The sequence below is a fragment of the Thalassospira mesophila genome, assembly GCF_002115755.1.
GTDB classification, from domain to species: Bacteria; Pseudomonadota; Alphaproteobacteria; order Rhodospirillales; family Thalassospiraceae; genus Thalassospira; species Thalassospira mesophila.
In genome coordinates, this window is sequence record NZ_JFKA01000001.1 from 1 (window position 1) to 57,671 (window position 57,671).

41 protein-coding genes and 1 riboswitch (1 of these 42 running past the window's edge) are annotated in these 57,671 nt (G+C 54.7%); of the genes, 17 read left to right on the top strand and 24 right to left on the bottom strand.

Translation table 11 applies throughout. The features are described from left to right. Positions 1-12,182 (bottom strand): cadherin-like domain-containing protein (locus TMES_RS00005; protein WP_085578253.1); only part of this gene is annotated, 12,182 nt, incomplete at its 3' end. A 965-nt stretch (positions 12,183-13,147) separates the two neighbouring features. On the opposite strand from TMES_RS00005, the gene TMES_RS00010 reads away from it, so the two are divergent. Beyond that, positions 13,148-13,486, top strand: coding sequence for a cupredoxin domain-containing protein (locus TMES_RS00010; protein ID WP_085578255.1), 339 nt, complete (start codon positions 13,148-13,150; stop codon positions 13,484-13,486). A 163-nt stretch (positions 13,487-13,649) separates the two neighbouring features. Next, positions 13,650-14,492 carry an FTR1 family iron permease gene (locus TMES_RS00015; RefSeq protein ID WP_085578257.1) on the top strand — a complete coding sequence of 281 codons (843 nt, stop codon included), beginning with the start codon at positions 13,650-13,652 and terminating at the stop codon, positions 14,490-14,492. Positions 14,493-14,706: 214 nt separating this feature from the next. Here the strand turns inward: TMES_RS00015 and TMES_RS00020 are convergent, their stop codons facing one another. Next, positions 14,707-15,690, bottom strand: a complete 984-nt coding sequence (locus TMES_RS00020) for a class I SAM-dependent DNA methyltransferase (protein WP_085579692.1) — start codon at positions 15,688-15,690, stop codon at positions 14,707-14,709. 400 nt (positions 15,691-16,090) lie between these two features. On the opposite strand from TMES_RS00020, the gene TMES_RS00025 reads away from it, so the two are divergent. The 6 genes from TMES_RS00025 to TMES_RS00055 all read left to right on the top strand — a co-directional run bounded on the left by TMES_RS00025 (position 16,091) and on the right by TMES_RS00055 (position 20,884). Then, positions 16,091-16,516 carry a YeeE/YedE family protein gene (locus tag TMES_RS00025; protein WP_085578259.1) on the top strand — a complete coding sequence of 142 codons (426 nt, stop codon included), beginning with the start codon at positions 16,091-16,093 and terminating at the stop codon, positions 16,514-16,516. A gap of 3 nt (positions 16,517-16,519) precedes the next feature. Continuing rightward, entirely contained in the window at positions 16,520-16,942 is a 423-nt protein-coding gene (locus TMES_RS00030) for a DUF6691 family protein (protein WP_085578261.1), read from the top strand. 239 nt (positions 16,943-17,181) lie between these two features. Next, positions 17,182-17,910 carry a glutamine amidotransferase-related protein gene (locus tag TMES_RS00035; RefSeq protein ID WP_085578263.1) on the top strand — a complete coding sequence of 243 codons (729 nt, stop codon included), beginning with the start codon at positions 17,182-17,184 and terminating at the stop codon, positions 17,908-17,910. A gap of 172 nt (positions 17,911-18,082) precedes the next feature. Continuing rightward, positions 18,083-19,789, top strand: coding sequence for an adenylate/guanylate cyclase domain-containing protein (locus tag TMES_RS00040; RefSeq protein ID WP_085579694.1), 1,707 nt, complete (start codon positions 18,083-18,085; stop codon positions 19,787-19,789). A 309-nt stretch (positions 19,790-20,098) separates the two neighbouring features. Continuing rightward, positions 20,099-20,581, top strand: a complete 483-nt coding sequence (locus TMES_RS00050; protein ID WP_085579696.1) for an Hsp20 family protein — start codon at positions 20,099-20,101, stop codon at positions 20,579-20,581. Positions 20,582-20,614: 33 nt separating this feature from the next. Beyond that, entirely contained in the window at positions 20,615-20,884 is a 270-nt protein-coding gene (locus TMES_RS00055) for a DUF1150 family protein (protein ID WP_085578266.1), read from the top strand. 227 nt (positions 20,885-21,111) lie between these two features. Here the strand turns inward: TMES_RS00055 and TMES_RS00060 are convergent, their stop codons facing one another. From TMES_RS00060 to cobA, 6 genes are all read right to left on the bottom strand, one after another. Next, positions 21,112-22,602 (bottom strand): methyl-accepting chemotaxis protein, encoded by a 1,491-nt coding sequence (locus tag TMES_RS00060; protein WP_085578268.1) that lies wholly within the window; start codon positions 22,600-22,602, stop codon positions 21,112-21,114. A 148-nt stretch (positions 22,603-22,750) separates the two neighbouring features. Beyond that, entirely contained in the window at positions 22,751-23,191 is a 441-nt protein-coding gene (locus TMES_RS00065; protein WP_425444033.1) for a YcgN family cysteine cluster protein, read from the bottom strand. A gap of 86 nt (positions 23,192-23,277) precedes the next feature. Then, positions 23,278-24,786 carry a cobyrinic acid a,c-diamide synthase CobB gene (locus TMES_RS00070; protein ID WP_425444038.1) on the bottom strand — a complete coding sequence of 503 codons (1,509 nt, stop codon included), beginning with the start codon at positions 24,784-24,786 and terminating at the stop codon, positions 23,278-23,280. Further along, complete coding sequence (locus TMES_RS00075; RefSeq protein WP_085578274.1) at positions 24,776-25,414, bottom strand: SCO family protein; 639 nt, start codon at positions 25,412-25,414, stop codon at positions 24,776-24,778. Before TMES_RS00075 ends, TMES_RS00070 begins: the two co-directional genes overlap by 11 nt. Before the next feature lie 173 nt (positions 25,415-25,587). Then, entirely contained in the window at positions 25,588-26,418 is an 831-nt protein-coding gene (locus TMES_RS00080; protein ID WP_085578276.1) for a sulfite exporter TauE/SafE family protein, read from the bottom strand. Positions 26,419-26,534: 116 nt separating this feature from the next. After that, positions 26,535-27,461 carry a uroporphyrinogen-III C-methyltransferase gene (gene cobA, locus TMES_RS00085; RefSeq protein ID WP_085578278.1) on the bottom strand — a complete coding sequence of 309 codons (927 nt, stop codon included), beginning with the start codon at positions 27,459-27,461 and terminating at the stop codon, positions 26,535-26,537. Between the two features lie 280 nt (positions 27,462-27,741). Between cobA and TMES_RS00090 the strand changes: the two genes are divergently transcribed. From TMES_RS00090 to TMES_RS00100, 3 genes are all read left to right on the top strand, one after another. Continuing rightward, entirely contained in the window at positions 27,742-28,848 is a 1,107-nt protein-coding gene (locus TMES_RS00090) for a cobalt-precorrin-5B (C(1))-methyltransferase (RefSeq protein ID WP_085578280.1), read from the top strand. A gap of 185 nt (positions 28,849-29,033) precedes the next feature. Next, positions 29,034-29,831 (top strand): cobalt-precorrin-6A reductase, encoded by a 798-nt coding sequence (locus tag TMES_RS00095; protein WP_085578282.1) that lies wholly within the window; start codon positions 29,034-29,036, stop codon positions 29,829-29,831. Positions 29,832-30,248: 417 nt separating this feature from the next. Then, entirely contained in the window at positions 30,249-32,399 is a 2,151-nt protein-coding gene (locus TMES_RS00100; RefSeq protein ID WP_158091161.1) for a methyl-accepting chemotaxis protein, read from the top strand. 179 nt (positions 32,400-32,578) lie between these two features. Here the strand turns inward: TMES_RS00100 and TMES_RS00105 are convergent, their stop codons facing one another. Genes TMES_RS00105 through TMES_RS00115 form a run of 3 tightly spaced genes read right to left on the bottom strand, consistent with a single transcriptional unit; the run spans position 32,579 to position 35,405 of the window. After that, positions 32,579-33,874 (bottom strand): TRAP transporter large permease, encoded by a 1,296-nt coding sequence (locus TMES_RS00105; protein WP_085578285.1) that lies wholly within the window; start codon positions 33,872-33,874, stop codon positions 32,579-32,581. Beyond that, positions 33,871-34,344, bottom strand: coding sequence for a TRAP transporter small permease (locus tag TMES_RS00110; protein WP_158091162.1), 474 nt, complete (start codon positions 34,342-34,344; stop codon positions 33,871-33,873). The genes TMES_RS00105 and TMES_RS00110 overlap by 4 nt, the downstream gene beginning before the upstream one ends. 56 nt (positions 34,345-34,400) lie before the next feature. Continuing rightward, positions 34,401-35,405 carry a sialic acid TRAP transporter substrate-binding protein SiaP gene (locus TMES_RS00115; protein WP_085578289.1) on the bottom strand — a complete coding sequence of 335 codons (1,005 nt, stop codon included), beginning with the start codon at positions 35,403-35,405 and terminating at the stop codon, positions 34,401-34,403. Positions 35,406-35,597: 192 nt separating this feature from the next. Here TMES_RS00115 and TMES_RS00120 point away from each other — a divergent pair, with 192 nt between their 5' ends. Then, positions 35,598-36,494: a dihydrodipicolinate synthase family protein gene (locus TMES_RS00120; protein WP_085578291.1), complete on the top strand. Its 897-nt coding sequence runs from the start codon at positions 35,598-35,600 to the stop codon at positions 36,492-36,494. Positions 36,495-36,498: 4 nt separating this feature from the next. After that, positions 36,499-37,176: a GntR family transcriptional regulator gene (locus TMES_RS00125; RefSeq protein ID WP_085578293.1), complete on the top strand. Its 678-nt coding sequence runs from the start codon at positions 36,499-36,501 to the stop codon at positions 37,174-37,176. A gap of 128 nt (positions 37,177-37,304) precedes the next feature. On the opposite strand, the gene TMES_RS00130 is transcribed toward TMES_RS00125, so the two are convergent. After that, positions 37,305-38,312, bottom strand: coding sequence for a complex I NDUFA9 subunit family protein (locus tag TMES_RS00130; protein WP_085578295.1), 1,008 nt, complete (start codon positions 38,310-38,312; stop codon positions 37,305-37,307). Positions 38,313-38,487: 175 nt separating this feature from the next. Then, positions 38,488-39,390: an SDR family oxidoreductase gene (locus TMES_RS00135; protein ID WP_085579698.1), complete on the bottom strand. Its 903-nt coding sequence runs from the start codon at positions 39,388-39,390 to the stop codon at positions 38,488-38,490. Positions 39,391-39,707: 317 nt separating this feature from the next. On the opposite strand from TMES_RS00135, the gene TMES_RS00140 reads away from it, so the two are divergent. Continuing rightward, the gene (locus tag TMES_RS00140; RefSeq protein ID WP_085578297.1) at positions 39,708-40,586 is read left to right on the top strand and encodes a tetratricopeptide repeat protein; all 879 of its coding nucleotides are present in this window, start codon (positions 39,708-39,710) and stop codon (positions 40,584-40,586) included. Between the two features lie 48 nt (positions 40,587-40,634). Further along, positions 40,635-41,666 carry a substrate-binding domain-containing protein gene (locus TMES_RS00145; protein ID WP_085578299.1) on the top strand — a complete coding sequence of 344 codons (1,032 nt, stop codon included), beginning with the start codon at positions 40,635-40,637 and terminating at the stop codon, positions 41,664-41,666. A gap of 104 nt (positions 41,667-41,770) precedes the next feature. Here TMES_RS00145 and TMES_RS00150 read toward each other — a convergent pair whose 3' ends face one another. The 8 genes from TMES_RS00150 to cobU all read right to left on the bottom strand — a co-directional run bounded on the left by TMES_RS00150 (position 41,771) and on the right by cobU (position 52,470). Beyond that, entirely contained in the window at positions 41,771-42,598 is an 828-nt protein-coding gene (locus TMES_RS00150) for a class I SAM-dependent methyltransferase (RefSeq protein ID WP_245835133.1), read from the bottom strand. Continuing rightward, positions 42,591-43,265 (bottom strand): glutathione S-transferase family protein, encoded by a 675-nt coding sequence (locus TMES_RS00155; protein WP_085579700.1) that lies wholly within the window; start codon positions 43,263-43,265, stop codon positions 42,591-42,593. Before TMES_RS00155 ends, TMES_RS00150 begins: the two co-directional genes overlap by 8 nt. Before the next feature lie 199 nt (positions 43,266-43,464). After that, on the bottom strand, positions 43,465-45,111 hold the full coding sequence (locus TMES_RS00160; protein WP_245835134.1) for a cobyric acid synthase: 1,647 nt from the start codon (positions 45,109-45,111) through the stop codon (positions 43,465-43,467). A gap of 71 nt (positions 45,112-45,182) precedes the next feature. Continuing rightward, positions 45,183-45,836: a cob(I)yrinic acid a,c-diamide adenosyltransferase gene (gene cobO / locus TMES_RS00165; protein ID WP_085579704.1), complete on the bottom strand. Its 654-nt coding sequence runs from the start codon at positions 45,834-45,836 to the stop codon at positions 45,183-45,185. Between the two features lie 219 nt (positions 45,837-46,055). Then, a complete protein-coding gene (locus TMES_RS00170) occupies positions 46,056-46,736 on the bottom strand; it encodes a hypothetical protein (RefSeq protein WP_085578302.1) in 681 nt (226 codons plus the stop codon). A gap of 223 nt (positions 46,737-46,959) precedes the next feature. Further along, positions 46,960-50,736: a cobaltochelatase subunit CobN gene (gene cobN, locus TMES_RS00175; protein ID WP_085578303.1), complete on the bottom strand. Its 3,777-nt coding sequence runs from the start codon at positions 50,734-50,736 to the stop codon at positions 46,960-46,962. A 116-nt stretch (positions 50,737-50,852) separates the two neighbouring features. After that, the gene (cobW, locus tag TMES_RS00180) at positions 50,853-51,893 is read right to left on the bottom strand and encodes a cobalamin biosynthesis protein CobW (protein ID WP_085578305.1); all 1,041 of its coding nucleotides are present in this window, start codon (positions 51,891-51,893) and stop codon (positions 50,853-50,855) included. 49 nt (positions 51,894-51,942) lie between these two features. Next, the gene (gene cobU, locus TMES_RS00185) at positions 51,943-52,470 is read right to left on the bottom strand and encodes a bifunctional adenosylcobinamide kinase/adenosylcobinamide-phosphate guanylyltransferase (protein WP_085578307.1); all 528 of its coding nucleotides are present in this window, start codon (positions 52,468-52,470) and stop codon (positions 51,943-51,945) included. A 64-nt stretch (positions 52,471-52,534) separates the two neighbouring features. Then, positions 52,535-52,740: riboswitch (cobalamin riboswitch) on the bottom strand. Between the two features lie 462 nt (positions 52,741-53,202). On the opposite strand from cobU, the gene TMES_RS00190 reads away from it, so the two are divergent. Then, a complete protein-coding gene (locus TMES_RS00190; protein ID WP_085578309.1) occupies positions 53,203-53,877 on the top strand; it encodes a hypothetical protein in 675 nt (224 codons plus the stop codon). A 132-nt stretch (positions 53,878-54,009) separates the two neighbouring features. On the opposite strand, the gene TMES_RS00195 is transcribed toward TMES_RS00190, so the two are convergent. Together TMES_RS00195 and cobS are read right to left on the bottom strand one after the other, a co-directional pair. Beyond that, a complete protein-coding gene (locus TMES_RS00195; protein WP_085578311.1) occupies positions 54,010-54,627 on the bottom strand; it encodes a histidine phosphatase family protein in 618 nt (205 codons plus the stop codon). Further along, positions 54,624-55,523 (bottom strand): adenosylcobinamide-GDP ribazoletransferase, encoded by a 900-nt coding sequence (cobS, locus tag TMES_RS00200; RefSeq protein WP_085578313.1) that lies wholly within the window; start codon positions 55,521-55,523, stop codon positions 54,624-54,626. Before cobS ends, TMES_RS00195 begins: the two co-directional genes overlap by 4 nt. 119 nt (positions 55,524-55,642) lie before the next feature. On the opposite strand from cobS, the gene cobT reads away from it, so the two are divergent. Then, positions 55,643-56,677 (top strand): nicotinate-nucleotide--dimethylbenzimidazole phosphoribosyltransferase, encoded by a 1,035-nt coding sequence (gene cobT, locus TMES_RS00205; protein ID WP_085579706.1) that lies wholly within the window; start codon positions 55,643-55,645, stop codon positions 56,675-56,677. A 91-nt stretch (positions 56,678-56,768) separates the two neighbouring features. Here the strand turns inward: cobT and TMES_RS00210 are convergent, their stop codons facing one another. Continuing rightward, positions 56,769-57,671, bottom strand: partial view of an EAL domain-containing protein gene (locus tag TMES_RS00210; protein WP_085578315.1) — the 3' portion only. The gene runs 333 nt beyond the window's last position; the window shows 903 of its 1,236 coding nt (coding positions 334-1,236); its start codon lies off the right edge, out of view — the gene reads right to left on this strand; it ends in the stop codon at positions 56,769-56,771.

The following is a 57,671-nucleotide window of genomic DNA, read 5'->3' on the forward strand; positions in this document are numbered from 1 at the left end:
TCCGAGTTGGTGCTGTAACGAATGGCATCAAGGATCGCATTAACCTGGGCAATCGTCGTGTCGTTATCCAGCGTGATAATCAGGTTGGCTCCATTCGCCCCCCCCGTAACCGTTACACCCGCTGGCAATGCACTGCCCGTCAATGCGCTTGCATCAACTGTCAGCTGTTCGCTGGCATCCGCACTGCCAATCGACACCGTGATCGTCCCGCCACCAAACACCGTGCTATCAAGCGCACCCGTGGTCGTAAGGTCGATATCACCGACATTCGCACCGCTTATGATCGCCGTGGCCGGAACGCCACTATTGGCATCCGTGCTTTCATTCACCGTATCAACAACACCTGTTGTGTCATTAAAGGTTGGCGCGTCGTTTTGCGGGGTGACATTTACCGTCAGATCACTAGAGGAAGTCGCATCAAGACCACGCGAGTCACGTACGGTAAAGTTCAGCCCGGCAAGGCCGGTGCCGTTTTCATTACCTACCGGATCATAAACCAGCTTGTTTGCATTGAGATCAGCGATGGTGACAAAAACCGGTGTGCTAACCGCAACACCATCAAGTTTGAAAGTGCCGGTGCCTGAAATGCTATTAATCGTGACACCGGACAATGTATCGGTTTCATCCCCGTACTGGACGTAGTTAAAGTCGGATGCCTTGACCACATAATCCGTGTCTTCAGGGGTGGTTACCGTTTTATCCGACGATGCAGGCGGGTCGTTTACTTCGGTGATGGCGATTGTTGAAACCAGTTGTACCGATTTCGCATCTGGTCCACCGGCATTGCCGCCGGACTGCACGTTCCCGTCGTCAGTCGCTTCCTGACCATCGCTGAGCGTGGTCGTAATGACACGTTCACCTGACTGGGTATCGGATGAACTGGCATATTTAATCGCATTCAGGATCGAATTAACTTCGGCAACTGTCGTGTCCGCATCCAGCGTAATCACAAGGTCAGCACCGTTCGCACCACCGGTGACCATTACACCGGTCGGGCGGTCGCCTGCCGCCAGGGTGAGCTGGTCTGCACTGGTTGCACTGCCAACCGAAACCGTGATTTTACCTTCGCCGTATGTGCCACTGGTTAGCGCATCGGTCGTATCAAGGTCGACATCGCCAATATTGGCACCGGTAATAATCGCCGTTGGCGTTGTCCCGGTATTAACAGCCGAGCTTTCGGTAACAGTGGTGGTTACACCTGTGGTGTCATTAAAGGTTGGCGCGTCGTTTTGCGGGGTGACATCAACCGTAATTGTACTGGGCGATGTGGCAAACCCGTCCCGGCTATCCTGAACCGAAAAGGTGAAGCTGGCGGTTGCGTCACCATTCACGTTTTCAACCGGGGTATAAACCAGATCACCCTTGGTGACATCGACGACCGAAATTACCTGACCAGCGATAACCGCCGTGCCATTCAGGGTCAGCGTGCCACTCACGGGCAATGTATCAATCCGCACCGCCTTGAAGGTATCGGTTTCATCCCCCGGCTGGCTGTAATTGAAGTCCGAAACCTTCACCGTATAAGGTGTATCTTCCAGTGTCGTAACCGTCTGATCACCGCCTATTGGCGGATCATTTACTTCGGTAATCGTTACCGTGGCACTAAGTGTATCTTGCAGGCTGGTCGGGCCACCGGCGGTTTTTCCATTGGTCTGTTCGTTGTTGCCATCGTTAATGGTGAAGGTAACCGTGCGATCACCGCTTAAAACGTCAGACTGGGTATGATAGCGCAGGGCTTCCATCAGGTTTTGAACTTCGGCAGCCGTTGTATCGGCATCAAAGCTGAAAACCAGCTTATGATCACCAACCGTATCACTTACCGAGATCGGATTACCGGCTGCATCAACAACGCTCACCCCGGCAGGCAGGCTATAGCTGCCATCAAGTGTCAGGTATTCCTTGGTGGTGGAATCGGCACCGGTAATATCAACGGTCAGGGTGCCTTTGCCAAAAACAGAAAGGCCATCCGTCGTGGAAAGATCGGTATCGGTCAGGGTAACACCGGAAACAATCTGCACCGGGTCCGTGCCTGTCCCGCTGGTCGAGCTTTCGGTCGAGTTCGATGTCTTGTCGGTCGCATCGAGAACCGGGGCGTCATTTTGCTGATCAACATTGACCTGCATGGTGCCGGTAGCAGATTCAGCCGGGGTGTTACCACTGCTGGTATGGCCCTTGTCCCAGACACTGTAATTAAAGCTGGTAACAGCCTGCGACTGATTAAGGTTTGTATCTGAACGATAGATCAGTTTGCCATCGGCAATATCCTGCGCCGAAATATCCAGACCACCCGTCACATCTTTGATTTCGGTAAAAACCCCATCCCCGTCGGCGTCATAGAACAGACTGCCCTTGCTACCATCGGGCAGGGTTTTGATCGTAATTTTGCCAAGGGCGGTATCAAGGGCACTTTCACCACCGGGCTGGCTGTAATTAAAATCACTGACTTTAAAGGTGTAATCGATGTCTTCTTTTGCCGTGATCGACGGCGACCCGGAAATTGCAGGCGGATCGTTTTGTTCGGTAACGGTTACAACCGCATCTATCTGACTGGAAAGGCGGGCGGCCCCGGCGTCACCACCGCTTTGAATATTGCCATCCGCACCTGCATTTTGCGCATCATAAAGCGTGATGCTGATGTCGCGATCCCCCGTCACAATATCGCCGGTCGACTGATAACGCAGGGCTTCGACGATCGCCTTCACCTGGGCAAGGGTGGCGTCCTGTGCCAGATTGATTGTCAGATCGGTGCCGCCAGTCCCACCAGAAACGCCGCTGGTTTCAATGCCCGCCATTGCATCATCGGTAATCGACAGGACTTCGCCACTTTGCACACCGGATAGATGCACAACAATCTGCCCGGCACCAAAGACAGTGCTGTCAAGTTCGCTTGTCGTTGTCAGATCGATATCACCAATAGTGACATTTTCAACAATTGCAGTTTCAGGCGTGCCAGTGCCAACAACGTTGCTTTCTGTGACGCTGTGATGCGTGTCGGTCGTTGTGTTGCCCGTTGAAATGGCCGGGGCATCGTTGGTGGGGTTGACTGTTATGGTAATTGTGCGGGTTGTAATTAATTTCGCCGATGAACTATCGGCATAAGCATAATCACCCGGGTTCGCTGTGGTATCGTTGGTGTCCCCCGTAAGCGCATCAGGCCGCAAGCCTGAATTACCCAGATCATTTACAGCAACCGTAAGGGTGATATCACCATTGAAGTTTGAATTGCTGGCGCTATCACCTGTCGCATCGGGGACTTTAACGGTAATGTTTTTCAACAAAGCATTTAATTCGGCTTCGTTAAAACCGGTCAGAGTGATGCTATCGCTATTCAAGCCTGCAACGCCCGAACCATCTGCTGTCTGACCGCCAATTCCCGTGATCATGCTGCCGGTTGAAACCGTCAGTGTCACCGACATATCCTGACCAAGATCATCGACGTCATTGATGGTCAAATTCGCATTTGAGCCCTCAATGGTAATCACGCCACTGGCTTCATCGGTGTTGAAGTTATTACCGGTGACATCGGCAGGCGTATTATAAGCCGTCAGAAAGACATCGCGCGTTTTCGCCGCAACGTTGTAACGGAACTTGGTATCCGAGATGTCGGTTGAATAAGGATCAATTTCAGTGGCTTCAATATTGTCGCCATTATCATAAGGCGTATGGTCCGTATTGGGTCCGCCATTGGCCATATCGGTATTTTCAAGCGTCCCATTGGCCCCTGGCATCCGGTCATCAACGATAACCTGAAGTTTATAGGTTTGGTTCTTTTCCCCAAAACCGCCAAAATTAACCTGAAGACCCCTAAGGTAGGTATTGATTTCGTCCCGTGTACCAGAAATACGCAGGGCAGAACCGGTCCCGTCATAGCTCGTATCAACGCTAACACCGCTGCTGGTTGCGGAACTGTCGATAATGATCGTGTTGTCACTATAGTCACTTGCCGACAACGGATTTCCGTTCGGGTCAAGAATACGTACCGTTACGACAAAGGCATCTTCGCCGGCACCGTTTAGCAGATCGGTATCGTGAATAAGGAAGCTGTTGCCTGAATCACCGAACTGATAGGTTTCGTTATTCACGACATTTGTTGGCGTATCCGGCGTGGTATTAGTAATGGAAGGCGCGTCATTGACAGATTTAACGGTGATATCAACCGTTGTATCGGTCTGTTGTGCATCACCGCCGGAATTACCAAGATCGTTTACCGAAATAGACAGGACATCGGGGCCGACATAGTCTTTTGTGCCAGCATAGGTCAGTATGCTCATCAGGGAATTGATATTTTCGACTGTCCCGGTCAGGGTAACCGTATCGGTGTTGTTGCCCGAAAGCGTAACGAAACCGGTTGAAGCAAAAGACAGTGTTCCCTTTGTGACAGACAAGGTTACCTGAACATCTTTGCCAAAGGCATCGGCATCGCCAATTGTAATGCCGGAAATAGTTTTGGTGGTGTCTTCATAGGTTATCCGTGCATCACCAGGATTGGGAACAGTGATGGTCGGTGGCGTGTTCGTGCTTGATGAACGCAGCAAAACAGACGTTTTAACGATGTTATTGGCATCGTTAATTGTTGAACCATTCTGGTTTTCGGTCGCGTTTTCCGACCCGTTGGCCCCTGCTGTCAGATCACCATTGCTATCACGCAGGCGGTCATCAACGCTGACTTCAACACTATAAGTCGTGTCATGGTCACCATCAGGCAGAACAACATTCATGCCATCAAGTGCAGCCTGCACGTCGGCAAGTGAACCCTGGAATGTAATAGATCCCGTGCTGGCAACATCCGAGGTAACGGTGATGCCGCTTGTGACTGCAAGATACAAATCACCTGACGAGGTAAGATCAACCGCATTCCCATCCGCATCCTTAAGGATAACCGTTACGGAAACGAAATCAGTTTCACCGGGGCTATCGACCACCACAAGGTCGGGATCGCTAAGGGTGAATTTGCCATCCATATCAAAGGTGTTGGTGCCATACACATCGTAATCCGTGCCTGCACGGGTAATTTTGGGGATGTCGTTGGCATAGCCTGAAGCCGGCACAATGATATCGAACTGCGATGCTGCCTTGGTCCCACCTTCGGTCCAGGTATGGTCGTTCACACTGTCTGACACAATATACTGAAAGCTGTCATTTCGAACTTCCGAGCCATTGTGAAGATATGTCAGGTTACCTGCATCGATATCGGCCTGGGTAAAGACAGAGCCGACCCCCAAGCGTTTGCCATTTAAAAACAATGTGCCTGACGTCACGTTGGACGTAAGACGATACTGCAATGTTTCCGGGCTGTTATCGGCATCAACCGTTACCAGATAGCTGTCCGTGATCGTTGCGGTCCCGCCTTCGTCAACGGCAAGAACTTCGTTAACCGTGGTCCGGCCATTTTCGGTTGTCCCGGTATCTGCGCCCGGGTTTTCATCTGAAATCGGCGCGTCATTTAGCGGGGCAATGGTGAAATTGACCGTCGCGGTGTTTGATGTGTTAATCGCGGCCGGGTCGGCTGATGTTTGCTTTACGCCATTTGCGCTATGCAGATCGTCGCGCACACGAAACTGGAAACTATCGGTGAAATGCTCCGTTCCATCATGGATATAGCGCAGGCCGGTCGTGTTTTTATCGCCGGTCAACAAACTGGCGGACAGCCAGTCACCCGCCGAAACATCAACCCAGTTTCCGCCTGCATCCTTGTATTGCAGCGTGCCGGTATCGGGCAGGTCCACAACCTGAAAATACAGGTCATCAAGTTCAGCTTCACCATAGGGTTCATCGGCCTCGGCCTGGTTATCAACATCAGCCAGCTTCATTGTGCCGGTGGTAATATTAACCGTCGCCCCTTCGCCTATGGTCGGAACTGTCCCGCCTGTTGCGCTCGGCGCATCATTTACCGGAATAGCGGTGATGGTGAATGTGCCCTGGGCACGATCATCGGCCAGCTTGCCAGTCCCGATTGAAATCGAGAAATTAAAGCTGCCATGATGGGTTTCACCACCGTCATGGGTGAACTGTAACAGGCCGTTATTAATGTCGGCCTGTGTAAAGGAATCATATACCCCCAGCGCGGTGCCATTCAGATACAGCGTCCCGTTTTCCGGCAGCGAGGTCAGGCGATAGACCGTGGCTTCAGCCGGGATGGTGTATTGAGACGCACCCTGTGTTGCCTTCAGGGTATAGGACAGGTTCTGTTTGGTAATGGTGATGGTGTCATTATCCGTACCACCGCGCACACCATCGCCTTCGGTGACTTCAATGCCGGTATTGACCGAACTTTGGTCAATCACTACCGGATCTGAACCCGGTGTGGCATCCGGGTCATAGCTGCCCTGAATTTGCAAATTGAAGGTGTTGGTCGCAATCGTCCCATCGGCCGTATCAACAACACCGCCCGCCTGGCCCGCATTGTTAAAAACGCGGCTATGAGAATCGGTCACCTGGAAGTTGAAGCTGTCACCGGTAAAGGCCGTGCCCGCGGTTGAGCTATCGGAATCCGTAACCGCCTTGGTCTGGACATAGGTTACCCGACCGGCATCAATATCAGCCTGGGTAAAGGTGCTGCCAATGGTCAGCACATTGCCATTCAGGCGCAATTCGCCATAGGTCGGCAAAGACATAACACGGTATAGTAATTCCGTGCCGCTGCTGGTGTCGTCAACATCAGAAACATGAAGCAATGTGCGCGTAATAACGGAGGAAACACCGGCCTGAACCGTGGCAGTTTTGTTAGTGTCGAGAACCGAATGGTCATCATTGGCGACGACAGTAATCTGGATAGTTTTAGCCGTTGTCAGTTCATGACCAACGCCGGGATCACCGCCCTTATCGGTCACCGTCAGCTTAAATTCGGGCTTGGTGCTGCCATCGGGTTCTGTGCCGTTATGGGCAAATTTCAGGGTCTTGAATTCGGCCATCGTCAATGACATCGAGGATGCGGTGATTTCCTCGCCGCTATCAATTTGCCCATCGCCATTGGCATCCAGAAACAGGGTGCCCAAACCGTGGGTATCGATATTGGAAATTACAATGGTCAGATTGCTGCTGTCCGTCGCATCAACATCGCCAATTGTAATTTGCCCGCCAATGTCAGCGGCCGATGTTGTGGTTCCCGGTGCGTTGTAAACCGGTTCGGTGCCCTGGCCTTCATAAACGCTTGGCGTGCCATCAATGGTTGGCGCGTGGTTTACTGCTGCCACAACATTCCAGCTAACCTGTTTTTCTGCCGAAACGTGGTCACCAGCGGGGTCAGAAGCCGTCTGAATGGCGGGCTGGCTATTGCCTTCATCATGCAACAGGTCGTCACGCACGATAAATTTAAAATTATCAGCAGTTAACGAACTGCCATCATCATTAACGTAACGCAGATTGGTTGTGGCACTGTTGCCGGTCAAAAGGTCTGCCGAAATCCAGTGCGTGCCATCAATATCAACCCAGCCACTGCCATCGTTATATTGCAACTTGCCGCCATCGGGCAGGTCGGTGACTTTAAAGAACAGATCGTCCTTTGAGGCCTCGGGATTATTACCCGGTTCACCGCTTTCATTGGCAACATCAACATCCGCCATGCCCAATGTGCCGGTGGTAATGCCAACGGTTGTTCCCTTGGTAACATCGGCCAATGTGCCGCCGGTTGCGGTGGGTGCATCATTGGTTGCGGTTGCACGCAAGGCAAAGGTGCCAGCAACGGCCTCGGCGGTGCCAACGGAAATGGTAAACTGGAAATTGCCCTGATGGGTTTCACCGCCATCATGAACAAACACCACCCGGCCATTATCAATGTCGTCCTGGGTAAAGGAATCATACAGGCCATCAATCGCCGTGCCATCGACATAAAGGGTGCCGTTGGTCGGAAGGGCGCTGATACGGTAAACCGTGGCATTCGCCGGAACCGTATATTCGTTACCTCCCTGGGTGTATTTCAATTCGTAATTCAACTCGCCCGACGTAATGGCATGGGTATCGCTGCCGCCGGAAACACCATCGCCTTCATCCACATCAAGGCCGTTATTGGTCGAATCAACAATTGTGACCGGATCGGTCGAGGTGGCTTCGCCGCCGTCACCGGCGAAATCACCCTGAATTTCGATATTAAAGGTGTTTTCCGCGATCTGGTGATTATTGGCGGGGTCCACCACGCCACCATCAGCACCGGCATCGTTAAAAACGCGCTGCTGCGAATCATAAACCTTGAAATTGAAGCTATCTGCGGTAAATGCCGTTCCAGCCTGTTTGGCATCAGGGTCGTCAATTGCCCCGGTCTGCACGTAAACCAGCTTGCCTGCCGCAACATCGGCCTGACTAAACCTGTCCCCCAGGCCAAGACGCACGCCGTTCAAACGCAATTCGCCATGATCTGGCAAATCGGTCACTTCATAAACCAGCTGGGCACCATTACTAGTGTCATCAACGTCAGAAACACTCAGATAGGATGTATCAATCACAAAGGACTGACCGGCATCGATCTGGGCGGTCTGGTTGGTATCAAGCGATGAATAATCATCGTTGGCCAAAATATCGATAACGATGTTTTTGCTGGTCGACAGGATTTTATCATTGCCAAACCCACCGCCGCTATCCGTTACGGTCAGGGTAAAGGACGGATCTGTCGCGTCTGACGGTTCTGACCCGTCATGGGCAAATTTCAGGGTTTTGATCTGATCAATCGTCAGACTGCTGACATTACCGGTAATTTCGGTATCGCCAACCCCGAAATATCCGTCGCCATCAACATCAAGAAACAGCGTGCCAACCCCGTGCGTATTCACATTGCTGATATCGACGCTTAAATGTGCCGCATCGTCAAAGCTGTCAAAATCGCCAATGGTGATCTGGCTGCCAATGTCGGCGGCCTGGGTTTTGGTTGTATTGTCGTTATAAAGGTTCTCGCTCCCCTGGCCTTCATAGGCTGTCGGGTTGCCATCAATTGACGGGGCGTGGTTATCAACCGATGTAATCGTCAGACTAACCGTGCCATTTCCCGACACGTGGCCGCTATCGGGATCGGCAACGCCGGAACGGACATTGTCGCTATCGGTTTCGCTATCATCGGTGAAATCGTCGCGCACACGGTATTCAAAGCTGTCTGATGCAACGGCATCAACCGTTTGCACATAGCGAATGCCGCTGGTGGCCGCATCCCCGGTCAGTAATTTGGCCGAAATCCAGTCGCCGGTCTGAACATCTAGCCAGTTACCATTGCTTAGATATTGCAAGGTGCCATTTTGTGGCAAAGTGGTGATCTGAATATAAAGATCATCGGCCTGCGCCTCATCCGAGGCATCGGTCGGTTCGCCCGGTTCATTGGATGTATCGGCATCCGACATGCCAAGGTCACCTGTCGTCAGGCCTACATTGGCACCTTCAGCAACGGTAACCGTCCCACCCGATACCGTGGGCGCATCGTTGGTGGCAATCGCTGTCAGGGCAAAGATGGTTTTAACAATTTCGTTCACACCAACCGAAAGCGAGAAACCAAAGCTGCTTTGATGGTCTTCGCTGCCATCCTGCACAAAGGTGACGTTATCGGCGTTGATATCGGCCTGGGTGAAGGAATCGAACACATGCAGTTCAACACCATTCAGATAGAGCTTCCCATTGGTCGGAAGGGCCGTCAGACGATAAATCGTATCGGTCGCAGCAATGTCATAGGTCGACCCGCCACTGGTGGCCTGAAGAATGTAATTTAGCATCGATGATGTAATCGTGCCGGTATCAACACCGCCACTCACACCGTCTTCTTCGGTCACTTGCAGGCCGCTATTAACCGGTGTGCCCTTGATGGTCACGGCCCCGTCCGGCGTTTCACCGCCATCACCCGTCCAGTCGCCGGTAATGCGCAATGCGAAACTGTTGGTTTTGATTTCGCCTGTTGAGGTATCAACAACGCCACCTTCGGCACCGGCATCGTTATAAGAGCGCAACTGCGAATCACGGACTTCAAAATTAAAGCTGTCGGCAACGTAATTTTCGCCCGACACGCGATCAGCGGCTTCAACCTTGGCGGTCTGGAAATAGGTTACCCGGCCATTATCCAGATCATCCTGGCTAAAACGGTCGCCAACCCCCAAAATCACACCATTCAGGCGTAATTCGCCATATGTCGGCAGGGAAACAACCTTGTAAACCAGCTGTTTGCCACCACTGGTATCATCCACATCGGTGACATTAAGGTTGGCCGATGACAGCGTGGTTACCACGCCCGCATCAACCGTTTGCGGGCTGTTATTGGCAATTTCGGGATTATCATCATTGGCAATAACGCCAATCGTAATGGTTTTGCTTACCATTATCTTGGCGGCATCACCGGCACCACCGCCACCATCCGTGACCGTGATCTTGAAAGTCGGACTATTGCCATCCGGCTCGGTGCCGTTATGGGCAAATTTCAGCTTGCCAATATCGGCACCGCTAATGGTAACCGATCCGGTAATGGCCTGATCATCTGCCGCATTATAAATGCCATCCCCGTTGGTATCGATAAACAGAACGCCATGCCCCTGATTATCGACATCGGAGATCGTAATGGTCATGTTTTCCAGATCATCGGCGGAATCGGCATCCCCACCTGAAATTGTCAGAAGCGAACCAATTTCTGCGGCCTGGGAGACGGTCCCCGGCGCATTATAAACCGCTTCACTTCCTTCCCCCTCGTGAACGGTTGGGGCACCGTCTATTGTTGGCGCCTGGTTGACCGGGGCAATATTAATGGTGATGTCAAACGGGCCAACATTGCCACTGCCGCCACCATCATTAACCGTTACCTTGAATCCATCCAGATCATTGCTGCCAACGATAATATCCGTACCGTCATGCTTGTAGCTCAGCTTGCCATCCAGCACATCTTTCAAGGAAAACGTACTGCCAACCAGCAGGTTATTGCCGTTCAGCTTCAAAACGCCTTCGGTTGGCAATGCTGTGACCTGAAAAACTTCCTGACTGGAAGTCTGGTTAACGCCCAGTTCAGGGTCGATCAGATGGAAAATATCGGATCCGATGGTGACAGATCCACCTTCATTAACCGAAACCGGATCCGGGGTCAGGCTCGGGGCATCATTAACCGCTGAAAATGCCACCGAAATATCTTTGCTGACCGCCGCCGTTGTGCCGTCATCAACAGACAAATGAATAGTCAGATTACCGTTAAAATCCTGCGACGGGGTCAGGGTCATGTTGTTCAGGGCCGCATTAATCGCGTCCTGCTTGCCTGTTAGCGTAATGGTATTGCCATTATCGCCGCTAAAGCTATCAAGACCCGAGGTATCGGTTAATGCAATCGCACCTGTCGGGTTCGCCGCCCCGTCGGTTACGGTAATCGTCACCGTCAGGGTATCGCCAACATTGCTGCCATCATGGTCGATATCGCCAACCGAAACACCGCCAATGGTAACAGGCGTGTCTTCGGTTGCTTCAACCGATGCATCCGCATCTGACACGGTGATAGTCGGCTGATGGCCTGAAACAGGTGTGACCGGATCATCAAGCAATTGCGAAATTGAATGCAGGTCGGATGAATTTGCGGGCAGCGCCGCGGTAATCTGCCCGGTGGCATATTCCAGATCCCAGTCACCGCCCAGGTCGTCATTGCCTGTCACATCGTCAGACGCGGCAACGTCAGCCCCCGTCAGGCTGGCAAGATCGTCGACAAACTGTTTGCCGGTGCCGTCCTTGGCAATATTACAACCATAAAGCAAAATATCGGCTCCCGCCGATAAATGTTCGCTCCATGATGAAATTTCGACCCCGGTCTCCCCCGAGAGGCTGGCGCTATTAACTGTATCTGACCCCAGTTCAAAGCTGCCATCGCCCCCGTGCGATATAATATGCAAACCCGATACATCGGCCCCTGCTGCCAGGGCATCTGCAATGGCCTTGGCCCCCGACTGATCGCTATCAACGATCACGACATCGGCTTTGCCTTCCAGACTTTGGGCAAATTCCTGCGCCCCTTCTACCCGGCTATCAATAACCACCAGCACACGGCCGCTGGCTGTTTCCGGGTTAATGCTTGCCAGGACAGCATCAAACTGCGACGTGGAATCAGACTGGGTATCCGACGTTTTTTGCGCATCGGTTTGATGCCTGGTTTCGGCCTGGTCGTGATGGTTAACTTCTGATGCCACTGTTGCAACGGCTGCCGCATCCAGCAGAACGCGCGGCTCTAATGCCGAAAAATACAGTTTCGTCATAATTCCCCACCCCGAACACGCCGAAAACATATACGTAAAGATATATTGACGGTGATTTTAAGTTTAATATCCGGTGGGTATAATCGAGAAACCCTATCCACTAGCAAGGTAAAATTTGACTACCTAAAAACGGAAGCCAGTCAACAGGAAATGGTTAACGCAACATCAAACTATACTTGCGATATAATTTTCAAGACAGCCTAATATGAATTACTTCGAATATTTCATATTTTTCAACGACTTATGTATAAGTCGCAATTTATGCGTAAGAATAATAAATATTTTCAGCCTGTAAAGATAACGACAGTAATTCAAATCTGACATTTTCTGACCTGAGCCAAAACACACGCCAGGACATCTTCATATAAACAAAACTTCACGTTAAAATAGTTCAATTGCTTTTGGTGTCATCGAATCGGTATTTCAGAAAAATCAAATATTTCACCGCGATCAAGATTGCAATCAAAGTACCGATTTGTGACACCCAAAAAGATAATTACAGCAAAGAAAATAAACCAATTAATTTAATTAGATCGCCCAAATGCAATTATTTATGTGCACCTCAATAAATCATTACAATTAGAACGTTTAAATCAAAATGTAGCCCGTTTACCTCGAAAAATGCGGTTCTCGCTCCCATGCCACAACCGGCGCGATACCTGTTCTGCACACATATTTTATTAGGTTTACCTTGTTGATTAACACCTGACCCGAACCCGGCACAGGCCTGCTCCGATGCCTGCTCCGGTAACGCTGGCCCGGTCGAAGCGTCCCCATCATGGCCCTTTTGCTATTTGCCAGATTCAGATCGATCTGCCGCCACATTTTTTGTTCCAGACTTGACCCTGACCAGCTTCCGGGCGTATGAAGGACGCAATCGCAAGTCAGTTGCAATTGCGATTATTCCTTCCGGCTTACCGGCCACTCTTGCAAACTCATCTGTGCAGGCTTCATCAGGTTCCGATATGACCAAATTTCTTGCTGTAATTTCTGTTCTTCTGGCCAGTGCCGTCTTTTCGACAGCTAGCCACGCTGCCGATACAAAAACCATTGATCTGGTCATCAAGGATCACAAATTCACCCCCGCCGAAATCACCATCCCGGCCGATACGCCGGTTATTTTGCAGGTTAAAAATGCCGATGCCGCTGTCGAGGAATTTGACAGCCATGATCTGCGGCGCGAAAAAATCATCGCACCGGGCATGACCGCAAAAATCAAACTGGGGCCGTTATCTGCCGGTGATTACAGCTTTATGGGGGAATTTCACGCCAGCACGGCCAAGGGCGTGGTGCATGTGGAATAAAACCGGTCAGGGCTGTCGTTAAACGCTGGCCCTGCCTGCTACCCGGTCGCGCGCTATCCTTGGCCAGCCTTGCCGTTGATTTTTGCTTACCTGCCTGCGTTATCTGGCACAGCCCCCGTCACCGCCTTTCGTTTTCCCTGCCGCTATAAACGGGATTGATCCCATGTCCGCTGCCCTGATCATTGTTTTTCGCGAAGTTCTTGAAGCTGCCCTGATTGTTGGCATTGTTCTGGCCGCTGTTAACGGGGTGCAGGGCGCACGCCGCTGGATCGCCGCTGGCATTGCCGGGGGTGTCGCAGGGGCAACGATTGTTGCCTATTTTGCCGGGGCGATTGCCGGGGCACTGGCCGGATACGGGCAGGAAATGTTCAATGCCACCATTCTGCTGGTCGCCGTGCTCATGCTGGGCTGGCACAATGCCTGGATGTCGGTGCATGGTCGGGAAATGGCAATGGAAATGCGCACGGCGGGCAACGCGGTGCGCGATGGCAAAAAATCGCTGTCTGCCCTGGCAATTGTCGTCGGCGTGGCTGTCTTGCGCGAGGGGTCAGAGATTGTCCTGTTTTTGTATGGCCTGGCAACATCCGAAGGCGGATTATCCAACACCCTGATTGGCGGCGGTATTGGCCTTGCTGCCGGTGTGGCTGTTGGTGCGGGGATGTATCTGGGGCTTTTGCGTATTCCCACCCGCCATTTGTTTGCCGTTACCAGTGTCATGATCATGTTACTGGCCGCCGGTATGGCCGCACAGGCCATGAACTTCCTTGCCGCTGCAGATGTTCTTAATCTGGGTCCGGTCTTGTGGGACAGTTCGTGGTTGTTAAGCCAGGACAGTCTGGTGGGCAAAGCCCTGCATACCCTGATCGGGTATATGGACCGGCCAACACTGGCACAAATCATTGCCTATCTGGTCACAATCGTTGCCATTCTGGCCGCCAGCAAAGCAACCAAACGCGCAGCATGGTTACAATCGCAGCGCATCAGCCAGCCAGGGGCTGCTGAATAACACCCAATCTCGTTGAGCCCTTGCCAATCGCTTCACAAGCCGCGCGGCGCCGTCGCGCCGAACCAGCTCCCCATGCGTCTTCCTCCTGGAGAACTGGGATAACACACCGCCGGGCAACCGGAACAACGGCCAAACAAAAAGGCGGTGCCCTTCCGGGTTCCGCCTTTTTAGTACGCACACGCACATATGTCCGCAACGCGGCACAACTTTATCCCTAATGCACTGTTTCCGGCGCAACAAGGTCGCCGTCGGGCGCGCTGCCAAGTGTGCCGGGCAAAACCGACAAGCTGGCAATGGCCGTAACAGCCCGTGCCACCACAATACGCCCGGTAACCGAAATGCCCTTTTCCTGGCGCAAAACCCCCGGCACATCAGAAACAACTTCCAGATCGGCCCGTTTCAGCCACGCGGCAATCACATCGGGATGATGGCGAAAACGCTGCCCCGGGCCCAGGTCGAACGGATAAATTTCGCCTTCTTCCAGCGACATCACCAAAATGCCGCCAGGCAGCAGGCGGGAATGGATCATGGCCAAAACCGGTTCAAGATCGCCCAGATAATTTAAAACATCCGCCGCCACCACCAAACCATAACGGGCCGTTACCATATCGGGCATGCTGGTAATGTCCGCAGCCAGCAATTGGCGGTAAAGCCCTTTGGCGCGCGCACGGTTTAACATACGCGGCGACAGGTCCACCCCGTCTAGCACATCAACCTGACCGGCAAAAACATCGGCCACCAGCCCGGTGCCACAGCCCAGATCCAGCACTTCGCGCGGATGGGCCATGTCAGCAATCAGCACCCGTACTGCTTCAAACATCAATTCCGGGGCGCGGTATGCCAGTTTATCACGCAGGGAAACATCAAAGCGCGGAGCATAATCATCAAACAATGCCCGGACATAATCGGGGGGTAAACGGTCACGCACGGCAATCGCGCCCAACAGCATCAACCGTACTTCGGCCCCCATGCGGTCGGTGGCATCGCGCTTCAAACAGGCGCGATAGGCATCAATCGCAGCCTCTTTCTGGCCAGCCTTTTCCAGCATTTCACCCAAAACAAAATACGCTTCGTCCCAGTCGGAATCAGCCTCGATTGCTGCTTGCGCAACTTCAATTGCAGCATCGCTGTCCCCGCGAGACGCCATGGCCAGCGCAACGTCAAGACGTCGACTGGCCGAAAGCCGGTCATTGCTCATGGATTTGAAAATTCCTGGAAACGCATCCCGCAGGATGGCATGAAAACCAACCGCTATATCTGCCTGATTCGGACGTTTGGCAAGGGCCATTATTGTGTTTAAAAACAGATACTTAAAAACATTAAAAATAAACGTCGCGGCCTTTTTCCACCAAAAGGCACAAAACCACCTGTCGCCACCGGCCCTTACCCGAAAACCGCCATCGCTCCACGTGCAACGGTGACGGCCCACTTTGGCACCCTGAGACACCTCATGGCATCCCCAAGCAGTCAGGATCGACCCTGATGCACCCTGATGCGCCGCGCCAAACACCGCAGACAGATAAATTTTCCAATTTGCCCTTGAATTAAATTAATACATTATAATATACAATTTAAATAATTCATCAAAGGGTTCAGCAATGGAAAACTTCACCCCGATCAGCGCCCTGACCGGCGGAGCCATGATTGGCCTTGCGGCAGGGCTTTATCTGATTCTCAATGGCCGCATTGCCGGGATCAGCGGCATTGTCGGCAACCTTGCCACCGGCACAACCCGGCAAAAACTTGAACGTCTGGCTTTTGTGGTCGGGCTTGTGGCTGGGCCCCTGATTTTTACGCTGGTTGCGGGGGTGGCCCCGGCCATAACCATCACCACCAGCCTGCCAGTTCTGGCCCTGGCCGGGCTTGTGGTCGGCTATGGCACCAGCATGGGCAGCGGCTGCACCAGCGGCCACGGCATTTGCGGCCTTGCCCGCTTTTCACCGCGTTCTGTGGTGGCCACACTCGCGTTTATAGGCAGCGGGCTGGCAACCACCTTTTTCATGCGCCATGTGCTGGGGGTTTAACCGATGCGGCTTTTAGCAGCCCTTGTTTGCGGCACCCTGTTTGGCGCTGGTCTTGCCGTATCGGGCATGATCAATCCTGAAAAGGTGCTGGGATTTCTCGATATTGCGGCCATTGCGACCAACAGCTGGGACCCCAGTTTGGCGCTGGTTATGGCAGGGGGCCTTGTGGTGGCAACACCATTTTTCATTTGGGCCAAATCACAACCAACGGCCCTGTGCGGCGGCGACATTTCCCTGCCGGTCAAACGCAAAATAGACCGCCCGCTGGTCATCGGCGGCCTGTTATTTGGCGTCGGCTGGGGTATTGCCGGCCTGTGCCCCGGCCCCGCCATTGCCGCCTTGTCGCAACCCCGAACCAGCATTTTGCTGTTTGTTGCCGCGATGCTGGCGGGCATGGCACTTCACCGCCTGTTTGCCCGGCAATAAGCTGGCGACACCCTTCTGGTACCCTCGCCGCCGTATCCCCCAGTCCATCAGTCAATCGCCCCGCCGCCACTTGTTGGTCCCCCGCCAGCCGCCTGTGACCGGATTTTGATCTGGCAACAAAATCCGGCGCGGCGGCGGGCATGGCAGGTATTCCGCCCGGCACATTGCATAAACCTTGTCTTTGGAAACCGTCTAGCCTACCTGTGAGCAAGCATCCCCGCAGCCTTACAAGGTAAATCATGAAGATCGGCATTCTCGAAACCGGTTTCGTCCCCGAAGACATGCAGGGCGAGTTCACAAGCTATCCTGCCATGTTTGAAAAAATGCTCGGCACGCTTGACCCGTCCCTGCATTTTGAAAGCTGGTCGGTCCTGATTGACCAGTTCCCCGCCAGCATCAATGATGCCGACGCCTGGATTGTGACGGGCTCCAAACACGGGGTTTATGAAAACCTGCCGTGGATGATCCGCCTTCAGGCCCTGCTGCGCGATATGGTCGCCGATGGCATCCCGGTTTTCGGGGTGTGCTTTGGTCATCAAATTCTGGCAGCGGCGATGGGCGGCACCGTCATCAAATCCGACAAGGGCTGGGGCATCGGTGTCCATGAATACCAGCTTGCCAGCACCGCACCGCAATGGATCGCAAATGCCCCCGCCTCGATGCACTTACATGCTTTTCATCAGGATCAGGTGGTAACCCTGCCCGAAACCGCCACGGTTTGGGCCAGTTCTGATTTTTGTCCTTATGCCGCCCTGCAATATGGCGACAATGCTGCCTCGATCCAGCCACATCCTGAATTTTCTCACGATTATGAAAATGCCCTGCTGCAATCTCGCCGGGGCACTGTCATTGATGAAAATCTGGCTGAAATCGCCGAAAAATCGTTGGCACACACGGTTGATGGCGGCAATTTTGCCCGCTGGCTTCTGGCTTTTTTGCACGGCAAACGCACCCGCAAGGCGGCCTGACAGCCGTTTGGCCCTTGCGCCACAAGCAGGCAAATCGTCCTTCAATATTAACGTCGCGGCGACCGGAAATATCACCGGTCGCCGTAACTTTTTTGTGTCGTCGCCATTCACAGCTTTGGCCACAGGCAAACCACCGATAAGCTGCTTTTTTGCCTTAACCCATGGCGCATCAATGAAGCAGTTCCTCATCGACAAACCGGTTTTTGCCAAACTGGCGGCCTATGGCCCGCCCTTGCGCCTGTATTCGGGGCTAATTCTTTTTGCCTATGTGCTGATGCATTTCATCAATCACAGCTTTGGTATTATTTCCCCCGAAGCCATGGAACATGCCAACCGGTTTTTAACCTCGCTGTGGAAATACCCGCCGCTTGAACAGCTGTTGATGCTGGCACTGCTGGTGCATTTCATTTTAGCAACGGCCCGGCTGGTGCGCCGCCGCAGCCTGCGTTTAAAACCCAAGGAATGGGTGCAGATTGTGCTGGGGTTATCGATACCGGTTTTAATGTTTCAGCATGTTCTGGGCACGCGGGTGGCGGAAATCGTCTGGAAGGTTGACCCGCCCTATGAACGGGTTCTTGTCGATCTGGCGGTTTTTCGCCCCGATATCGGCCTGTTACAGGCCCTGAGCCTGATCGTTGTCTGGGTGCACGGGTGCATCGGCATTCATTACTGGCTGTCGGTTAAACCGTTCTATGCCAAGGCACGCAGCACCATTGGCGTTATCGCCGTCATCATTCCCACCCTGGCGCTGGCGGGTTATGCCTCGGCGGTCAGCACCGTGCTGGCGCGTGCAGCCACCGGCGGCAATGCCTATTTATCCGCGCTGATCACGCAATCAGGTCGAACGGCACAGTCTTTTGCCTTTTACAGCCAGATGGCCAGATATTTGCTAGTGATCACCCTGTTGCTGGCCATAAGCCCGTTTGTTATCCGCCAGGTGCGCCTGTTATTTGACCGCGTCCGCCGCACGCCCACCTTGTTGTTGCCCGGCGGGCGCATGGTGCGGATGGCGCCAGGCGCCACCGTACTGGAGGCCCTGCGCGAGGCAAAAATACCCATCGCATCGGTATGTGGCGGGCGGGGCCGCTGTACAACATGCCGCCTGCAGTGCCGTGCCGGCCTTTCTGAATTGCCCGCCCCCAACAGCGTCGAAAGTGCCGCCCTTCTTAGCATCAACGCACCGCAGGACTGGCGTCTGGCCTGCCAGATCCGCCCGCAGGCAGACCTGGCAGTGTCGCCACTGTTGCCCGCCAATGCCACCGCCATTGACGGACGGCGACCGGGCGGGTTAACCGGCAGCGAACGCCAGGTGGTGGTCATTTTCGCCGATCTGCGCGATTCGACCCGGCTGGGCGAAACCAAAATGCCCTATGATGTTCTGTTCATTTTAAACCAGTTTTTTGCCGAAATGACCGAGGCGCTGCGGGCAACCGGCGGCCATTACGCCCAATTCACCGGCGATGGTTTAATGGCGCTTTACGGGCTTGAAGACCGCAATGCCCGGCGCGCCATCGAAAGTGCCATTCGCGGGGCGGGCGAAATGCTGGCGCGAATCGACAAACTCAACAGCCATCTGAAATCGGAATTGCCATTTGATTTGCGCATTGGCCTTGGCATTCATATCGGCGAAGCCATTGTGGGCGAAATGGGCCCGCCGCGCCGCGAACAAATCAGCGCCATTGGCGATAGCATCAATACAGCCGCCCGGCTGGAATCAAAATGCAAGGAACATGGCGTTCCGCTGGTTATTTCCGCCGATGTCGTTATACGCGGCAAACTTCAAATTCCCGAAGGCACCCCGATCCACCGGGAATCGTTACGCGGCAAGGAGCGCGAAGTCAGTTATTATGCGCTGGCAGCCCTGCCCGACATCCTTTAGCGCCAGCCAAAACATCAACCTGCGGTTAAACCGGCATAAAACGGCTGACAAAACCGGAACCAACTTTGGCGCCAACCTTGCCCTGCCGGGCCCGCCAGCACGGCGTGCAGTCAGGGCTTTGGGCAAATCTGCACAACAGCCATACCGGGCCATGGCTGTTGTTGGGGCTTGACTATTGATGACAAAATAACATGTAATTGTAAGGAAAGTGCGCCTTTGGTGCCGGATGTCCGGGCCGGGGCAGGCAGATGCCGAAAGGATCTGTACCGTTGCACGCTCGCTCAGTCAGAGGAGGTGAAAGTAACCGCCATGTCGCGTATTTCAATGTTTAACAGCCCTCTATTGCTTGGCTTTGATCAGATCGAACGGGTTCTTGACCAGGTTTCGAAAACCAAGGCCGAAGGTTATCCGCCTTATAATATCGAACAGATCGGCGACAGCCATATCCGTATCACGGTTGCCGTTGCCGGATTTTCTGATGACGACCTTGCTGTTACCACCGAAGACAACCAGTTGATCATTCGGGGCAAACACCAGGAAGACGAAAGCAACCGCGTCTATATTCATCGCGGCATCGCTTCCCGGCAGTTCCAGCGGTCCTTCGTTCTTGCAGAAGGCATTGAAGTGGTCGGCGCCCACCTTGATAACGGCCTGTTGCATATTGACCTGCATCGTCCGGCCCCCGAACCGGTCGTGCGCGAGATTGCCATTAATTCGAACCGCAAAAAAAATGTGCCGTCGCGAACCATCGACATGAAGATCGATGATGACGATACTGAAACAAACGTATAAACAGCCGCAAGGCCAGATTAAGGAGTGGTTCATATGAGCAATCGCATCTCAGACCATGAAGACGCCGAGGGCGTTATCCCGGCCGAGCAGGATTTGCATATGCTGTCATCGGGCGATTTTGCCATGCTGGGGATTCAGGATTTTGCCTATGTTCGCAAAATGGCAAACCCTGAAGACGCAGAAGCCGCCAAAATTTACGGCGTTTTCACCGCAGACGGCACGCATATCGCATCGTTTGAAACCTATGCCGTGGCCTATGCCGCCATCCGCCAGCACGATATGGACCCCCGGTCGGTACATTGACCCGGCGCTATCGCGCAAGGCAAAGGCCTGGCGAAATAACCCTGCTGGCCCATCACACAAAAGGCAGCCCCGAAATGGCGGGCTGCCTTTTTTAATGCGGTATGGTTTGGAATGCATGCATCACGGTACCACAAATAAGACCAGGTCCCGCCGCCCAAGCGCTTCAGTGACCGCCTCCGAGCACCGGAACCTGTTATATAAGTTGACCCCCATAAGCGGATTTCAGATTAGCGCGTCAGCACTTCTGCTGCTTCGCGGGTGCGATGAACAGAGGTCGCAACCGACCCGGCCGATTTTTGAATGTCGCCAATATTGCGTGAAACGGCCTCAACGGTATGGCGCATCGACTGAATATTTTGCGACACGCCGTCGGTCACTGCACTTTGTTCTTCGACGGCAGAGGAAATATTGGTCACACTGTCGCGCACCATTTCCACCGAATTGCGAATGGTGCCCAGCGCATCAACCACTTCAGTGGTGATAGACTGAATACCGGAAATTTCATCGGCGATCTGGTCGGTGGCCCGGGCGGCCTGATTGGCCAGGTTTTTAACCTCGTTGGCAACGACCGCAAACCCTTTGCCAGCATCCCCGGCACGGGCAGACTCGATGGTCGCATTCAGGGCCAACAAATTGATCTGACCGGCAATATTTTGAATAACTTCAACAATATTGCCCATCGCCGCCACCACCTGCGACATGCGCTGGGTTGATGAATCAGCCGCAACTGTCTGGTCGAACACCCGTTCGGTCGCTGTGCGCGACTGGGCCATACTGCGCGAAATTTCCGCAATCGAGGCGGCGAGTTCTTCGGCACTTGCCGCAACCGCATGCACGGTTTCCGATGTGTTCATCGCCGCGGCAACGGCATCGGTCGCGGTGGTATCAAGCATATTGATGCTAATATCAATGTCAGAAAAGTTGACATCAATCATTGATTTAAGCTCGATCAGCAAAGTGATCTGTTCGGTCACATCCGTGGCAAACTTGATCACTTTAAAAGGCTTGCCCAACGGATCAAGAACCGGGTTATAGGACGCCTCGATCCACACTTCCTTGCCGTTCTTGCCAATCCGTTTGAATTGTCCTTGCTGGTAATCGCCATTTTTCAAAGCGCGCCAGAAATCGGCGTAATCGCGCGTGCCTTTAACCCCGGCATCGACAAAAATGCTGTGATGTTTGCCGACAATTTCATTGGCCCGATAGCCCATCAGCGCCAGAAAGTTCTGGTTTGCTTCCAGAATATTGCCATCAAGGTCAAATTCAATAACCGCCTGGGCCTTGTTGATCGCATTAAACACACTTTGCAATACCGCCCGTTCCTTGCGGCGTTCGGTAATGTCGGTGGCAAATTTGATCACTTTGACCGCCTTGCCCTTGTCATTAAAAATCGGGTTATAGGTGGCTTCCAGCCAAAGCTGCTCGCCGTTTTTATTGAGGCGGCGAAAGGCAGCACTTTGGAATTTCCCCTCGCGCAAGTTCTGCCAGAACGTCCGATATTCTGGCGTATCGCGGTCTTCTAGCGGGACAAAAATGCTATGGGGCTTTCCTACAATTTCCGACAATTCATACCCGGTAATTGCCAGGAAATTATCGTTCGCATCAAGAATGCGACCATCGAGCGAAAACTCAATTGCTGCCATTGATAAATTCAACGCATCCAGTGCCTGAATGGCCTCATTTGCTTTGTTCGATTGGAAAAGCCGGGAAAACACCATATTTTTTCATCCAAAATGAAATGCTAACTGCGCCCTTAGTCGGGCCGCACTATCTATCTTTGGTGTAGGTATACTATATTTTAGTATAAGTAACTAGAAAAAATTATACTTATGGTTGCTTTTTTCACCCGCCAGAAGTGGCACCGTATCAGGACGGCCAATCAACAATATACAGTTCCAGATTGGGATGTGCTTCCAGTTCCGAGATCACACGACCCGACACAGACATTCCGGCCTTTACGGTCGATTTCGGATCTCCGGTCACCAGAGGGTGCCAGTCGGGCAAATCCTGACCATCGCGCAACAAACGATAGGCACAGGTGGACGGCATCCAGTCGATATCGCCGATATTCTTTCTGGTCAGTTTGACGCAGTCGGGAACATGTTCGCGGCGATTGGGATAATCGCTGCACAAACAGCTATTGCAATCGAGCAAACGACACGCGACCGAGGTATAAAATAACACGTCGGTATCTTCGTCCTGCAGCTTGTGCAAACAGCATTTACCACAGCCATCACAAACCGATTCCCATTCATCGCGATTCATTTCTTCAAGGCGTTTGGTTTTCCAGAAAGGCAGGGTCATCATTCATCCATTCAGGCGGCATTGCGAGCATGTTTCGCCTGCTCATATCACGGGAACATACGTGCTGATATGGCGAGCAGTTCAACCCATTAACAGATCAGATGAAAAAAAGAGCCAAATACCGATCCGTTTAGCAAACCACATGCGCCCAAATCGCGCCCGTCCGCCGTTTGCGCCGACAACCAGCCATCACCATCGGGGCCATCTGCGCACACTGTACTGGCATAATGAAACTCGTGGCCACGCAAATGTGTGCCCGCTGGCCCCAGTTTGCAGCTGTGGCGTATTTCCACCTGGCGATAACCCAGATGCAGTTTGCGATGCAAAAAACTGGTTTCAAGCGGCAATAACCCCGTCATTGCATGACGGATCCCGTCGGCATCAATCAAATGCGTGCCCAGCACCATGTACCCGCCGCATTCGCCATAAACCGGGATCTGGCGCCGGGCGGCATCCTGCAGGGCTGCCCGAAAATTGTCGGCTGCTGCCAAAACCGCGCCATGTAACTCAGGATAACCACCGGGCAAATAAATGGCGTCACAATCGGCCAGGGGCGCCTCATCGGCCAGGGGCGAAAAAAAGCTGATCTTGGCCCCTGCCGCCTGCCACCCCGCCAGCAAATGCACATAACAAAAGGCAAAAGCCGCATCGCGCGCCACGGCAATATGGTGCCCCAGCGGCGCGATTGTCACCGGGGCTTTGGCCTGCGGCGTCATGGCATCCCGGGTTGCGGCTCGCGCAATAATCCCGGCACCAAACGGCTGAGGCGGCGCCGTGGTTTTGCCCGGCGAGGCCAACACCACATCAAACCTGTCGTCGACACCAGAAGCGCGAGTCGCACCGACACCTTCACCAGCACCAGCACCAGCACCAGCACCAGCACCAGACTCTGCCGTTTTGCCCAGCTTTATCAAAGCATCAAGGTCTATATCGCGCTCCATAATCTGCGCGGCGCGGTCCAGAAATGTTTCCAGTGCAGGATGTTCGCCCGCCTGCACCAGCCCCAAATGGCGTTCGGGCAAAACAAGGTCGTCGCTGCGCATGACAGCACCCAAAACAGGAATATCAGGCACGGCCTGGGCACAGGCATCGATAATCAACTGTTTGTGGCGGTCACTGCCGACGCGGTTTAAAATCACCCCGGCCACCTGCACATCGGGGCGAAAACGCGAAAACCCCGCAATAACCGCCGCCGCCGATGCCGCCTGCCCGCGCACATCCACCACTAAAACCACCGGCCAGCCCATCATTGCCGCCAGATCAGCCGACGAACCACCGCCGCCCGCGGCCCCGTCAAACAGGCCCATCACCCCTTCGCACAGCAAAAAACGCCGTTCATCGCCGCCAACATGCCAGCGCGCCAGATCATAAATCGCATCCGCGCCCATCGCCCACGGGTCAAGGTTAAGGCACGGGGCGCGGCTGGCGGCCTGTTGAAAGGCCGGGTCGATATAATCCGGCCCGGCCTTGGCCGCGGGGATCGATAACCCGCGATTGGCCAGTGCCCGTAAAATGCCCAGCGTCACCACGGTTTTGCCGCTGTTTGATGCCGGGGCTGCGATTAAAAGTCCCGGAACAGGGATGCGATCAGCCCTGATTTGAGACAACTTTTTCAATGCCTTCTGCAATTTTTTCCGGCGTTTCGCCATAATTGAAATGGCGGATATAGGCACCGTTCGGCCCCATAAAATAGATAAAGGACGAATGATCGACCAGATAGGTGTCTGAATCCTTCGGCTCGCCCTCTTCAAACGCCTTTGAATAATAAACCCGGTAGGCCTTGGCCGCTGCCGTGGTTTGTTCCAGCGTCCCGGTCAGGCCCAACAGGCGCGGATAAAAATGCGGCACATAATCGGCCATGGCCGCCACCGTATCGCGTTCAGGGTCGACCGAAATAAAAATCGGTTGCACTTTTTTGGCAATATCAGCTGGCAAAATATCCATCGCGTTGGACATCGCCTGCAATTCGGTCGGGCACACATCGGGGCAATAGGTATAGCCAAAATAAACCAGCATATATTCGCCGCGAAAATCCTGTTCGGTGCGCGCTTTGCCGTTCTGGTCCACCAGATCAAACGGCCCGCCAATTGTGGCCACACCTGATGAGCTGGTTTGCCCGCCATTTTCGGCCGAAATATCGCGCCCCATCATATAAAGGCGAAAGCCGAAGCCAAATGTCAGCACCACAATGATGGCAACAATAATCAGCCAGGTTCTTCTATCCACTTGCTACCATCCCTTGCATTTGCACCCTAAACCAACCGGCACTATAAAACGCTCACTAAGGGTTGCAAGCCTTCGCCCTGACCTGCACCATTTTGTGACAATTTACCCGCCCCAAACCACAACCGGGCAGGATCGATTTACAATCCCCGACATAACCTGTCCAAGACCCGGCTTCAGGCGATTTGATGATAGGCCAGCAAAGCCAGCACAACCGCATTGGCCACCATCAGCCCCCGTCCCACCGGGGCCATCACCCCGCGAAATTTACGGGTGGCATATTGGCCCACCCAGCCCGTGGCAAACAGCATTGGCACCGTTCCCAGCCCAAAAGTCGCCATCACCATCCCGCCCGAAAGCGCCGATCCGCCCGCAGCGGCCAACACCAGCGCCCCGTAAATCAGCCCGCACGGAATAAACCCCAGCAATATGCCCAGAATATAACCGCGCAATCCGAACGGAGCGTTAAAAAACGGGCTTAAATGCGCCGCAACATGGCGGTGCCACCATTGGCCCAAACCACCGCGTGCGCGCAATGACACGCTGCCGGAAGCCGCGCGTGATTTCCCCCCCGTCCCGGCGGGCAACACCGCGCCCAGATGGGGAACCAGCCCCGAAATGCCATAGACCAGAAAAAACAGCGCCGCGCACAACAACAATACCGGGCCGATCCACCACACCTTGGCCAGCGCGGTAATGCTATCGGCAAATGATCCGGCCAGAACGCCGAGAAAAATATAGGTCGTGAGCCGACCGAAATGATAGGGAAACAGGGCCGCACCGGTTAACCGGCGAAATTCGGACATTTTTTCAAGCGGCATTTTTTCCATGCGCGCCGTTACCTGGCTGACCACAAACGGCCCGCACATACCCACACAATGGGTGGCACTGCCAACCAGCCCAGCCAGAAGGGCAGTCACCATTACACCCCCGTCCTGGCGCACGGCGGTACTGCATTGCGCCCAGCCGCTTTCGATAATGCGGATAAGAATTTGCTGTTCGTCCATCGGCCTACCTGTTGCAACGGCCAGTTTCCGGCCCGGTCGCAATTGTGACGGCGGGCCGAACAAAGAACAACGATATAGATCAATCTCTGTCGCAGGTGACCGGGCGATTGGCGATATTAATGATCGTCCGATGCGGAAGCAGGATCAGAAGCCGGAGTCGGAGTGGAGGCCGGAGCCGGGTCTGTTTTGCCGTCATCGCCCGGCGTCGTGATCAGTTCAAGAATCTGGTCAAAGGCGACATGGCGCACCGCCGATACGTTATCTTGCGGCGACAGCCAGTTTAGCCGGTCGCGCAAATCCACCACTTTGCCAACAATGCAAATCGCGGGCGGTTCCATATTGGCATTTTCAACATCGCGGGCTGCCTCGGCCAATGTTGTTATCAACAATTTCTGATGCGGGGTTGTCGCCCGGCTGATCACGGCAACCGGTTCACTGGCCGCACGGCCATTACTGATCAGTTCGGTTGCAATGCGGTCCAGATGCTTCATCGCCATATACATCACCAGCACCTGCGACCCTTGCGCAAGGGCGGCCCAGTTGATGTTATCGGGCACATCGCCACTGGCCCCGTGGCCGGTTACAAACGTTACCGATGAATTGCAATCGCGGTGGGTGGCCGGAATACCGGCATAGGCCGCCCCGGCAATACCGGCGGTAATGCCGGGCACCACGCGAAAGGGCACGCCGTGGTCCACCAGCGTCAGCCCTTCTTCGCCCCCCCGGCCAAACACAAACGGGTCGCCGCCCTTAAGGCGCAATACCCGCAATCCCTGCCGGGCCAGATGGACCAGTTCCAGCGAAATATCGTTTTGCCGGGCCGAGGGCCGCCCCCCCCGTTTCCCGGCATAGATCCGTTTGGTCTCGGGGCGCAGCAAGTTTAAAATCCGGTCATCGACCAGCGCATCATAAACAACAACATCGGCCTGCTGCATGGCGTTCACCGCATGCAGGGTTAACAAACCGGGGTCGCCGGGGCCAGCGCCCACCAGCCACACCCAACCTGCTTCAAATACCGGAAAATCAATACCAAGTGCTGTCATAGACCAAAACTATCCGAATTAAGGAGACGTCGTGCGAAGAAATCGCCCGCATATCCCCGTTGCCGTGCGCGCCGTTGCGGACCATCTTACACAGCAATAGACATTGCAGGGCAACAGATAAATCCAATTATTAATGGTAATATCAAATATAGAACAATTATTTTATGTTATAAATTCAATCCAGTCCGCAATAGCCCGCTACCGGCAAAACCGCTAGCATGGCAAAAATTGCCGCTGCGATAACCCGTTAGACCACACAACAGGAACCACGCCCGCAATCATGACCCGCAAACCCGAAGGCCCGCTTCGCAAAGGATGGACAACCGGGGCCTGCGCCACCGCCGCCACCCGTGCGGCCTGGCAGGCCCTGCTGGCTGGCACGTTTCCCGACCCGGTATCGATTACATTACCGCGCGGGGAAACCCCCAGCTTTGATCTGGTTAAATCCGAAACCGGGCCGGGCTGGGCGCGCGCCAGCATCATCAAGGATGCGGGCGACGACCCCGATGTAACCCATCACGCCGAAATTATTGTGACCCTGCGCCGTGCCGGGCCCGGCCACGGAATTTCGTTTCACGCCGGGCCGGGGGTGGGCATGGTGACCAAGCCCGGCTTGCCAATTGGCGTTGGCGAACCTGCTATCAACCCCAAACCGCGCGAAATGATGATCGCCCAGATCACCGAACTCGCCGCGCAGTTTGGCGTCGCCACTGATGTCGAAATTGAAATATCGATCCCCGGTGGCGCTGAAATTGCGCAAAAAACCTGGAATCCGCGTTTGGGCATTATCGGTGGCCTGTCGGTATTGGGCACAACTGGCGTTGTCATCCCGTTTAGCTGTTCCTCATGGATCCATTCCATCCATCGCGGCATTGATGTGGCGCGCGCCACCGGGCGCACCCACGTTGCCGGGGCCACGGGCAAAACATCGGAAAGTGCCATACAGGCCCTGTATGGCCTGCCCGACGACGCCCTGCTTGATATGGGCGATTTTGCCGGGGGCATGTTGAAATATCTGCGCAAAAACCCGGTCGCCCAGGTCACAATTGCGGGCGGGTTTGGCAAGCTGGTCAAACTGGCACAGGGCCATATGGACCTGCACAGCAGCCGGTCACAGGTCGATATGGACCGGCTGGCCGAAACCGCCCGCCATATCGGCGCCAGCAAAACCCTGTGTACCGCCATAAAAACCGCCAATACCGCCCGTCATGTGTTGGAACTTTGTGCCCGCGAAAACGTTACCATAGCCAGCATTATCGCCAGACAGGCGCGTGAAGCCGCCATGGCCACCATCGATGGTGCCTGCGCCATCGAAGTGGTTATATTTGACCGTCAGGGCGCAATGATTGGCCGTGCCGGGGCGTTTGAGCAGCACGCACCGCAATAATAACGGGCCGTGCAAAGGCAGATAACGGTCAATGACAATTCGGGCTAGCCCGTGTCAACTCGCGCCAGCTCGTCGCCACGTCATTCGACGTGCCGTGTCTTGCATACCAAGCTGTTTACTGCCGGAAACATCTTTCCGGCATCTGTTTAATTTACGACGCCACAACATATGGAAACCGATTGCCGATGTCCGATCCTGACCTGAGACTGAAAAACCACCTTTCCCCGCTTAATGTTCTTGTTTTTGGTGGCACCGGCGATGCCAATCGTATTGCCAGTGAACTTCTTGTCAGGTTTGGCTCTCATATCCGTTTGCAGTTGTCCCTTGCCGGGCGCACCAGTGCGCCCAACCTGCCCGATGGTGTGCCGGTGCGTATTGGCGGCTTTGGCGGGCCCGAAGGCATCGTCAAAAGCCTGACCAGCGACCGCATTGATCTGGTTGTTGATGCCACCCATCCCTATGCCACCCAGATTTCCAGGCATATTGCCCAGGCCTGCGCGCAATCATCCGTACCCTGCATTCAGTATCGCCGCCCGCCATGGGTGGCCCAAACCGGCGATAACTGGGTCTCGGTTGCCGATATTCCAGCCGCGGCAAAGGCCCTGCCCACCTTGGGCCACCGTGCGCTGATTGCGATTGGTCGGCGCAAATTGCACTATTTCAACGAACTGCATGATTGCTGGTTACTGGTCCGCACCATCGAGGCCCCCAACCAGCCGTTCGACCTTGCCAATGGTGAATGGCTGTCGGCCCGTGGCCCGTTTTCAACGGACCGCGAACAGGAATTGCTCGAACGTTATGAAATTGATGTGGTGGTCACCAAAAACAGTGGCGGCAGTGCCAGCGAAGGCAAACTGATTGCCGCACGCACCCTGGGCATTCCCGTGATCATGATTGACCGGCCTGCCCTGCAAGAAGTTGATTACGCCGGAACAATCGAAGATGTGGTTCTCAAGGTGGCGCAACACCACACCACCCAGTAATAGCCGGTAATGGCACCAACAGCCTTGGTCCATCGCCGCACGGTTAAAACAGGTGCGAATCGCTTATCAAGCACGGATTCGCACCTGTTTTGCCATATAAACGGCTGCAATATGACAGTTTGCAGAACAAAGTCCCCGATATCTGCGATTTTCCCTTACCCAAGCATACTCTAGGTTGCCAAGCAGAAAAACCGCACTTCCTTTGCGCGAATGTTTGGGGAAACTCCTTGCCAGCCGCCCGGCAAGGCTGAATATTTCTGCCGCTGAAGAATACCAGCATGCATCCGGATTGTGGGGGATTGACGGGTTTGGCCCGTCTGAGAAGCAATCCGGTTTTGCCCGGGGGAAATATGACATGTCGACAGAATGGCCAAAGTCGCCGCGCGACGACACCAACCAGCAAACGGGGAAGTTGGAATGATTGGTCGTTTGGGCCTGCGCGGGCGCTTGATGCTTGCGATCGTGCCGATTGCATTACTGGCTGCCAGCACGGCAGCCATCGGAATTTTTTCATTTGAAACCACCCGGCAACAGCAAAAATCCGTCACCGAAGAAGCCATTCCGGCTTTGATTACGGGTCAACAGCTTTATGCCAAAACCGACTCGCTTACCGGCATTGGCCGGATGGTGGCCGCCGCTGAAACCGAAACAGACGTCAATGATGCCGCCGCCAGTCTGGAAGCCATCGAAAACGCCATCAGCGACGATATTTCCCGCCTGGCGCAGCTTGGTGTCGATGCGCAAATCCTGAACAATTTCTCCAGCATGACCGGGCAATTGGGGAACAATATCCGTCTGCTTAGCGATACACGCATGTCGCTGTTTAAAACCGGCCAAACCCTGACGGATCTGGTGGCACAAAACGCCAAGGCCGCTGCGGCGATCGAACTGATCGCCAGTGATCTGGGCACCAATGCCTCGATGAATTTGACCGACAATGCCAGCTCGCTTTATGCGCTGATTGGCAATCCCGAACAAACCAAAGCCGCCTTTGATGCGCTTAATACCCTGCTTGATGTCAATGCTGTCAATGTCCAGAACATGGGCGATTTGCGCGCCAATGCTTTTCAAATTCCAGCGACTGGGGATCAGGTTCTGGCAGCCCATAATCAGGAAGCCCTGGACCGGGTTAAATTTCGCGCCGACCCGCTGCTGACCCAGTTGCAAAAAGGGGTGGAACGGATTGCCGATGAAACGGAAAAAGCCAGTGCGCTGAAACAATATGACATTATCCACACAAATCTAAACCCCAACACCGACCAGAACCTGTTTGGTTTGCAAAAAAAACGCTTGGAAACAATGGCCTCGGTCGAGGCTGTTTTGGCTGAAAACACCAGCATATCGACGAGCATCGCCCAGACAGCCCAACAGGTTCTCGAGCAGATGCAAACCAAAATCGACAGCGCCAATCAGGCGGTCGGCACCACCATCGACACCTCGAAAACCATCATGATTGCCGTGATCATCGCGGTCATCGTTATTTCCGGGCTGATTTTGTGGCTCTATGTGCAGCGCAACCTGTTACGGCGTCTAATTGGCCTTAACCGCGCCATGGCGCGCCTGGCCGGGGGCGACCTTGACAACCCGGTCAACGATAAAGGCCGCGATGAAATTGCCGATATGGCCGTGGCCGTTGAAACCTTTCGTGAAAACGGGCTGGAAGCACGCCGCCTGCGCGCTGAAAACAAGGCCACCGAGGAACGCGCCGAACATTTGCGCCGCCAAACCCTGCGCGAAATGGCCGACGGGTTTGAAACCACGGTGAACGCGCTGGTGACCGAACTGGTCAATGCCGCAGGCGACATGGGTGAAACCATGGGCAAAATGGTCGACAATGCCGGCAATAACGTGACCCGCGCGGTGGAAGTAACCAACGCATCGCAGGATGCCTCGCGTAATGTCAGTTCAGTGTCATCGGCGACCGAGGAACTTTCGGCATCGGTACGCGAAATTGAACGCCAGATCAGCAAGGCCGAGGAAATTTCACATGCGGCGGTTGATCAGGCCAAAAAATCCGACGAAACCGTGCGCCAGATGTCGGAAACCGCATCGCGCATTGGCGAGGTGATCAACCTGATCACCAACATCGCCGATCAGACCAACCTTTTGGCCCTGAATGCCACCATCGAAGCCGCGCGGGCGGGTGATGCCGGCAAAGGCTTTGCCGTGGTGGCAGGCGAGGTTAAAAACCTTGCCACCCAAACCCAGCGCGCCACCGATGACATTGGCAAACAGATCGACGAAATGCGGATGGTAAGCGATGACGCGGTTAAAATGATATCGGCCATCGCCCATACCATTGGCGAAATGGACGTTATTTCCGCCTCTATCGGCGCTGCCATGCGCCAGCAAGGGGCCGCCACCGGCGAAATCGCCAATGGCTCGGAAGAAGCCGCAAATGGCGTGCGCCATGTGTCGGACAATATGGAAAGCGTTTCGCAAACTGCCAGTATGGTGCAAAACCTTGCCAGCCATGCCCGCGAAGTTGCCGGTGAGTTGTTACGTAAAACCCAGAACCTGCAACTTGAGGCCAATAATTTTGTCAGTCGGGTCCGCGCCGACGGATAACACGGAAAAAAGCCGGGCTGGTTAAGCATTCAATGCCAATGTCTGGTTTGCCCCAGCACGGTCCGGCTTTGCCCTTTGGGGTATCTCCAAAGGGCACCTGCAAAACACCCCCGCAAGACGTTTCTCTTGCGGGGGTGTTGTTTGTTCAGGTTACGGTTCCAGCGGGCTTAACCACAACTTTATCCGGCATAACCAAACATGCGCGGCAACCACAACACAATCGACGGGATCAGCGTCATCATCAAAAGGGCCAACAGCAATACAAAGATAAACGGCCAGATTTCGCGGATAATATCGCGCAGCGGAATGCCGGTTACACCATTAAGCACAAACAGCACCACGCCATAAGGCGGTGTCACCAAGCCGATCATGATATTCACCGTGATCACCACACCAAAATGCACCAGATCGATGCCCAGCATCTTGGCGGCGGGTAAAAACAGCGGCACCACAATAAGCAGCAAGGTCGTGGCGTCAAACAAACAGCCCAACAGCAAAACCAGCACATTGACGCCCAGCAAAAACACCACCGGCGACATTTCCAGACCGGCCAGCTGACCCGCCACCATTGCCGGAACATTTTCGCTGGCGACCAGATAATTTAACACCAGGGCTGATGCAATAATCAACCCCACCACCGATGTCGAACGCGCCGCATCAAGCACCAGCTTGTAAAAATCTTTCCAGCTAAGCGAGCGATAGAAAACCACCGACAGGATCAGGGCGTAAACAGCGGCAACGGCGGCGGCCTCGGTCGGGGTGGTCACACCGCCATAAATGCCATAGAGCAAAATCACCGGTAACATCAGGGCCGGGAACGCCCGCATGGTTAATTTCGGAATGTCGCGCAAAGGCACCGCTTCATCGCGGGCGAAGTTACGCCGACGTGCGGTAATGGCGTTTAAAATCATTAAAACCAGCGCCAGCAACAAGCCCGGCACAATCCCGCCCAAAAACAAATACCCGATCGAGGTATCGGAAATCAGGGCATAAAGGATCATGGGAATGGAGGGCGGAATAATCGGCCCGATCACGCTTGATGCTGCGGTCAACGCCGCGGCATAGCCGGGCGGATAACGGTTATCACGGCACATAAGGTCGATAATCACGCGGCCAATACCCGCCGCATCGGCAATGGCCGAGCCCGACATGCCCGAGAAAATCAGGCTGGCCAGAACGTTCACATGGGCCAAACCGCCACGCAACCGGCCAACAATGGCGACGCAAAAATTCAGCAACCGGTCGCTAATGGTGCCCGCATTCATAAAGTTTGCTGCCAGAATAAACAACGGCACAGCCAGCAAAACATAGCTGTTAAACAGGCCATTAAGCGACTGTTCGGCCACCAGCCCCACATCCTGCCCGGTCATAAACAGATAGGCGATGGAGGATGCAAAAGCCGCGAGTGAAATTGGCATGCCAATCGCGCCCAGCAGCAAAAACCCGCCAAGGCTAAACATAAAAGCCATGCTCATGGCAGATCCCTTTGTTCTTCTTCGTCCCCGGCAATGGCGGCAACTTCATCGCCCCAGCGTCGGGTAAACAGCCGATACAGCGACACACCAGAACGAATCACCACCGCAATAACAAAAACCGGGAAAATCGCATAAATGTAATTGAGCGGAATGCGCGTGACCGGCGCCTTTTCAATGCGCATGAACTGCACATAATCGATAATCACCGGCAGGCCTGCGGCCATAGCCGCGCCAATACAGAAAATGCCCAAAATCGCCATCACGCGTTTTTGGCGCGGATTAGCCATTAAAAACAGCATGTTGAACGAAACATGTTCGCTATCGCGCAGCAAAAAGGCCGCCGTCCAGAACACCAGCCAGATATATAAAATAACGCAAACCTCAACCGTCCAGCCCAGCGGGGCATTGAGGACATAGCGGTAAAAGATCTGCAAAAGAAAGGTTGCGAACATCACGATGAACAATGTCACCGCGACGCCCTCGCAACCTTTTTTCATTATGGATCGACAGGATCGCACAACTACGCTCACTTAATTGCGTTAACGCGTTCGACAATGCCTTCCGGCCAGTCTTTGGCGAAATCGGATTCCAGATAGTCCTGCTGCACTTTCTTGCGGAAAGCAGCAACATCGGGTTCATAAACCTTCAGGCCCTGTTCCTTGAAGAAATCAAGCAGCTTGGCTTCATCGGCAATGCGGTGTTCATTGTTGTATTTGGTCGCCACTTCGGCGGCTTCATGCACCAGTTTCTGCTGATCTTCGCTTAGCTCGTCATAGGTGCTTTTGGCCATCGACAGGAAAATCGCATCGACCAGATGATGGGTCAGTACGATCTGGTTGGTGACTTCGTAAAACTTGGCCGCTTTAACGGTCGGCAACGGATTGTCCTGCGCATCGATGGTGCCGGTCTGAAGGCCGGTATAAACTTCACCAAAGGCCAGCGGAGTGGCATTCGCACCCAGGGCATTGCCAAGGAACAACCACGCATCCGAGCCCGGCATACGCAGCTTTACGCCCGCAAGATCCGCCGGGGTTTCAATTTTCTTGTCGCCGCGAATATCAAGTTCGCGCGTGCCCAAATAGCCCACATCAAGAATCTCGATATTCATGTCATCGGCAACCATCTGGTAAAATTCCTTACCGATGTCGCTGTGAAAGACTTTGCGCTGATGGTCCGGGTCACGGATCAGATAACCGGCGGTAAAAACCGACCATGCCGGGACTTGCTTGGCAATATCCTGGGCGGAGATCATTGCCATATCAAGGTTGCCGCGCTGCATGGCGGCGGGTTCGGTGCCTTGTTTGAACAGGCTGGCATTAAGGTGAATTTCAACATCGAACTGGCCCGGTGCCTTTTTTTCAAGTTCGTCCTTGAAAACGGTCAGCATTTTCGCGTGCCAGTCACTTTCGACCGCCGGGGTCGAAATGCGCAATTTAACCGGATCGGCCATGGCCGTGGTCGCAACACCGGACAATGCCAGCAATGCCGCCGCCGCAATCCCGGCGGTGTATTTGGGTAGATGTTTGAACATTTAAGGTCCTCCCGTGGACTAATTACCTGATCTTTCTGATTTATTATTCTTTTTGGCTGGCTCCCGGCGGAAAATCAACCGGGTTTATAGCGCCAACAAACATATTGTATAACTAACATGTTAGTGCTACACAACAGTTAATCCGTCAACAACAAACACTATTTTAGGCCTATCGCCTGACAGGAACGCTCCATGACTTTTGATCCCGCCCGCCCCTTTGGCATTTCTGCCGCGCTAACCACCCCGTTCACCGCTGCTGGTAATGTTGATAACGACCTTTTGGTGCGCCATGTTCAGCATGTGCTGGAACAGGGCTGCACATCGGTAACCCTTGGCGGCACCACCGGCGAAGGCCCGTCTTTGTCGCAGGCTGAAAAAGTAAGCGCGCATAATGCCATGACAGCGGCCGGTGTTCCGGCTGATAAAATCGTTTTTGCCATTATCGAATCGTCCCTGCCCAATGCGGTCGCCTGTGCCCGCGAAGCGGCCGACCTGGGCAGCAGCCATATTTTGCTGGCCCCACCTTTCTATTTCAAAGGTGTCGCCGATGACGGCCAACTGGCATGGTTCAGAACCTTGCTTAATGAAATTGCCACCAGCGGGCTGAAGGTAATTTTGTACCATATCCCGCAGGTTACAGCCGCCCCGGTCACGCCGGACATGGTTGCAGAACTGAAAAAAGACTTCCCGACCCTGATTACCGGTGTGAAAGATTCGGCAGGCAACTGGGAAAACACCGAAGAACTTCTTAAACGTTTTGCCGACCTTGATATTCTTATTGGCGATGAACGCCTGCTGGCAAAGGGCGTTGCCCTGGGTGCTGCTGGCGCCATCAGCGGTGTTGCCAATTTCCGCCCTGACCTTTTAACCGCCATTCTGGCTGGTAAACCCACCGATGCCCGCCTGCCCGAACTGGTCGAGGCCCTGCTGCAATATCCGGTAACACCGGCGGTCAAGGCCCTGGTCGGGCATCTTGGGAACGATCAATCGTGGCTGGCGGCCCGCGCCCCCCTTGCCCGTCTGGCCCCGGCACAGTATCAAGCCCTTGCACAACGCTATGACGAACTGTTCGCATCGCCAACGAGGTAAGACCATGACAGAAGCCGCCCGGCCCAGAGGAGAACGCAGCCTTCGCAGCCGCGCCTATGACAGCTTTACCGAGCGGCTTCTGGCCCGCGACATATTACCCGGGCAATTTCTGTCTCAACGTGAACTGGTCGAAATTACCGGCATGCCGCTGGGTGCGATTCGCGAACTGGTCCCCCGTCTGGAAGCAGACGGGCTGATCACCACCGTTCCCCAGCGCGGCATGCAGGTAGCCCATATCGACCTTGATCTGGTGCGCAATGCGTTTCAGCTGCGCATGTTTCTGGAACTTGAGGCCGCCGCCCTTTTCACCATCAATGCCACCGATGACATGATCGGCAACATTCGCGCCGCCCACGAAAAAGTCCTGAATGATGCCGAAAAAGGCATCACCCCGGAATTGCTGGAACGCGCACAGGCCGTCGATTGGTCATTACATGACTGCATTATCGACTCGCTTAATAACGCGATCATTTCCAATGTTTACCGGGTCAATTCGGTTAAAATCCGCCTGATCCGCCAGGAACGGTTTCGCCTGAACGAAACATTGCTAACCACCGTGATGAACGACCATCTCGAAATCATCGCAGGTTTTGAATCGCGCGACCCGGACCGCGCGGTAAATGCGCTGCGCAGTCATCTCGACAATGCCCGGGGCCGCGCGCTGGGTTTGGGTGAAATGTAAACGGCATTCCGCCACCCGGATTTCCTTACGGCCTGCCAAAATCAAAACACCCCGCCACATTTCTGTCGCGGGGTGTTTCATTTTGTATCACCGGTTCGGGGTGGCTATTGCACCCGAAATACCGAAGCCTAGCTGAGGCGGCGGAACTCGCCGCTTTTAAGGGGCGGGCGGAAACGTTTCAGATAGGTCGGAGCAATGGTTTCAATGCAATTGGGCACGATACCCAGATCGGCAAAGCCCTTGGCATCGTCGGAAACCACATTATCGGTTTTCAGCAAACGCACCTGATCGGTGGTCAAAGGCGGCTTGGGCAGGAATTGCAGGAAAAATGCCATGATCGATGCCAGCCAGAACGGCACCGGCAACAGGCACACGCGCTGACGGGTCAGCGCGCGAATGTCTTCAAGCACTTGCAGGAAGCTGTAGGTTTCCGGCCCGCCCAGCTCGAAGGTTTGACCGGCCAGATGTTTGTCTTCGACAGCCTTGAAAAAGGCATCGGCAACATCACCCACATAAGCAGGCTGAAATTTCGGGCCGCCTTCGCCAAAGAAATCAACCGATCCCTTGCCAAGGTCAACATGCGGCAAGGCTGGTGTGCCCACCACCGGAATAACCGGCAGAAAACGCGACATGCTGGCAAATTTGTTGAGGAAATTGTCTTCCGGGCCAAAAACAACCGACGGGCGGAAAATGACCGCCTCGGGGAAGGCCGCACGCACAGCTTTTTCGCCAGCCAGCTTTGATGTAGCATACAGCGAATGCGGGTTTTTGTTGGCCCCCAATGCCGACATATGAACAAAGGTCTTCACACCCGCGGCTTTGGACGCCTCGGCAATGTTTTTAGCCGCCAGAACATGCATGTTCATAAAGCTGCTGGCACCGCGTTCATAAAGAACACCCACCAGATTGATCACGCCATCGGCACCATCAACAGCACGACGGATCGCATCTGTATCCTTGATGTCGCAATGGACCGGAACCATCTGGCCCAGATACCCCATCGGTTTCAGTTTTTTGGTGCGCTCGAAATAACGGGTCGGGACACGTACATTGTACCCGGCTTCCAGCAAGCGCTTGACGATATAACGGCCAACAAAGCCGCTGCCGCCAAATACGGTGATGATACGACGATCCATTGTAAATTCTCTCCTCGTCGGCCTCTTGGGTCCGCGCTGATGGCGTGCCAGGGGATGGCTGCCCGATGGCTGCCCATTCAGGGGGGTGGTCACCGTCATGGATATGCGGCCCACTTTGATACATCTGTCAAAGGGTTATATACGACGCAATAGCCCCGTCAACAATGTGGTTTTGTCAATTTTCACCGGGATCGCCCGTGCTTTTGCGTAAAATATCGTCCAAAAGCGCCTGTAATCCGGCCTGATAGCTATTATAGCGTAAATTTACACCCAGTTCGCGCTTCATGCGCCCGTTTTCCACCCGCTTGTTATCTTCGTAAAAACTGGCCGCCATCGGGCTGAGCACTGCGGTTGCAAAATCTTCCTCGGCAGGCGGATCCATGCCCAAAAGACCGCAAGCATAGGCAATCACGTCCTGGGGCGGGGCGGCGTCATCATCGCACACATTATAGGCCGCCCCGGCATGGGGACGCGCAATAGATGCCAGAACGGTTTGGGCGATGTCGTCGACATGGATGCGCGAAAAAACCTGACCGGGTTTGACAATCCGCCGCGCCCGGCCAGACCGCACGGTTTCCAGCGCATTGCGGCCCGGCCCGTAAATGCCCGCCAGCCGAAACGATTGCACGCATAAATCATGGCGCGCCCCCAAATCAAACCACGCCTTTTCCGCGGCCACCCGGCGGCGGCCGCGCTTGCCACTGGGCAGCAATTCACCGTCTTCATCGACATTGCCACCATTGCGGTCACCATAAACCCCGGTGGTGGACAAATACCCGACCCAGGTTTGCGCTGGCAACGCCGCCAGATTGGCACGGTGCAGGTTCAAAACCGGGTCACCATTACCGCCCGGCGGGGCCGAAACCAGCACATGGGTCACACCACGCAAGGCATCGGCAATGTTGGCCACCGCCACCCCGTCGGCAAATTGAAAGGGCGTAATGCCTTCGGCGATCAGGGCATCGAATTTATCGGTGCTGCGCGTGGTTCCTGCGACTTCCCAGCCTTCGGCCCGTAATTTGCGCGCGATCAAACGCGCGCTAAAACCGGTACCAAAACAGAAAAGCTTGTTGCTCATGACAATACGGCCTTGTTGAATGCGGGCAGGATTTTTCACCTGATTTTGCCGCACATTAGGGTTTTTTGCCGACAATTAGAAGAATACTCTGAGCAAACCTGCCTCAAAAACGACGTTAGCCCCTTGGGTACAAGCGCTGCTTTAACGCCCGGACCGGCACACAAAACTGTTTTGAAAAAAGAATTACTGCCAAATTACCGGCTTTTTCGGGAACACTATCATCTTGTTGCCGTTTTCATCGCATGGGATGTCGGCAAATCGGCTATGGTCATGCACCACCGATGCCCCTGTTAGCCATGTCACACAATGAGGATTTCATGCCCGGACGCACCGTTTCGCCTTTTTCCGGCCTTCGCCGACTGTCCCTGTTTACAGCCGTTAGTGCCGGAATGATCGGGGCATTTACCGGAACCCTGATTGTGGCCCCGACATTGGCCATGGCACAAACACAAAACAGTAACGGTGGCGCACAAACCGAAGACGCCCGCCAATATACCGACTGCCTGAAACTGGCGCGCCTGAAACCACAAGACGGTTATGACAGTGCCAGCCAGTGGGCCGACCTTGGCGGTGGTGAACCGGCCAAACATTGCGCTGCTGTCGCGCTGATTGGCCTGGGCGACTATACCAAGGCCGCCACCCAGCTGGATAATCTGGCTGATAACAGCGCATCAAGCGCCGATATTGTCGCCGGTTTTCTGGGCCAGGCGGCACAGGCATGGACCATGGTTAACAACCTGCAATTTGCCTGGCGCGACCAGACGCGCGCGCTAAAGCTGATCGACAAGGACCCGTCCTTGTGGGTGGACCGCGCAGTAACCCTGGGCATGGCCGGGCAATATTGGGAAGCGATTGATGATTTGAACAAGGCGCTGGATCTGGACCCGAAAAATGTTGATGCGCTGGTTTATCGCGGCAGTGCGTGGCGTGCGCTTGAAACATACGACCTGGCGCGCGCCGATATTGACCGCGCCCTTGAATTGCAGCCCCACCATTTGCAGGCCCATCTTGAAAGCGGCAATCTTTACCGGATTGCGGACAACAAAAAAGCCGCCCGTCAGGATTGGCTGGCCGTAATTGAACAGGGCGACGGCACCCCGGCAGCCAAGGCTGCGCGCGACAATATCGAAAAGATGGATGTCGAGTCTGAAAACGGTAACGATAAGAAGATGGAAGAAAAAACAAAGAAGAACTAAGGTGCAGGCAAATCTGGTCTGATTGTTTTGTTTGCATCGGGGGATAAGATGCGCCGTTCCGTTTGTTTTGCCATTATCGCCCTGGCATGTGGTGTTGGTTTGTCGGCCCATGGGGCGCAGGCACGCGACCAGATACGCATTGTCGGGTCTTCAACGCTGTATCCCCTGACTGCCAAGGTCGCCGAACATTACGGCAAAACCACCGGCAAACCTTCCCCCGTTGTCGAAAGCACGGGGTCGGGTGGCGGGTTCAAGCTGTTTTGTGGCGGCATTGGCGATGAATTTCCCGATATTGTCGATGCATCGCGCCAGATTACCGGCAGCGAACGTGCGGTTTGTGCGGCCAATTCTGTGCGCGATATTTCCGAAATTCGCATTGGCTATGACGGCATTGTTCTGATCGGGTCCAAACAGGCCCCGGCAATGAAGCTCAGCCCGCGCCAGCTTTATCTGGCATTGGCGCGTACCGTGCCGGTGCAAGGGGCCAGCGTCCCCAACCCCTATCAGAAATGGTCCGATATTGACGCGTCCTTGCCCGACCTTGCCATTCGTGTTTATGGCCCGCCGCCCACATCGGGCACGCGCGATCTGTTGGGCCAGCTTTTGATGGACCGGGGCTGTAAAACGTTCCCCGATATCAGCGCCATGGAAAGCAGCGAACCCGACAGCTTCCGCCTGTTATGCCGCACCATGCGCGAAGATGGTGCCTATATCGAAGCGGGCGAAAATGACCGGCTTTTGATCAGCAAGCTGGAAAAAGACCCCACATCCTATGCTGTAATGGGGTTTAACAACCTGGAACGCAATATGGTGTCACTTCAGGGCATTCCCATTGCCGGTGTGATGCCCGATTACGATACCATTCTCGATGGCACCTATCCCGGATCGCGGCCTTTGTTCCTTTATATCAAGGATGACCACCGCCAACTGGTCCCCGATCTGGCCCCGTTTGTCGCCAGCTATGTTTCCGACGCGATTATTGGCGACGAAGGCTTGCTGGTCGATAACGGCCTTGTGCCGCTGCCCCAAGGCGAACGCGCCGACGCCCTGGCCGAAGCGCAAAAGTTTATCAAAAACTGATCAACGCCGGGCGGCGACCACCGCCGTGCGCATCACATCATCGCGCAAAAGAAATGGCCCGCCCGATCATCGGTAACGGGCCATTTTTATACCTGCAATCACGATCAGCGAGACGGACGTTGTGCCATCCACACCTGATTGGTGGCGTATTTTGGCGGTTCAAAGTTAAATCCTGAATATTGCGAAATCGAAACAAATTCGCAAAGTTCCAACATCAGGGCCATTTCAGCGCGATGCACCCAGCGCAGGTGGTGCCAGGTATCTTCGCGGTGTAAAACCTGCCCGCCAGGGGTGATTTCTTCAAACCGCCAATGTTCGGAAAACTGCTGGGTGAGGGGATTGTTGGTGCGTTCCATCGCGGTAATGCGCAATTTGTTAGCTGCAGACCCGACATTTTCAGGCATGGGAAATAACGGCAATGGGACAATTTCCGGGTCGCCCTCGGGCAGGCAATAGCGCAAATCGGGGTCGATCAAATCAAACACCAGCCACCCGCCGGGCATTAAATGCGCAAAGGCGCGCTCTAACGCGGCGCGCTGGCCCTGCGCGGTAACAATTTCCTGCAAACCGCGAAACGGGATGATGATCAGGGCAAACTGGCGGCCCAGATCAAAATTGCACATATCGGCATGGTGAAGGGTTAAGGCAGGGTGCTTGTCCCGGGCAATGGCGAGCATGGCCTCGGATAAATCCAGCCCTTCAACTTCAATGCCATTTTTGGCAATTTCGGCGCAGATACGGCCCGTGCCACAGCCCAGTTCAAGCACCGGCCCACCGGTTTTTAACGCCTGATCGCGGTAAAAGGGCAGGGGATCATCAAACAGTTTGCGGTCCAGTTCGGCGCGCAAATCATAACTGGCAACATTCAACCCGCCAGCGGGATAAAATCCGGGCTGTGGCGGCGGGTTGGAGGATTGGCTGCGATCATTCAAAATCCAGATCGGCATAATGCGATGACGGCGGAAACCCGACCTGACGATCAGCCAGAATTTCGCGCATCGACGGGCGGCTTTTAATCCGCATATACCATTCTTTGGCGCGTTCATGACGTGCCCATTTGATATCGCCCATATAGTCGATCACCGAAATTTGGGCAGCAGCGGCAATATCGGCCATGGTCAAATGGTCACCGGCCAGCCATTTACGGCGTTCAAACAACCAGCCCAGATAATCCAGATGATGCCCGACATTGACCCGACCGGCGCGCAAGCACCCGGTATCAGGGGTAGAGCCCTTGGCGAAATAACGTTTCAGGTATTTTTCGCCCAGCAAATTATCGGTGACTTCGGTGTTAAACTTGCCATCAAACCACGCCACAAGGCGGCGAATTTCGGCGCGTTCAACCGGGGTGCTGCCCATTAACGGCGCATCATTGTGAACTTCGTCGATATATTCGCAAATCACGGTCGAGTCTGCGATGATCGTTCCGTCTTCTTCTTGCAAAACCGGCACTTGCCCCGCCGGGTTCAGTCGCAAAAATTCTTCGCGCCTTTCCCATACCGGTTCAGCAACCAGTTCAAAATCCAGTTTTTTTTCCGCAAGAACCAACCGTACCTTGCGCGAAAACGGAGACAGCCAGAAGTGATATAATTGACGCATGGTCAGCAGCTTACCGATCAAGAATTAAGATATGACAAATTGACGGCTTTTGACCCGGTTTGGGACCGTTTTGCAATGGTTTTAAAAAACATGTGTCAGGGTGTGATGTAAAGCCATCCCTGCGCCTGACCGCCATGCCCGTTTAACATGCCCCCTATTATGAGGCCTAATCGTTAACAAAACGAATTAAATCATCGGATTACTTGCGGCTTTGTGCCAGTTCCCACAAAGCATCCAGATCAAGGCATTTTTCCAAATGATCGGCCAACCTGTCCAGGGTTGCGTCGATTTCGGCCTCAAACGCAATATTTTGCCCCCACACGTCCTGCCCGGCAACCGCAGCCAGATACGCCCGGCGAAAATCATCGCTGGCGAAAATACCGTGCAAATAACACCCCATCACCCGGCCCTGACCGCCCACGGCACCGTCAGCACCATCTGTGCCATCGTTACCCGCCGCAGCAACCCAGCCAAACTGGCGGTCCGGCCCAGTCGTATGGCCCATATGGATTTCATAACCGCTTAAAGCCGTTCCATCCGGCACCGGGCATCGGCCATTGCCCACTACTACCGCATGACCCTGACGCAGGGTTTTGCGCCCCGCCATCACGGTTTCAACATCCAGCAAGCCAAGGCCTGTCTCATCGCCCGGCGCACCTTCAACCCCGTCAGGGTCGCGGACCATATTGCCCAGCATCTGATAGCCGCCGCAAATGCCCATCACATGGCCGCCATTGCGCCAATGGGCCATAATATCAATGTCCCAGCCCTGCGCTTTTAAAAACCGCAAATCAGCCAAGGTTGATTTGCTGCCCGGCAGCACCACCAGATCGCAATCCACCGGCATCACTTCGCCCGGTTTTACCAAAACAAGGTCAATACCGGGTTCGGCCAGCAACGGGTCAAGGTCATCAAAATTGGCAATCTGGGGATAATGCGGAACCGCGACCCGCACAACGGGCATACTGCCCTTTTGTAACGCGCGGCTGTCGCAACCGGCATGCGCTGTCGCACCGGCATCGTTCTGTCGCACGCTGTTATTTTTACGGTTTTGTGCTGCCACCGCCGTGCGTACCGACCGGCGATACCGCTCCGCCTGACCCAGCGCCACACCGTCTTCAGGCGGCAATTTTGCGGCCCCCGGCCAAAACGTTGCGATACCAAAACTTTTAAGGCCGGTGCGTTCGGAAATGATATCAAGGGCGGGTTCAAACAGCGACACATCACCGCGAAACTTGTTGATGATATAGCCCCGCAGCCACTGCCGGTCGCTGTCAGATAATAAAACATGCGTCCCGACGATCGAGGCAATCACCCCGCCCCGATCAATATCGCCAACCAGCACCACCGGCATTTTTGTCGCCTCGGCAAAACCCATATTGGCAATGTCGGCGGCACGCAAATTAACCTCTGCGGGTGACCCGGCCCCTTCGACAATGACCAGATCAGCATCGCGGGCAACAATATCAAAGCTGTCGATCACACGGGGCAAAAGATCGCGCTTCAAACGGTAATAATCGCGTGCCAGCGCATTGGTTAATACCTGGCCTTGCACCACCACCTGTGCGCCAATGTCGCTTTGCGGTTTCAGCAAAACCGGGTTCATATGCACGCTGGTTTCCACCCCGCACGCCCGCGCCTGCAAGGCCTGTGCCCGGCCAATTTCGCCGCCATCGGCCGTAACGGCGGCGTTATTGGACATATTTTGTGGTTTAAACGGGCGCACCCGCAAACCCCGGCGGGCAAAGGCCCGGCACAGCCCCGCCACCAGCAAGGATTTCCCAACATCAGACCCCGTGCCCTGCAACATCAGGGCCGGGGTGGTTTTGACCGCTGGTAATTTCATTATAAAATCGAAACTTTCCTTACTTTCCTTACTGACCGGTCAAAACAGCCCGATGAATCTGATTAGCCCAATTAAAACTCGACGCCAATCTGGGCCTTGATCCCCTGTTCACGAAACGGATGTTTGATCATCGTCATTTCCGTAACCAGATCGGCCGCTTCAATCAGCTTGTCAGGCGCATTGCGCCCGGTAATCACCACATGCTGGTCTGGCAGTTTATCCACAAGGGCGGCCAAAACATCGTCTAGCGGTAAAAAATCATAGCGCAAAACAATGTTCAGCTCGTCAAGGATGACCATGGCATAAGACGGATCGCGCATCATTTCGCGGGCTTTTTCCCATGCCTGACGGGCCAGCGCAATATCCTGCGCGCGGTTTTGCGTTTCCCAGGTAAAACCGGCCCCCATGGCGTGGAATTCACACAGCTCGGGGAACTGAGCCAGCAATTTGGCCTCGCCGGTTTCCCAGCCCCCCTTGATAAACTGCACCACGCCAACTTTCATACCATGCCCGACACAGCGCATCGCCATGCCAAAGGCCGAGGATGATTTGCCTTTGCCCTTGCCGGTATGGACAATCACCAGACCTTTTTTATCAATTTTCTCGGCCATCATGCGGTCGCGCGCCGCCTTGATTTTTTTCATTTTGCCATCGTGTCGGGCATTCTGCTCGTCTGTCGCAGTGGATGCGTCTGAGGAGGCCGGGGTTTGCGTTTTATCCGTCATTGGTTTTTCATCCTTGCTGTATTCCGCGCGCGTCGTCGCCATTTTCAGGATGTCAAACTCGGCCAAAGCCCGGCGACAATCAAGGAGGATTGTCAATTTTCCCCACAAGGCACATGCCGCCACGCGACCATGGCACGCGCAAACGCAAAACGGCACGCCATGTCACCACAGCGTACCGTTTCACTATCAACGACGCAATCAGCCCCCGTTAACCTGTGCCTAGCGCGACGCCACACCCAGATCGGATGCAACCAGATCAGCCCATTTGGCCGGTTCGCGCATGTCGGTATTGGCCAGTTCGGGGCGGCGCATACGGGCCTTGTTAAACAGTTGCAGCCGGTCGCCGGGCGACATCTGGCGCAACCGCACCAAGGCCTTTGCCATAACGGCATTGGGGGCTGTTGCCGGTTTTTGAAAACTTTGTTCCACCAGTTCCAGCCGGCGTTCGGCCCAGTTACGGCTGGCCACAACATCGGCAATCAGGCTGCGTAAATCACGCACCACCGGGAATGTTTTTTGCCGAATATGGGCCAGCGATACCGTGGCTTGCCACACCGGTTTTTCCACACCTTGCAAATAACGCCAGTAAATGCGTTCGCGCGAGGTGATTTTCTGGTTGGCAGGAAGGGGAAAATGGCCGCCCAGTTCGCATAGACCATCATGGAACTGTTTTTGACTGACCGGGGCGTGGCATTGGTTAAAATGGTCCCGCAGGGCCAAAACCGCACCAATGGCACCGCGCGCCGGGCGCATCGTGCCGATGCCGTGCAAATCATCGCGCAGCCATTGGGGCACGTCCTGCCCGGATAAAAGGAAATCGATAATTTCCGCATGCCCGCCATGGGCGGGGGGCGGTGTTTGCACATAATGGGGCAAACGAACCTGTTTTAAAGTCTCCATTGCGGCCTCCTGCCTTGGGCCTGGCGCATTTTAACCGGCTGTGTTCGCCGCTGCGTCCCGGCCCCTAATGGGGTGACTCTTCGCCCAACCAAGGGTTAATAATCTATTAACGCATAAATCACCCGTTTTCGAAACGTTAAACTTTACCCAAATGTTCCGAAATGCCACTTTTTGGGGTCAAATCGCCAGCCAACCACAATATGCAGGTGCTACGATATTGTTTCTATTTCGATTTAATTTCCAGATCCACTGCAACGCTGTTGCGCTTTGGTTGCCATAACCCCCGGTCAATGGCCTCGGCCAGCCGGTCGCGAATGTCTTTAAGGGCATCGGGGTTATGGGTGGCGATAAAATCGCGCACCGCGTCGTCACCCAGATAGGCATCATAGACCAGATCAAAATGATGGTTGGCGACACAGCGCGCGGTCGCGGCAAAGGCAAACAGGTAATCTACCGTTGCCGCCATCTCGAACGCGCCCTTATAGCCGTGGCGCATCACGCCCGCGATCCATTTGGGATTCACCACGCGCGCACGTACCACACGGGCAATTTCTTCGTCCAAAGTACGGATTTTCGGGCTTTCGGGGCGGGAATGGTCATTATGATAAACCACCGGTTGCTGGCCCGATATATGGCGCACCGCCGATGTCATTCCGCCTTCGAACTGATAATAATCGTCGGAATCGAGCAAATCATGCTCGCGGTTATCCTGATTATGAACAATGGCATCCACCGCCCCCAACCGGGTTTCAAAAACATCGCGGGCGGCCTCACCGCTGGCCCCGTTGCCATAGGCATAACTGCCCCATGCCAGATAGGCATCGGCAAGATCGGCTTCGTTTTCCCACAGTTTTTCATCGATCATCGCCTGCAAACCGGCCCCATAGGCCCCCGGTTTGGAGCCAAAAACCCGAAACGCCGCCTGTCGTTCGGCCAAAACGGCATCGACACCATCGGCTGTCAGCTTGGCTGTTTCGGCGCGAACCCGCACGGCAATCGGGTTCATGTCGGCGGGTTCATCGCGCAGGGCGGCCACCGCGCGCACGGCACTGTCAAACAAATCGATCAGGCCGGGAAAGGCATCACGGAAAAAGCCGGAAATGCGCAGGGTAATGTCAATGCGCGGTCGGCCCAATAACGTGATCGGGATAATTTCAAACCCGGTCACCCGGCGCGATGCGGAATCCCATGTTGGTTTCACCCCCATCATCGCCATCGCCTGGGCAATGTCATCGCCGCCGGTGCGCATGTTGCTAGTGCCCCACACCGACAAGCCAAGGGCCGCAGGCCATTCGCCATGTTCCTGCACATGACGTTCCAGCAACAATTCGGCCGACTTCCACCCCAATTGCCAAGCTGCCGGGGTAGGCACCGTTCGGGTATCAACCGAATAAAAGTTCCGCCCGGTCGGCAAGACATCGGGCCTGCCCCGTGTCGGCGCGCCCGATGGCCCCGGCTCGACAAACTTGCCCGCCAGCCCGCGCAAAAGCCCGTTAATTTCAGCAGCCCCGCACTGGATTATGGCCGGGCGCAGGGATGTTTCGATATCGTAAATAACATCCGTGGTCTGAACCCATTCAACGGGTGCGAATTTTTCCCCCGCAACCAAATCCATTGCCAGCAATTCCAGCCGCTCCACCGTATCGCCATTGGTGCGCCATGCCCCGCATACCGCATCATAATCACACAAGACCTGCGGGCGGTCCCCTTGCCACACATCGCCCATAATACAATCAAGCGGGTCAAACGCCGCTTCAAGGTTTGGCAGCAAATCGCGCACCAGCGCACGGTGCAGCGAAGCCGTTGCCCCGGCATCCTTGCCACGCGGCAGGCGGGCAAGGGCCACCAGCAAATCGGTCAACAGGCGTCCTTCCGGGGCTTTGCCAAAAATGTGCAAGCCGTCACGGATTTGCAATTCTTTCAGCTCGCACAAATAATTGTCGAGTTTTGCCAAGGCAGATTCTTCGTCTTCGCCCGGTGCAATGCCGCAATCGCGGTCCAGCCCGATGCGCACAGCCAGTTCCAGAATATCGCGCTTCAAAATCTTTAACCGGCGCGGATCAACCGCCGCGGCCTCGTAATATTCATCAACCAAAGCTTCCATATCCTTAAGCGGGCCGTAACTTTCGGCACGGGTAAGTGGCGGGGTAAGGTGGTCGATAATCACGGCCTGTGCGCGACGTTTGGCCTGTGTGCCTTCGCCCGGATCGTTAACGATAAACGGGTATAAATGCGGGGTGGGGCCAAAAACAGCCTCGGGAAAGCAATTTTCCGATAAGGCCAGCGATTTGCCCGGCAGCCATTCCATATTGCCATGTTTGCCAAAATGAATAATGGCATGGGCATCAAAGCTGTGCCGCAGCCAGATATAAAAGGCGAAATAGCTGTGCGGTGGCACCAGATCAGGCGAATGATAACTTTCTAACGGGTCGATATTATAGCCCCGTGCCGGTTGCAGCCCGATCACGACATTGCCCATGGGCACAATCGATAAAACAAAATCTTCCTGTGCTGTCCGATAAAACGGGTCTGTTTCCGGCGCGCCCCAACGATCAGTAACCTGAGTACGAATAGAAACGGGCAGGGCCGCAAACGCCGCACGATAATCGGCCAGCGGCAAAGTCACACGCACTACACGCTGACCCAGCGATTTAAAATCATTGGTTGGCCCGGCTTTGACCCGGGCAATCAAATCCGCGCCATCATCGGGCATGTCGCACATATCATATCCGGCGGCCTGCATGGCGTGCAGGGTTTCCATCATCCCCGCAGGCGTATCAAGGCCCACCCCGTTGCCAAGGCGGGCATCGCGGTTAGGGTAATTTGCCATCACCATGGCCACCCGTTTATCGGCCACCGGGGTTTGGCGCAACCACACCCAGTTTGCCGCCAGTCGGGCCACAAACCCCACCCGGTCGGCCACCGGGATATATTTAACCAGATCGATTTGTGTTAACGCATCACGCCCGGCAGATCCCTTAAACGAAATGGCGCGGGAAAATATCCGTCCGTCCACCTCGGGCAGGGCGACATTCATGGCGATATCGCGTGCGGCCAGCCCGTTCACCCCATCGCGCCATGCCGCCTCGCTGCCACCCGATAATACCACCTGCATCACCGGTGCATCGACCGCGTCAAACGGGCCTTCGCCGCGCACGGCACCGGGCACGGCAAGGGCAAAACCAGTGGTATTTAAAATCAGGTCTGATCGCGATTGCGCCAGCCAGTCTGCCACCAGGGCCGCTGCCACCGGGTCCTTCAAACTGGAAACAAAAACCGGCAGGGCGTTAATCCCGGCCCCGTCCAGCGCGCCAATCATGGCGTCAATCACATCAAGATTACCGGCCTGAACCAGCGCACGGTAAAACACAATTGCCGCCACCGGGCGATCTGCGTGCCATTTGGTCCCAATTTCGGCCAGCGACACACCCGTCGTGCCGGGCCAATAGAGACCGGCCTTAACCAAGGAGGCCGGGGGTTGCCAGTGCCAGTCGGCATCAGGGGTCAAGTGTTCATAAACATATCGCAACAAATTGCTGGCATTGCCCGGCCCGCCTTCGACCAGATACCGCCAGATTTGTTGCCACGCCTGACCTTTCAGGGTTGAAAGCGAAAGCATGTCGCCATCAGGCTGGTCATCGCCGGGCAGCAAAACCAGCGGAATATCACGGTCGCGCGCATGGGCAACCAGTTGTTCAACGCCGTATTCCCAATAACCACGCCCGCCCAGCACCCGCACAATGATAAACCGGGCATGGGACACCACATCATCAAGATACAGATCAACCGACATGTTATGGCCCAGCTGCAATAAACTGGCCAGGCGCAACGACGGAATATTGCCGTCAAATTCCGCATGTAAACCGGTTTGCGCCGATGCCAGACAGGCCAGTTCGGATTCTGCCGCCGACAGGATAACAACATCGCCGGGGCTTTGCCCCAGATCGACGGCTTCGCTGCCATCGGTGATCGTGCCCGGCTGTGCGGCAAGTAAGTGCATAAAACGAAACCTGTCTGGTAAAATGGGCGTCGAAATACCGGCAGAGGCAAAACCCTGCCGGTCAAAAAAACAGGGCGGGGTAACGCAATATCATCCCCCCGCCCGTACTATCTTTTTCAGGCGGCCAAAATGGCCTTGGCAATGGCGGACTGGTCCATATCGTGCAAGCCAATCACCACCAGACGCGACTGACGGGTTTCACCTTGCTGCCACGGGCGATCAAAATAGCGCTGAAACCGTTCACCAACCCCTTGCACCACATGGCGCATGGCCTTGCCCGGCACATTGACAAACCCCTTGATGCGCAGCACGTCAAAGTCACGCACCACCGCGATCAGGCGTTGTTCCAGTGCTGCCGGGTCGGTAACGTCATCGAGTGTGACGACGAAACTTTTAAAATCATCATGATCGTGTTCATGGCCGTCATCATGGTGGGATGGGCGGCTATCAAGGTCATCCTCGGCGGCGGCACCCAGGCCTAACAAAACGGCATTTTCAATCCGCGCATGGTCGGTCGATATGATCTTGACCGAGGGGCGCTTCAGCTCTGCCCGAATATCGGCTTCAACCTTGGCCAGTTCGTCACTGGTTAAAAGGTCGATCTTGTTAAGAACCACCATGTCGGCACAATGAAGCTGTTCTTCAAACAGTTCCTCCAGCGGGCTTTCATGGTCCAGATTATCATCGGCTTCGCGCAGCGCCTGAACCGCATCATGGTCATGGGCAAACAACCCGTCACGCAGGGCAGCAGCATCCAGCACCGCCACCACACCATCGACCGTAACGCGCGAGCGGATTTCCGGCCAGTTGAACGCCTTTACCAGTGGCTTAGGCAGGGCCAGACCAGAAGTTTCGATAACGATATGATCTGGCGGGGTATCACGATCGAGCAATTTTTGCATGGTCGGCACAAAGTCATCGGCAACCGTGCAGCAAATGCAACCGTTGGACAGCTCGACCACATCTTCCTCGGCACAGCCTTCAATGCCACAGCCATTGATGACTTCCATATCAACGCCGACATCGCCAAATTCATTAATGATCAGGGCAATGCGTTTGCCACCGGCATTTTGCAGCATGTTACGGATCATGGTGGTTTTGCCAGCCCCCAAAAAGCCGGTAATCACGGTAGCGGGAATTTTACCCAAATGCGCCATAGTCTTTAAATCCTTGATAAAATCGGATGTTCAAACATCGGATATGAAATTATTTAACTGCCATCGGAATGCCCGCAACCACCAGGGTCACCCGGCTGGCAAGGGCGGCAATGCGTTGATGCAAGCGCCCGGCATGGTCGCGAAAGGCCCGTGCCATGGCATTTTCGGGCACAATGCCAAAGCCAACCTCGTTTGACACCAGCAATACTGGTAAAGCCAGCCTTGGCAACAGATCGCACAGCTGATCTATTTCCTGATCAATATTGTCTTCATTGATCATAAGGTTGGTCAGCCACAGGGTCAGACAATCGACCAGAACCGGTCCTTCGCTGTCGTGATCAAGGCGCGACAGCACCGCGCATAAATCCAGCGGTTCCTCGATCGTCGCCCAAAGCGAGCCACGGCGTTGTTTATGATGGTTGATCCGCTCGACCATTTCATCATCCCAGGCGCGACCGGTGGCAATATAGGTGCCCCCGCCGGCAGCAACGACCAGATCTTCGGCAAATTTGCTTTTGCCAGAACGCGCGCCCCCCAAAACAAGGTGAACGCCGTTTTCAATGACAGTTGGGGCCATGGCCCGTTTGTTCCTTGCGCTATGGTCTCCACCCGAGACCCGATTGCAGTTGATCCCGCGATCCTCGCGGTTATCGCCTTTGGCAGGTTTCCTGGCTTCGGGCATGTCGGTTATTTCCCTTCCCAAAGGATTTTCAAAGCAATCCTTCAGTGGGCGGCAGGGCAAGCCCACCACAAATAACCCGTCCCGATACAGTTGCGGGGGCAGCACCGGCCTTGCACCGGATTTCCCATCACCAAACAGCGACGCACCCTAGCCCAAAAGACTCCTCAATAGAAGAGCCCGCATCACGCCCGCAAATTTCGCCCATTAGGCGCACGGAGGATTTTGCGCAGTCGTCATGGTTGTTATTTATAATAAAATCAGCAGGTTGGGAAAAATTCATGCCCCGGATCAAATCCTGCTTGCCCGCAAGAAATCGCGACTTGTCCGGCGGGTTTAAAACGGGCCGGTTTCTGCTGATTTTGCATTGTAAAAGCGGTTGGAAATATCAATCCCGGGCGAAGGATCCGGGTACTCATACTTAAGGAATACGGGGTTCCTAGACGAAAGGTCAGTATTTGTAAGAATTGATGTGTTGAGGACGGTATTCCTTTGAGAGAACATCACAACAACAAAAATACGGAATGGAATTTGCCGATATATCGAACACACCGGGAAAACCCGGGTGTAGGGGAACCGAGCGCTGTCTGCTGACCATCATTCCAGATAACAACAAAATTGTTTGTCCCAATGGCTTTAGAAAAATATGTCGAAAGAATTCGCGCGCAGGAACTCCTGATCTGGCAAACCACGTCGCGCCGTGACATGTGGACGAAGCTGCTTGATCGTCTGCAAAACGAGGCACCCTATTTCTCCAGTTTTCTGGCGCAACACGCAGACGAACAAGACGTGGTCTTGCGCCGTCGCCAGGTTCGCACGCTTTACAAGGCCAACCCCGAACTGGGTATGGTTGCGGCCATTATCTGGGCGCATGCCAGAGGCATCCGCGTCAACGCATTATCCTTGCTGGTCCGTGATTTGCAAGCTCTGGTGACTTTGTTTGATCGCGATAATTTTGACGACGACGCCTTGAACCATTTGCTGGGCCAGCCCGGCATTTCGGTGCCCACCGCCAGCAAAATGCTCTCGGCCTGTGGCAAAAAATACGGCGGCATTCCGGCCGCCATTCTTGACGATGCCATTTCGAATGCCATCGAAAGTTCCGAGTTTGCCGAAGATTTTCCCCGCACCAATCGCTTGCGCGGCAAAACCCGCAGCCGCCCGCTGGAATATTACAAATCCTATCTTGCCGATCTGCATGACCTTGCCGTGCAGCACGACATTGGTCACGATAACCTCGACCGGTTTTTGTCTGAATTCGCCGCCAATGCCAGCAGCGACGAACACGCCCGCAAATCAGCCTGATCCGCCCGAATCAAACCGGCCATTGTTCCTTATACCCGCAATGGCCGGGCGGTTACGGGATCACACGCGCCCTATAGCCTTCAAAGGCACCTGCTGTGTCATGCCCATCGATGAGCGGGACAAGGGGCAACATCAGCCCACACCCCCCAGATTAATGCCGCCAATGCGCCATCCCGCATTATCTGGCGCATCAAGATAATCCAGCCGGGTAACCGACAAAGGCGGAATGTCAAACATCAAGGCCCGCTCGGGCGCAAGCCCCAGAATACCTGCCAGAATGGCGCGAATTGTGCCGCCATGCACAACGGCGACAATGTTTTTCCCCGTATAATGCCTGTTCAGCGCGCGAAATACCGGGTTAACCCGATCAATTAACTGGCCAAAACTTTCCCCTTCCGGCGGCTGCGCATGGGCGTAGTCATCCCAAAACGCCTGGGTTTGCGGGGCAGGGATATCGTCCCAGCACAGACCCTCCCATGCGCCAAAATCCTGTTCGGCCAATTCTGGGACAATATGAATATCGGACAGATCCATAAAATTACCCGCCAGCCGTTTCATGCTTTCAACGCTGCGCGACAAATGACTGGTAACTGCAACGGCATCGGCGGGAAGCATCGCTGCCACACGGGCAAGGGTTGCCTCATCATCAAAAACGGCAGGCAAATCGCTGCGCCCATAGATCACACCACGCGGATTATCGACCGGTGCATGGCGCACCAGCCACCAGCGGGTCAGGGTCAAATCGTTCATCCTGCCACCCGGATTGTCACCGAAATAATGGCGATCATGACGAAAATTTCGGCAATAATCTGAACGCTTCCCAACACATCGCCGCTTTGACCGCCAATTTGCCATTGGGCGGTTTTTCCCACCACCAGGCACGCCACGGCCACGGCCAGCAAGCAGGCCAGCATCATAACGGCACCGCCCAAAATCATGGCTCCGCCAATAACAATCCACAGCGCTACCAAAAACGGCACCATGCCGGGGCGCCCGGCCCCCCGGCCCAAACCGTCGGGTCGGGCAGGGCGTAGAACAATCATTAAAACCGGTATTGCCAGGCGCGAAAACATCGCCGCCAACAGCAAAGTCGTCATGAAAATTCCGGCATCGAACGCCTGGGTCAGCAGCAAAATTCGCGCAGCAAAAACCAGTGCCAGCGCCACAACACCATAACTGCCAATTCGGCTGTCGCGCATGATCGCCAGTTTTTTCTCGCGCGTGGTACCCCCACCAAAACCATCGGCGCAATCGGCAATGCCATCTTCATGCAGCGACCCGGTTAGCAACACCATGGCCACAATCGCGCCTAAGGCTGCCAATGCCCCGTTGCCCGTCAACCATGCGACCATCAGCGCGGGTAAAACCGCAACCCCGGATAATAAAACCCCGATCAGCGGCCAGCACCAGACCGACCGGGCAATGCAGGCAGCCTGAAAGGATACATTCGATGGAAAAGACCACGGCACGCGCGACAATAACATAAGCCCGCGGGCAAAATCCCCCGTCAGCACCGCCTGAAAACTGTCCGCATCCGAATTTTCGTCCGTTGTCGGGTCAGGATCACGGGTTATGTCAGTTAGCGCGGCGTCCGCCGGGGCTTCCTGATTTAAGGGATCGTCATACGAAGATGGTTTTTGGGGCACCGGTGTTTTCCGATTTTCAAACTGGCAATTTGGCTCTGCGCAGACTAATCATGGTCCGCAACAAAGCCAAGCATCATTGCCCCACCCTTGGCCATTCCTGCCGCCCGGAGACCAAATTCATGTTCGATCCCAAACAACCCCCGCAAAACCTTGATGATATCCGCGCCCTGCTGCGCGACCTTCCCGAGGCTGACACCGCCGCGCGTGACGCCGTTTTGGCGCGCGAACCGAACCTGACCAAACCCGCAGGGTCACTTGGCCGTCTTGAGGAAATCAGCCTGTGGCTGGCAAGCTGGCAGGGCAATGCCAAACCGCGTGCTACCCGCCCGCGCGTGACCATTTTTGCCGGTAGCCACGGTGTCTGCGACCAGGGTGTTTCGGCGTTTCCGGCTAGTGTGAACCAGCAAATGGTGGAAAATTTCATCAATGGCGGGGCGGCGATTAACCAGATTTGCAAGGCGGTGGATGCCGAATTGCGCGTGATGGAAGTGGCCCTTGAAATTCCCACTAATGATTTCAGCCGCGAAGCCGCGATGCTTGACGAAGATTGTGCCGAAGCCATGGCCTTTGGCATGAGCGCGGTTGAACCCGGCATTGATATTTTTGTGCCCGGTGAAATGGGCATTGGCAACACCACAGCAGCGGCCGCCATTGCGCATGCTTTGTTTGGCGGCACCCCGGCTGACTGGACCGGACGGGGAACCGGCATTGATGATGCGACCCTTGAGCGTAAAACCAGGGTGGTCGGCGATGCGGTTATTTTACACCGCAACCAGATGAATGACGGACTGGACGTTTTACGCTGTGTTGGCGGGCGCGAAATTGCCGCCATGGCCGGGTCAATTCTGGCCGCACGGTTCCTGCGTGTGCCGGTGGTGCTTGATGGCTATGTATCGTGCGCGGCGGCGGCCACTTTGTTTAAAATGCGCGAAGATGCGCTTGACCACTGCCTGATCGGGCATATGTCGGTGGAACCGGGCCATAAAAGCCTGGTCGAAAAACTGGGTAAAAAGCCGTTGCTGGAATTTAACATGCGCCTTGGCGAAGGGTCCGGGGCGGCGCTGACATTGCCACTGCTGCGCGCAGCTGCCGAATGTCATAACGGCATGGCAACGTTTGAAACCGCCCATGTCAGCACCGGCAAAGACAGCTAATTACACACGGTCCAATTGGTCGCTGCAGTCTGCTATCCGTGATCGACCTGACCAAACCGCTTTGGCACCGCCAGATACCCTTCTGGCGGTGTTATTTTTTGGTCCGCGCGTATTCATTAAGCAGTTGCTCGACATGGCGGCCCTGAAACATGGTGATGTTGACCGAATGGCCAAAATCAATCGCAGACTGGTCATCACAGCGGCACATAATCACGCGGGTATCACCAGCGGCGTTAATTGCATCGCGAATTTCATCAACCTTTTCAGGGGGCAGATCGTTCATTTCCGGCGCCCACATCAATTTGATCGTATCAACACCCAGCTTGTTACGGTTGATATAGGGCAGGGACAGATGGCTGATGCCATCAATGCTGATACGATACCCCCGGTCCCGGCAAAAATCGCGGGCAAAGAAATAGGCCCCCAGATCGGCAAAAATATCGATCTTTTGCAGTTCCAGCACAATCGTCCCGCGCTGCCCGGCTTTGACATTGCTGTCAAAGGTCAAAAATTCCGGCGAAAGCAGCGTCGATACATTCAAATTAATGCTGACCGACCCGGAAACGCTGGTGTCGTTGGTGCGTGACAGAAGTGCCAGCATCCGGCGGTCGAGAATTTCGGTCAGATGCTGAAACAGCCAGCGATTGGACGTTACATTCACGTCGGGCAACAAGGTATGTTGCAAATCGCGGATCGAAATAAACAATTCGTGGAAAACCGGCGTTGGCTGGGCCCCGCCAACCACGGCGCAAATGGCCTGTCGGCGCATCAGGTTCGATAAATCGGCCCGACGCAAAGATTCATCAATTCGGCTGAGGATTTTTGGTGTAAGCGGCATGCCATCCTGATTCTGATCAGCCACATCGTTATGACGCTGGGCTGCCTCGCTAACAGGTTTTTCACGCTCGGCATTGCTGCGCACCAGACGCTGGGTCAGATGCAGAAAATCCTTATATTCCTTATCGACATCAAAAAAGTCGGTAAAGCTGGCCGG

Coding starts and splice junctions, on each gene's coding strand:
- TMES_RS00010 (WP_085578255.1), top strand. CDS start 13,148: ATGACCAAATTTCTTGCTGTAATTTCTGTTCTTCTGGCCAGTGCCGTC.
- TMES_RS00015 (WP_085578257.1), top strand. CDS start 13,650: ATGTCCGCTGCCCTGATCATTGTTTTTCGCGAAGTTCTTGAAGCTGCC.
- TMES_RS00020 (WP_085579692.1), bottom strand. CDS start 15,690: ATGAGCAATGACCGGCTTTCGGCCAGTCGACGTCTTGACGTTGCGCTG.
- TMES_RS00025 (WP_085578259.1), top strand. CDS start 16,091: ATGGAAAACTTCACCCCGATCAGCGCCCTGACCGGCGGAGCCATGATT.
- TMES_RS00030 (WP_085578261.1), top strand. CDS start 16,520: ATGCGGCTTTTAGCAGCCCTTGTTTGCGGCACCCTGTTTGGCGCTGGT.
- TMES_RS00035 (WP_085578263.1), top strand. CDS start 17,182: ATGAAGATCGGCATTCTCGAAACCGGTTTCGTCCCCGAAGACATGCAG.
- TMES_RS00040 (WP_085579694.1), top strand. CDS start 18,083: ATGAAGCAGTTCCTCATCGACAAACCGGTTTTTGCCAAACTGGCGGCC.
- TMES_RS00050 (WP_085579696.1), top strand. CDS start 20,099: ATGTCGCGTATTTCAATGTTTAACAGCCCTCTATTGCTTGGCTTTGAT.
- TMES_RS00055 (WP_085578266.1), top strand. CDS start 20,615: ATGAGCAATCGCATCTCAGACCATGAAGACGCCGAGGGCGTTATCCCG.
- TMES_RS00060 (WP_085578268.1), bottom strand. CDS start 22,602: ATGGTGTTTTCCCGGCTTTTCCAATCGAACAAAGCAAATGAGGCCATT.
- TMES_RS00065 (WP_425444033.1), bottom strand. CDS start 23,191: ATGATGACCCTGCCTTTCTGGAAAACCAAACGCCTTGAAGAAATGAAT.
- TMES_RS00080 (WP_085578276.1), bottom strand. CDS start 26,418: ATGGACGAACAGCAAATTCTTATCCGCATTATCGAAAGCGGCTGGGCG.
- cobA (WP_085578278.1), bottom strand. CDS start 27,461: ATGACAGCACTTGGTATTGATTTTCCGGTATTTGAAGCAGGTTGGGTG.
- TMES_RS00090 (WP_085578280.1), top strand. CDS start 27,742: ATGACCCGCAAACCCGAAGGCCCGCTTCGCAAAGGATGGACAACCGGG.
- TMES_RS00095 (WP_085578282.1), top strand. CDS start 29,034: ATGTCCGATCCTGACCTGAGACTGAAAAACCACCTTTCCCCGCTTAAT.
- TMES_RS00100 (WP_158091161.1), top strand. CDS start 30,249: ATGATTGGTCGTTTGGGCCTGCGCGGGCGCTTGATGCTTGCGATCGTG.
- TMES_RS00105 (WP_085578285.1), bottom strand. CDS start 33,874: ATGAGCATGGCTTTTATGTTTAGCCTTGGCGGGTTTTTGCTGCTGGGC.
- TMES_RS00115 (WP_085578289.1), bottom strand. CDS start 35,405: ATGTTCAAACATCTACCCAAATACACCGCCGGGATTGCGGCGGCGGCA.
- TMES_RS00120 (WP_085578291.1), top strand. CDS start 35,598: ATGACTTTTGATCCCGCCCGCCCCTTTGGCATTTCTGCCGCGCTAACC.
- TMES_RS00125 (WP_085578293.1), top strand. CDS start 36,499: ATGACAGAAGCCGCCCGGCCCAGAGGAGAACGCAGCCTTCGCAGCCGC.
- TMES_RS00130 (WP_085578295.1), bottom strand. CDS start 38,312: ATGGATCGTCGTATCATCACCGTATTTGGCGGCAGCGGCTTTGTTGGC.
- TMES_RS00135 (WP_085579698.1), bottom strand. CDS start 39,390: ATGAGCAACAAGCTTTTCTGTTTTGGTACCGGTTTTAGCGCGCGTTTG.
- TMES_RS00140 (WP_085578297.1), top strand. CDS start 39,708: ATGCCCGGACGCACCGTTTCGCCTTTTTCCGGCCTTCGCCGACTGTCC.
- TMES_RS00145 (WP_085578299.1), top strand. CDS start 40,635: ATGCGCCGTTCCGTTTGTTTTGCCATTATCGCCCTGGCATGTGGTGTT.
- TMES_RS00155 (WP_085579700.1), bottom strand. CDS start 43,265: ATGCGTCAATTATATCACTTCTGGCTGTCTCCGTTTTCGCGCAAGGTA.
- TMES_RS00160 (WP_245835134.1), bottom strand. CDS start 45,111: ATGAAATTACCAGCGGTCAAAACCACCCCGGCCCTGATGTTGCAGGGC.
- cobO (WP_085579704.1), bottom strand. CDS start 45,836: ATGACGGATAAAACGCAAACCCCGGCCTCCTCAGACGCATCCACTGCG.
- TMES_RS00170 (WP_085578302.1), bottom strand. CDS start 46,736: ATGGAGACTTTAAAACAGGTTCGTTTGCCCCATTATGTGCAAACACCG.
- cobN (WP_085578303.1), bottom strand. CDS start 50,736: ATGCACTTACTTGCCGCACAGCCGGGCACGATCACCGATGGCAGCGAA.
- cobW (WP_085578305.1), bottom strand. CDS start 51,893: ATGGCGCATTTGGGTAAAATTCCCGCTACCGTGATTACCGGCTTTTTG.
- cobU (WP_085578307.1), bottom strand. CDS start 52,470: ATGGCCCCAACTGTCATTGAAAACGGCGTTCACCTTGTTTTGGGGGGC.
- TMES_RS00190 (WP_085578309.1), top strand. CDS start 53,203: ATGGCTTTAGAAAAATATGTCGAAAGAATTCGCGCGCAGGAACTCCTG.
- TMES_RS00195 (WP_085578311.1), bottom strand. CDS start 54,627: ATGAACGATTTGACCCTGACCCGCTGGTGGCTGGTGCGCCATGCACCG.
- cobT (WP_085579706.1), top strand. CDS start 55,643: ATGTTCGATCCCAAACAACCCCCGCAAAACCTTGATGATATCCGCGCC.